Annotated in this window: 50 protein-coding genes (1 of these 50 cut by a window edge); 32 read left to right on the top strand and 18 right to left on the bottom strand. The window is 71.1% G+C overall.

Features of this window, described 5'->3' with window-relative positions; genetic code table 11:
• Positions 1-6,945, top strand: partial view of a YDG domain-containing protein gene (locus AC1Q7O_RS14630; protein WP_492657831.1) — the 3' portion only. The gene continues 5,388 nt to the left of window position 1, outside the view; the window shows 6,945 of its 12,333 coding nt (coding positions 5,389-12,333); the start codon falls outside the window, past its left edge; its stop codon occupies positions 6,943-6,945.
• A gap of 63 nt (positions 6,946-7,008) precedes the next feature.
• Here the strand turns inward: AC1Q7O_RS14630 and AC1Q7O_RS14625 are convergent, their stop codons facing one another.
• A complete protein-coding gene (locus AC1Q7O_RS14625; RefSeq protein WP_492657830.1) occupies positions 7,009-7,476 on the bottom strand; it encodes a Rossmann-fold NAD(P)-binding domain-containing protein in 468 nt (155 codons plus the stop codon).
• A 175-nt stretch (positions 7,477-7,651) separates the two neighbouring features.
• Between AC1Q7O_RS14625 and AC1Q7O_RS14620 the strand changes: the two genes are divergently transcribed.
• Positions 7,652-8,410: a Crp/Fnr family transcriptional regulator gene (locus AC1Q7O_RS14620; RefSeq protein WP_492657829.1), complete on the top strand. Its 759-nt coding sequence runs from the start codon at positions 7,652-7,654 to the stop codon at positions 8,408-8,410.
• Positions 8,411-8,541: 131 nt separating this feature from the next.
• On the opposite strand, the gene AC1Q7O_RS14615 is transcribed toward AC1Q7O_RS14620, so the two are convergent.
• Complete coding sequence (locus AC1Q7O_RS14615; protein ID WP_492657828.1) at positions 8,542-10,488, bottom strand: PAS domain S-box protein; 1,947 nt, start codon at positions 10,486-10,488, stop codon at positions 8,542-8,544.
• Between the two features lie 2 nt (positions 10,489-10,490).
• On the bottom strand, positions 10,491-11,222 hold the full coding sequence (locus AC1Q7O_RS14610; RefSeq protein WP_492657827.1) for a winged helix-turn-helix domain-containing protein: 732 nt from the start codon (positions 11,220-11,222) through the stop codon (positions 10,491-10,493).
• Positions 11,223-11,383: 161 nt separating this feature from the next.
• Here AC1Q7O_RS14610 and AC1Q7O_RS14605 point away from each other — a divergent pair, with 161 nt between their 5' ends.
• The 4 genes from AC1Q7O_RS14605 (at position 11,384) to AC1Q7O_RS14590 (ending at position 17,036) form a co-directional block, all read left to right on the top strand.
• Positions 11,384-14,662 carry an EAL domain-containing protein gene (locus tag AC1Q7O_RS14605; RefSeq protein WP_492657826.1) on the top strand — a complete coding sequence of 1,093 codons (3,279 nt, stop codon included), beginning with the start codon at positions 11,384-11,386 and terminating at the stop codon, positions 14,660-14,662.
• 76 nt (positions 14,663-14,738) lie between these two features.
• On the top strand, positions 14,739-15,506 hold the full coding sequence (locus tag AC1Q7O_RS14600; protein ID WP_492657825.1) for a class I SAM-dependent methyltransferase: 768 nt from the start codon (positions 14,739-14,741) through the stop codon (positions 15,504-15,506).
• Between the two features lie 52 nt (positions 15,507-15,558).
• A complete protein-coding gene (locus AC1Q7O_RS14595) occupies positions 15,559-16,356 on the top strand; it encodes a DUF2520 domain-containing protein (RefSeq protein ID WP_492657824.1) in 798 nt (265 codons plus the stop codon).
• Positions 16,357-16,481: 125 nt separating this feature from the next.
• A complete protein-coding gene (locus AC1Q7O_RS14590; protein ID WP_492657823.1) occupies positions 16,482-17,036 on the top strand; it encodes a protein phosphatase CheZ in 555 nt (184 codons plus the stop codon).
• 52 nt (positions 17,037-17,088) lie between these two features.
• On the opposite strand, the gene AC1Q7O_RS14585 is transcribed toward AC1Q7O_RS14590, so the two are convergent.
• Complete coding sequence (locus AC1Q7O_RS14585) at positions 17,089-17,907, bottom strand: M90 family metallopeptidase (protein WP_492657822.1); 819 nt, start codon at positions 17,905-17,907, stop codon at positions 17,089-17,091.
• A 79-nt stretch (positions 17,908-17,986) separates the two neighbouring features.
• On the opposite strand from AC1Q7O_RS14585, the gene AC1Q7O_RS14580 reads away from it, so the two are divergent.
• Positions 17,987-19,159 carry a YbfB/YjiJ family MFS transporter gene (locus AC1Q7O_RS14580; protein WP_492657821.1) on the top strand — a complete coding sequence of 391 codons (1,173 nt, stop codon included), beginning with the start codon at positions 17,987-17,989 and terminating at the stop codon, positions 19,157-19,159.
• Here the strand turns inward: AC1Q7O_RS14580 and AC1Q7O_RS14575 are convergent, their stop codons facing one another.
• Together AC1Q7O_RS14575 and AC1Q7O_RS14570 are read right to left on the bottom strand one after the other, a co-directional pair.
• On the bottom strand, positions 19,160-19,399 hold the full coding sequence (locus tag AC1Q7O_RS14575; RefSeq protein WP_492657820.1) for a hypothetical protein: 240 nt from the start codon (positions 19,397-19,399) through the stop codon (positions 19,160-19,162).
• Between the two features lie 46 nt (positions 19,400-19,445).
• On the bottom strand, positions 19,446-19,697 hold the full coding sequence (locus AC1Q7O_RS14570) for a hypothetical protein (RefSeq protein WP_492657819.1): 252 nt from the start codon (positions 19,695-19,697) through the stop codon (positions 19,446-19,448).
• 136 nt (positions 19,698-19,833) lie between these two features.
• Here AC1Q7O_RS14570 and AC1Q7O_RS14565 point away from each other — a divergent pair, with 136 nt between their 5' ends.
• Both AC1Q7O_RS14565 and AC1Q7O_RS14560 read left to right on the top strand, forming a co-directional pair.
• Positions 19,834-19,992 carry a hypothetical protein gene (locus tag AC1Q7O_RS14565; RefSeq protein WP_492657818.1) on the top strand — a complete coding sequence of 53 codons (159 nt, stop codon included), beginning with the start codon at positions 19,834-19,836 and terminating at the stop codon, positions 19,990-19,992.
• A 60-nt stretch (positions 19,993-20,052) separates the two neighbouring features.
• Positions 20,053-20,604 (top strand): DUF4334 domain-containing protein, encoded by a 552-nt coding sequence (locus AC1Q7O_RS14560; RefSeq protein ID WP_492657817.1) that lies wholly within the window; start codon positions 20,053-20,055, stop codon positions 20,602-20,604.
• On the opposite strand, the gene AC1Q7O_RS14555 is transcribed toward AC1Q7O_RS14560, so the two are convergent.
• Both AC1Q7O_RS14555 and ylqF read right to left on the bottom strand, forming a co-directional pair.
• A complete protein-coding gene (locus tag AC1Q7O_RS14555; protein ID WP_492657816.1) occupies positions 20,556-21,947 on the bottom strand; it encodes a wax ester/triacylglycerol synthase domain-containing protein in 1,392 nt (463 codons plus the stop codon). The two genes, AC1Q7O_RS14560 and AC1Q7O_RS14555, sit on opposite strands and share 49 nt — an antisense overlap.
• Positions 21,948-21,990: 43 nt before the next feature.
• The gene (ylqF, locus tag AC1Q7O_RS14550) at positions 21,991-22,944 is read right to left on the bottom strand and encodes a ribosome biogenesis GTPase YlqF (RefSeq protein WP_492657815.1); all 954 of its coding nucleotides are present in this window, start codon (positions 22,942-22,944) and stop codon (positions 21,991-21,993) included.
• A 99-nt stretch (positions 22,945-23,043) separates the two neighbouring features.
• Here ylqF and AC1Q7O_RS14545 point away from each other — a divergent pair, with 99 nt between their 5' ends.
• Complete coding sequence (locus AC1Q7O_RS14545; protein ID WP_492657814.1) at positions 23,044-23,439, top strand: cold-shock protein; 396 nt, start codon at positions 23,044-23,046, stop codon at positions 23,437-23,439.
• Between the two features lie 20 nt (positions 23,440-23,459).
• Here AC1Q7O_RS14545 and AC1Q7O_RS14540 read toward each other — a convergent pair whose 3' ends face one another.
• From AC1Q7O_RS14540 to AC1Q7O_RS14525, 4 genes are all read right to left on the bottom strand, one after another.
• A complete protein-coding gene (locus AC1Q7O_RS14540; RefSeq protein WP_492657813.1) occupies positions 23,460-23,780 on the bottom strand; it encodes an energy transducer TonB in 321 nt (106 codons plus the stop codon).
• 29 nt (positions 23,781-23,809) lie between these two features.
• Positions 23,810-25,357: a methyl-accepting chemotaxis protein gene (locus AC1Q7O_RS14535; protein ID WP_492657812.1), complete on the bottom strand. Its 1,548-nt coding sequence runs from the start codon at positions 25,355-25,357 to the stop codon at positions 23,810-23,812.
• A gap of 207 nt (positions 25,358-25,564) precedes the next feature.
• Entirely contained in the window at positions 25,565-26,836 is a 1,272-nt protein-coding gene (locus AC1Q7O_RS14530; protein WP_492657811.1) for a c-type cytochrome, read from the bottom strand.
• Positions 26,833-27,519, bottom strand: a complete 687-nt coding sequence (locus AC1Q7O_RS14525; RefSeq protein ID WP_492657810.1) for a c-type cytochrome — start codon at positions 27,517-27,519, stop codon at positions 26,833-26,835. Before AC1Q7O_RS14525 ends, AC1Q7O_RS14530 begins: the two co-directional genes overlap by 4 nt.
• Positions 27,520-27,623: 104 nt before the next feature.
• Here AC1Q7O_RS14525 and galB point away from each other — a divergent pair, with 104 nt between their 5' ends.
• Positions 27,624-30,188, top strand: coding sequence for a beta-galactosidase GalB (gene galB / locus AC1Q7O_RS14520; RefSeq protein WP_492657809.1), 2,565 nt, complete (start codon positions 27,624-27,626; stop codon positions 30,186-30,188).
• Between the two features lie 6 nt (positions 30,189-30,194).
• Here the strand turns inward: galB and AC1Q7O_RS14515 are convergent, their stop codons facing one another.
• Entirely contained in the window at positions 30,195-30,869 is a 675-nt protein-coding gene (locus AC1Q7O_RS14515; protein WP_492657808.1) for a YggS family pyridoxal phosphate-dependent enzyme, read from the bottom strand.
• 27 nt (positions 30,870-30,896) lie between these two features.
• Between AC1Q7O_RS14515 and AC1Q7O_RS14510 the strand changes: the two genes are divergently transcribed.
• The 3 genes from AC1Q7O_RS14510 (at position 30,897) to AC1Q7O_RS14500 (ending at position 34,126) form a co-directional block, all read left to right on the top strand.
• On the top strand, positions 30,897-31,940 hold the full coding sequence (locus AC1Q7O_RS14510) for a type IV pilus twitching motility protein PilT (protein WP_492657807.1): 1,044 nt from the start codon (positions 30,897-30,899) through the stop codon (positions 31,938-31,940).
• 156 nt (positions 31,941-32,096) lie between these two features.
• Complete coding sequence (locus AC1Q7O_RS14505) at positions 32,097-33,233, top strand: PilT/PilU family type 4a pilus ATPase (RefSeq protein WP_492657806.1); 1,137 nt, start codon at positions 32,097-32,099, stop codon at positions 33,231-33,233.
• A gap of 2 nt (positions 33,234-33,235) precedes the next feature.
• Positions 33,236-34,126, top strand: a complete 891-nt coding sequence (locus tag AC1Q7O_RS14500) for an NAD(P)-dependent oxidoreductase (protein ID WP_492657805.1) — start codon at positions 33,236-33,238, stop codon at positions 34,124-34,126.
• 133 nt (positions 34,127-34,259) lie between these two features.
• On the opposite strand, the gene AC1Q7O_RS14495 is transcribed toward AC1Q7O_RS14500, so the two are convergent.
• The 3 genes from AC1Q7O_RS14495 to AC1Q7O_RS14485 form a co-directional block, all read right to left on the bottom strand.
• Positions 34,260-34,871, bottom strand: a complete 612-nt coding sequence (locus tag AC1Q7O_RS14495) for a BON domain-containing protein (protein WP_492657804.1) — start codon at positions 34,869-34,871, stop codon at positions 34,260-34,262.
• A 19-nt stretch (positions 34,872-34,890) separates the two neighbouring features.
• A complete protein-coding gene (locus AC1Q7O_RS14490; RefSeq protein WP_492657803.1) occupies positions 34,891-35,469 on the bottom strand; it encodes an SIS domain-containing protein in 579 nt (192 codons plus the stop codon).
• 252 nt (positions 35,470-35,721) lie between these two features.
• Complete coding sequence (locus AC1Q7O_RS14485; RefSeq protein WP_492657802.1) at positions 35,722-36,114, bottom strand: YraN family protein; 393 nt, start codon at positions 36,112-36,114, stop codon at positions 35,722-35,724.
• Here AC1Q7O_RS14485 and rsmI point away from each other — a divergent pair.
• Entirely contained in the window at positions 36,107-37,027 is a 921-nt protein-coding gene (gene rsmI / locus AC1Q7O_RS14480; protein WP_492657801.1) for a 16S rRNA (cytidine(1402)-2'-O)-methyltransferase, read from the top strand. The two genes, AC1Q7O_RS14485 and rsmI, sit on opposite strands and share 8 nt — an antisense overlap.
• A gap of 23 nt (positions 37,028-37,050) precedes the next feature.
• On the opposite strand, the gene AC1Q7O_RS14475 is transcribed toward rsmI, so the two are convergent.
• Positions 37,051-37,383, bottom strand: coding sequence for a hypothetical protein (locus tag AC1Q7O_RS14475; protein WP_492657800.1), 333 nt, complete (start codon positions 37,381-37,383; stop codon positions 37,051-37,053).
• 135 nt (positions 37,384-37,518) lie between these two features.
• Between AC1Q7O_RS14475 and tldD the strand changes: the two genes are divergently transcribed.
• The 7 genes from tldD (at position 37,519) to AC1Q7O_RS14440 (ending at position 45,374) form a co-directional block, all read left to right on the top strand.
• Positions 37,519-38,982 (top strand): metalloprotease TldD, encoded by a 1,464-nt coding sequence (gene tldD / locus AC1Q7O_RS14470; RefSeq protein WP_492657799.1) that lies wholly within the window; start codon positions 37,519-37,521, stop codon positions 38,980-38,982.
• 212 nt (positions 38,983-39,194) lie between these two features.
• A complete protein-coding gene (locus AC1Q7O_RS14465) occupies positions 39,195-40,136 on the top strand; it encodes an esterase/lipase family protein (RefSeq protein ID WP_492657798.1) in 942 nt (313 codons plus the stop codon).
• Positions 40,137-40,252: 116 nt separating this feature from the next.
• Positions 40,253-40,993, top strand: coding sequence for a lipase chaperone (locus AC1Q7O_RS14460; protein WP_492662715.1), 741 nt, complete (start codon positions 40,253-40,255; stop codon positions 40,991-40,993).
• A gap of 213 nt (positions 40,994-41,206) precedes the next feature.
• Positions 41,207-42,331 carry a 3-deoxy-7-phosphoheptulonate synthase gene (locus AC1Q7O_RS14455; RefSeq protein WP_492657796.1) on the top strand — a complete coding sequence of 375 codons (1,125 nt, stop codon included), beginning with the start codon at positions 41,207-41,209 and terminating at the stop codon, positions 42,329-42,331.
• A 13-nt stretch (positions 42,332-42,344) separates the two neighbouring features.
• Positions 42,345-42,656, top strand: a complete 312-nt coding sequence (locus tag AC1Q7O_RS14450; protein ID WP_492657795.1) for a hypothetical protein — start codon at positions 42,345-42,347, stop codon at positions 42,654-42,656.
• Positions 42,657-42,721: 65 nt separating this feature from the next.
• A complete protein-coding gene (gene htpG / locus AC1Q7O_RS14445) occupies positions 42,722-44,602 on the top strand; it encodes a molecular chaperone HtpG (RefSeq protein WP_492657794.1) in 1,881 nt (626 codons plus the stop codon).
• 214 nt (positions 44,603-44,816) lie between these two features.
• Positions 44,817-45,374, top strand: a complete 558-nt coding sequence (locus AC1Q7O_RS14440; protein ID WP_492657793.1) for a GNAT family N-acetyltransferase — start codon at positions 44,817-44,819, stop codon at positions 45,372-45,374.
• Here the strand turns inward: AC1Q7O_RS14440 and AC1Q7O_RS14435 are convergent, their stop codons facing one another.
• Entirely contained in the window at positions 45,375-46,079 is a 705-nt protein-coding gene (locus AC1Q7O_RS14435; protein ID WP_492657792.1) for a Crp/Fnr family transcriptional regulator, read from the bottom strand.
• Positions 46,080-46,198: 119 nt separating this feature from the next.
• On the opposite strand from AC1Q7O_RS14435, the gene AC1Q7O_RS14430 reads away from it, so the two are divergent.
• From AC1Q7O_RS14430 to AC1Q7O_RS14385, 10 genes are all read left to right on the top strand, one after another.
• Positions 46,199-48,136 carry an AMP-dependent synthetase/ligase gene (locus tag AC1Q7O_RS14430; RefSeq protein ID WP_492657791.1) on the top strand — a complete coding sequence of 646 codons (1,938 nt, stop codon included), beginning with the start codon at positions 46,199-46,201 and terminating at the stop codon, positions 48,134-48,136.
• Entirely contained in the window at positions 48,133-48,957 is an 825-nt protein-coding gene (locus AC1Q7O_RS14425; RefSeq protein ID WP_492657790.1) for an ABC transporter ATP-binding protein, read from the top strand. Before AC1Q7O_RS14430 ends, AC1Q7O_RS14425 begins: the two co-directional genes overlap by 4 nt.
• Positions 48,957-49,886, top strand: a complete 930-nt coding sequence (locus AC1Q7O_RS14420; protein ID WP_492657789.1) for a branched-chain amino acid ABC transporter permease — start codon at positions 48,957-48,959, stop codon at positions 49,884-49,886. Before AC1Q7O_RS14425 ends, AC1Q7O_RS14420 begins: the two co-directional genes overlap by 1 nt.
• On the top strand, positions 49,873-50,145 hold the full coding sequence (locus AC1Q7O_RS14415) for a hypothetical protein (protein ID WP_492658105.1): 273 nt from the start codon (positions 49,873-49,875) through the stop codon (positions 50,143-50,145). Before AC1Q7O_RS14420 ends, AC1Q7O_RS14415 begins: the two co-directional genes overlap by 14 nt.
• A gap of 3 nt (positions 50,146-50,148) precedes the next feature.
• Positions 50,149-51,213: a branched-chain amino acid ABC transporter permease gene (locus tag AC1Q7O_RS14410; RefSeq protein ID WP_492657788.1), complete on the top strand. Its 1,065-nt coding sequence runs from the start codon at positions 50,149-50,151 to the stop codon at positions 51,211-51,213.
• Positions 51,214-51,250: 37 nt separating this feature from the next.
• On the top strand, positions 51,251-52,567 hold the full coding sequence (locus AC1Q7O_RS14405) for an ABC transporter substrate-binding protein (RefSeq protein WP_492657787.1): 1,317 nt from the start codon (positions 51,251-51,253) through the stop codon (positions 52,565-52,567).
• A gap of 156 nt (positions 52,568-52,723) precedes the next feature.
• Entirely contained in the window at positions 52,724-53,530 is an 807-nt protein-coding gene (locus AC1Q7O_RS14400) for an ABC transporter ATP-binding protein (protein WP_492657786.1), read from the top strand.
• Positions 53,527-53,826, top strand: coding sequence for a hypothetical protein (locus tag AC1Q7O_RS14395; protein WP_492657785.1), 300 nt, complete (start codon positions 53,527-53,529; stop codon positions 53,824-53,826). The genes AC1Q7O_RS14400 and AC1Q7O_RS14395 overlap by 4 nt, the downstream gene beginning before the upstream one ends.
• Positions 53,823-55,058, top strand: a complete 1,236-nt coding sequence (locus tag AC1Q7O_RS14390; protein WP_492657784.1) for a phenylacetate--CoA ligase family protein — start codon at positions 53,823-53,825, stop codon at positions 55,056-55,058. Before AC1Q7O_RS14395 ends, AC1Q7O_RS14390 begins: the two co-directional genes overlap by 4 nt.
• A 15-nt stretch (positions 55,059-55,073) precedes the next feature.
• On the top strand, positions 55,074-56,051 hold the full coding sequence (locus AC1Q7O_RS14385; protein ID WP_492657783.1) for a tripartite tricarboxylate transporter substrate-binding protein: 978 nt from the start codon (positions 55,074-55,076) through the stop codon (positions 56,049-56,051).
• Positions 56,052-56,326: the final 275 nt, after the last annotated feature.

Below are 56,326 nucleotides of genomic sequence, written 5' to 3'. Positions count from 1 at the left end.
TCGACCACCGGCGACCACCTCGGCATGACGACCTCGCTGTACGACGGCTACCTCGGCGCCAGCTCGGTGATCAGCGGCGTCGTGGCGGTCACGGCCAACGGCCAGACGAACTACGTCGTGCGCGCCAGCCAATGGACCAACACCGCCGACCGCAGCGGCGGCGGTGCCGGCGCCGGGGCCATCACCTGGGTCAACGGCACGACGGGCCGGGCCTACGGCGAGTCCGCCGCCGGCGCCACCGTCAGCGCCAGCAACAGCCTCGTGGGCAACGCCGCGGGCGACGGCGTCGGCGCCCACTTCGTGACGCTGGCCCGCAACGGCCTCGCCACCGGCGACCTGCTGTTCCTCAGCGCGGCCGACTACTGCGGCATCGATGGCTACGGCGCCGTCACGCTGCTGTCGGGCGCCCAGGGCGCGGCCGGCCAGGTCGGGTGGCGCAACAGCCTCCTGGGCCTGGCGCAGAGCAGCCTGGGCCAGAACACCTCCACGGTGGGCACCGGCACGCTGACGAGCGACATCCAGGTCGCCATGCTGCCCACCGCCGTCACCGGCGCCGAGCGCGTGGCGTACCGGCCGCTGATCTGGGCGGCGCCCAACACCACATCCGGCAACAACAGCAGCCAGCTGTACGCCGCCACGCTGGTGGACGAGAGCGCCTCCGGCGGCAGCATCGTCACGCCCGTCCACAACGCCGGTGGCGCCAACTGGAACGGCAACCGCTTCGTGCCGGATGGCAGCGGCTACACGGCCAGTGGCGGCAGCACGTCCAGCGGGTTGCTGGGCTTCTCGGCCAACCCGTCGACGGACATCGTCATCACGCCGTCCGCCATCACCGGCATGCTCAACGCCGGCACCAGCGTCACGCTGCAGGCCAACAACGACATCCGCGTCGCCCGCGCCATCACCAGCTCGGCCAGCGGCGCCGGCGGCAGCCTCACGCTGGAGGCCGGCCGCAGCGTCTACATCGACGCCAACATCACCACCGACAACGGCAACTTGAGCCTCATCGCCAACCAGGGCGCAGCCCAGGGCGTGGTGGACGCGAACTGCAGCAGCTGCGTGTCCGAGATCGTCCAGCGCGCCGGCACCACGCTGGATGCCGGCACCGGCCAGGTCGCCATCACGCTGAAGAAGTCCACCGACAAGACCAGCAACGCCGCCGGCGACATCGTGCTGGCCGACCTGCGCGGCGCCGGCATCACCGTGGCCAACGCCGGCCTCAACGCGAGCAGCCAGGGCCGCGGCGTGCGCTTCCAGAGCGGTGCCGTCATCGGCGGCAGCGGCACGAATTCGCTGGTCTTCCAGGTCGGCGGCTACACGGCCCAGGGCGGCGGCCTGCTGCTGGCAAACGACACCCAGCTCGTCGGCGCCAACGGCGGCACGCTGCAGGTGGCCGCAGCCGACCCGACGCTGACCGCCGCGCTCGGCGCCACCAACAACGGCTTCGGAATCCTCGCCAGCGAGATCGGCGCCGTCATCCAGCAGTCCACCGGTTTCACCGACCTGAAGTTCGGCCGCACCGACCAAAGTGGTGCCACCAGCATCAGCACGCTGAACTTCACGCAGGCCAGCATGAAGCGCGGCGCCGCCACGCTGGATGCCGACGTCGGCCTGCTGGGCGGCGCGGGTGGCGTGACGGTGGGCGGCACGATCTCCTCCGGCGAGGCCACCGGCCGGCGCCTGGCCGTGCAGTCCAACGGCGGCACGCTGGCGCTGGGCAACAACACGCTCACGGCCAGCACCGGCGTGCTGGAGCTGGGCACGGGCACGTCGGGCACCATCACGCAGGGCGTCTCTGGCACCGTCAGCGCCAGCCAGCTCATCCTGAGCGGCACGGGCACGGCCACATTGACCGGCAGCGGCAACGCCGTCGGCACCGTCGCCGGCCAGCTGGGCTCCGGCACGCTGAAGAACGCGGCCAGCACCCTCACCGTGGGCAGCGTGGACGGCGTCGACGGCCTGGCCTTCACCAGCGGCGGCACGCTGCAGGCCGCGGGCGCCAGCAGCGATGTGGTGCTCGACAAGACGCTCAGCACCGGCTCGGGCGACCTCGTCGTGGCCGCCGGGCGCAACTTCGTCAACAACCTCGCCACCGACACCGGGCTGAGCGTGGGCTCGGGCCGCTACCTGGTCTATTCCAGCAGCCCCACCGGCACGACGGAGGGCATGAGCAGCTACAGCAAGCACTACAACCAGACCTACACGTCCGGCGCGACGCCGGGTTACGCCGGCAGCGGCAGCTGGTTCCTCTACACCACGGCGCCGACGCTGACCGTGTCGGTCGGCGCCGGCTCGTCCATCACCTACGGCGACTCCGGCGCCGCGCCCGGCGTCAGCATCGTCGGCTTCATCGACGGCGACACCCAGGGCTCGGCCACCACCGGCTCGCTCAACTTCACCAGCAGCGGCTACGTGCCGTCCAGCGCGGGCTACCAGCCGGCCGGCACCTACACGGTCAACCTGACGGGCCAGGGCACGTTCGCGTCGTCGCTGGGCTACCAGATCACCGTCAACACCGGCAGCAGCAACTTCACCATCAATCCCAAGGCCATCAACGTGGCCGGCCTGACGGCTGCCAACAAGGTCTATGACGGCACCACCACCGCCCAGGTCAGCGGCGTGGCGTCCATCAGCGGCGGCGGCGCCGCCAGCAACGACGGCAAGGCGCTGAACGGTGACGACGTGTACGTCATCGGCTCGGCCTCCGGCGCGTTTGCCGACCGCCATGCCGGCACGGGCAAGTCCGTCACGCTGGGCGGCCTGACGTTCGGCGGTGGGGACGCCGCCAACTACACCATCAGCACCGGCTCCGTGCAGGCCGACATCACGCCCAAGGCGCTGACCACCAGCGGCCTGAGCGTCGCGGCCAGCCGCGCCTACAACGGCGGCGTCGCGGCCACACCCATCGGCACGGCAGCGCTGCTGGCGGCTGAGACGGCCGGCAGCGGCAGCACGGCCGACGGCAAGCCCTATTCGCTGGACACCGTGTCGATCAGCGGCACCGCCACCGCCACTTACGACAGCAGCCAGGTGGCGCTGGCCTCGCAGGTGCAGTTCGGCGGCCTCACGCTCAGCGGCGCCAACGCCGGCAACTACACGCTGACGCTGGGCACGCAGGCCGCGACGATCACGCCCAAGGCGCTGACCGTCACGGGCACCGCGGTGGCCAACAAGGTCTACGACGGCCTGACCACCGCGTCGCTCAGCGGCGGCAGCCTGGTGGGCGTCGTCGGTGGTGACACCGTCACGCTGACGCAGCTGGGCAGCTTCGCCGACAAGAGCGCGGGCACGGTCAAGGCCGTCACGGCCGCCGACACGCTGGGCGGCACGGACGCCGGCAACTATTCGCTGACGCAGCCCACCGGCCTCACCGCGGACATCACACCCAAGGCGCTGACCGTCACCGGCACCACCGTCGCCAACAAGGTCTACGACGGCTTGACCAGCGCGTCGCTCAGCGGCGGCAGCCTGGTGGGCGTCGTCGGTGGCGACACCGTCACGCTGACGCAGCTGGGCAGCTTCGCCGACAAGGACGTCGGCACGGCCAAGGCCGTCACGGCGGCCGACACGCTCGGCGGCAACGACGCCGGCAACTACTCGCTGACGCAGCCCACGGGCCTCGCCGCCGACATCACGCCCAAGGCGCTGACCGTCGCCGGCACCACCGTCGCCAACAAGGTTTACGACGGCCTGGCCGTCGCGTCGCTCAGCGGCGGCAGCCTGGTGGGCGTCGTCGGCGGCGACACCGTCACGCTGGCGCAGCTGGGCAGCTTTGCGGACCGCAACGCCGGCACGGCCAAGGCCGTCACGGCGGCCGACACGCTGGGCGGCAGCGGCGCCGGCAACTACACGCTGACCCAGCCCACCGGCCTCGCGGCCGACATCACGCCCAAGGCGCTGACCGTCACAGGCACCGCGGTGGCCAACAAGGTCTACGACGGCCTGCAGCTGGCCTCGCTGAGTGGCGGCAGCCTCGTCGGCCTCGTGGGCGGCGACACCGTCACGCTGGCCCAGGCCGGCAGCTTCGTCGACAAGAACGTGGGGACTGCCAAGGCCGTCACCGCCGCCGACACGCTGGGCGGTAGCGATGCCGGCAACTACTCGCTGACGCAGCCCACCGGCCTCACGGCCGACATCACGGCCAAGGCACTGACCGTCACCGGCACCACCGTCGCCAACAAGGTCTACGACGGCCTGGCCGCCGCGTCGCTCAGCGGCGGCAGCCTGGTGGGCGTCGTCGGCGGCGACACCGTCACGCTGACGCAGCTGGGCAGCTTCGCCGACAAGAACGTCGGCACGGCCAAGGTCGTCACGGCGGCCGACACGCTGGGCGGCGCGGATGCCGGCAACTACGCGCTGACCCAGCCCATCGGCATCACCGCCGACATCACGCCCAAGGCGCTGAGCGTCACCGGCACCGCGGTGGCCAACAAGGTCTACGACGGCCTCACCGCGGTCTCGCTCAGCGGTGGCAGCCTGGTGGGCGTCGTCGGTGGCGACACCGTCACGCTGACGCAGCTGGGCAGCTTTGCCGACAAGCGCGCGGGCACGGCCAAGGCCGTCACGGCCGCCGACACGCTGGGCGGTATCGACGCCGGCAACTACTCGTTGACGCAGCCGACCGGGCTGACGGCCGACATCACGCCCAAGGCGCTGAGCGTCACCGGGACCACGGTGGCCAGCAAGGTCTACGACGGCCTGACCGCCGCCGCGCTCAGTGGCGGCAGCCTGGTGGGCGTTGTCGGCGGCGACACCGTCACGCTGACGCAGCTGGGCAGCTTCGCCGACAAGAGCGTCGGCGCGGCCAAGGCCGTCACGGCGGTCGACACGCTGGGCGGCACGGATGCCGGTAACTACAGCCTCGTGCAGCCCACGGGCCTGAGCACCGACATCACGCCCAAGGCGCTGACCGTCACCGGCACGACGGTGGCCGACAAGGTCTACGACGGCACGCTGGCCGCTCCGCTGGTGGGTGGCAGCCTGGTCGGCCTGGTCATGGGCGATACCGTGACGCTGACCGAGCTGGGCAGCTTTGCCAGCAAGAACGTCGGCAGCGCCAAGGCCGTCACGGCCGCCAGCACGCTGGGCGGCATGGACGCCGGCAACTACGCGCTGGTGCAGCCCGGCGGGCTGAGCGGCAACGTGACGCCCAAGTCGGTCACGGTGACGGGCACGCGCGTGGCCGACAAGACCTACGACGGCAGCGCCGCCGCCACACTGCTGGGCGGCAGCCTGGTGGGCCTGGTCGGTGGCGACGCGGTCACGCTGGTCGAGGCCGGCCAGTTCAGCGACCGCAACGCCGGCACGGCCAAGGCCGTCACCGCCACCAACTCGCTGAGCGGCAACGACGCGGGCAACTACGCCATCGTGCAGCCCACGGGCCTGTTTGCCAGCGTCGGTTCGCGCACCGTCACCGTTGCCGGCACCGTGGTGGGCGACAAGGTCTACGACGGCACGACGACGGCCCAGCTCAGCGGCGGCAGCCTGGTGGGCATCGTCGGCGACGACGACGTGGCGCTGGCCCAGACCGGCCAGTTCGTCGACAAGAACGTCGGCACCGGCAAGGTCGTCACCGCCAGCGGCACGCTGACCGGGGCGGCCGCCGGCAACTACGCCGTCAGCCAGCCCACCGACCTGCGCGCGTCCATCACACCGCGCCCGCTGACCGTCATCGCCGACGACCAGCGCAAGACCTACGGCGACGCCGAGCCCGCGCTGACCTACCGGCTCGGCGGCCAGGGCCTGGCCACCGGCGACACCACCGCCGGCAGCCTGGCCGGGCAGCTCGCCACGGCCAGCGGCGCCGAGGCGAGCGCCGGCAGCCACGCGATCACGCTGGGCACGCTGAGCGTGGACGCCAACTACCGCATCACCAGCTTCGTGCCCGCCACGCTGACCGTGGACAAGGCGCCGCTGACGCTGACGCTCGGCTCGCCCACCAAGGTCTACGGCGCCGCCGACCCCACGCCCGGCTGGAGCGTCGACACCACGCAGCTGCGCTACGGCGACACCGCCGCCGCCGTCGTGCAGCTGGGCAGCGCCTCCCTGCCCACCGGCGCCCAGGCAACGGCCGGCACCCACGCCGTCACCGGCCAGGCCAGTGCGGCCAACTACGAGGTCAGCGTGCGCAACGGCGTGCTGACCGTGACGCCGGCGCCGCTGACCGTGCGCGCCGACGACCAGGCCAAGACCGCTGGCGAGCAGGACCCGGTGCTGACCTGGTCGCTGGACACCACCCAGCTGCGCTACCAGGACAGCGCCGACGTGGTGCAGAACGTGACGCTGACCGCGCCCACCGGCGCCGGCACGCCGCCCGGCAGCTACGCCATCCAGGTGACGGGCGCGACGGCGCAGAACTACACGCTGACGCTGGTGGACGGGGTGCTGACCGTGAAGCCATCGCCCGCGGTCAAGTCCGAGAACCTGCAGGCCCAGGTCACCGAGCCGCCGCGCACGACGCTGGTCTACACCTCGGTCACGCAGCCCATCGCCACGGCGCCGCTGCCGCCGGCCGGCAGCAGCGGCATGGGACCGGCCGGCTCGGTGACGGTGCTGGGCGGTGGCGTCGCCGGCGATGCGCTGGCCCCGGCCCTGGCCCCGGCCTTGGCGCCCGTACCCGTGCAGTCGCCGGATGGCGTGACCACGGCCCCGCGCCTGACCGTGGTGCTGCCGCTCCTGCAGGTGCAGGGCAGCGAGATGAGGCAGGGGCTCGTGACGTCCCGCCTGTTCAGCCTGCCTGCCGGCGCCCAGGTCACCTACACGGCGCGGCTCGCCAACGGCAGCCCGCTGCCGGGCTGGCTGCGTTTCGACAACCAGACCGGCCGGCTGGAGGGCACGGCGCCGGCGGGCGTCGGCGACGTGGAGGTGCAGATCACCGTGCGGACGTCCGACGGCCAGAGTGCCACGGCCAGGCTGCGCGTCAACAACCCGCGCGCACGCCCCTGACGGCGGCCCGGCCTGGCGGCTTCAGCGGTCGGCCGGGCCGTCGTGCGGCGTCCGGCGTGGGGGTCAGCCCAGCGCCGCGGCCAGCAGCGCCTGCAGCAGGTGGCGGTGGTTGCAGGCAGTCTCGCCGTCCATCGTGTCGGCCAGCTGGCGCAGCGGGTGCGCGGCGTCGGCAATGCCGTCGAAAACCGGCACGCCGGCGTGCCGGCCCAACTCGCCCAGTTCGGCCTGCGGCAGGCCCTGGCACTCGATGGCGTCATAGAGCTGGCCCAGCAGCGAGGCCAGGTTGCGCGCGTGCCGGTCGCCCAGGCCGCTGGCGCGCACGCGGGCCACCTGGCCGCCCAGCTCCGTCGCCGCACGCACGAAGGCGGTCGCTGAGGGGCCGTCGAGGTCGTCGCTGAGCAATGCCAGCCGCTTGCCGCGCAGCAGTTGGGGCAGGCCGGCGTCGCTGGCGGCGGCGCGCTTGAGGCGCTCGGCGTCGGCGATCAGCGCAAGGCCGTTGTCGGCAGACCAGGGTGAGGCGTGGGGCAGCATGGCGGCCGCAGGCTAAGGCGTCGCCGCCGCGGCGGGTCTGACGAAGATCAAGCCGGGCGCTGCGTTTACACGCCGTTTACCGAGTGTTGCCGAGCGGTGCTGATCGTTGTCGGGCGGTTGTCGGCCGCTTTTTAAGCTCCTGTCCATCGAATCTGCTTCCCCAGGAGCCCCCGCCATGATGACCGCCACCTCCACCGCCAGCACCCGCGCCCCGTCTGCCGCCCAGGCTGCGGGCCGGCACGACGTGGCCGAGCGCATCGCCGGCACGCTGCAGCTGCTGCAGGACCATGTCGCCATCACGCGCCGCGTCGTGCGGGCCGGCGACAGCGTCTACGAGGCCGGCGAGCGCTTCGGCATGCTGCACGTCATCAATTCGGGCTTCTTCAAGACCATCAACCTCGCCGCCGACGGCCGCGAGCAGGTCGTGGGCTTGCACTTCAAGGGCGACTGGCTGGGCTTCGACGGCATCGCCGCCGGCCAGCATGGCTGCGACGCGGTGGCGCTGGACACGGGCGAGGTCTGGAGCATCCGCTACGACGCTCTGCTGGCCGCCTGCGCCAGCCACCCGCAACTGCTGGGCATGCTGCACCAGGCGATGAGCCGCGAGATCACGCGTGACCGCGACTCGCTGCTGAGCCTGTGCACGCTGTCCGCCGACGCCCGCGTGGCCGAGTTCCTGCGCTACTGGGCCGACGCGATGGCCCAGCGCGGGCTGCGCTGCGACCAGATCACGCTGCGCATGACGCGCGCCGAGATCGGCAACTACCTGGGCATGACGCTGGAGACCGTCAGCCGCGCGATGTCGCGCCTGTCGCGCGAGCAGCTGATCGCCTTCCCCGAGCGCGGCCGCCGCGACGTGCAGATCCCCGACGTGCAGGCGCTGGGCGCCTACGTGCAGCGCAGCCTGGCGCCGGCCAGCACGACGCTGCAGTAAGCCGCGCAGCACCTTGGCCCTTCGGGCCGAGCGCCGGGCCGCCCCAAGCCGGCCCGTTCAGGCGACGTGCTGGCGGCTCGATGCCGCGAGCGTCGCCGTCCCCTCGGGGGACCGACTGGGCTGGCCCGCGTTCAGCGCGGCAAGCCCGGGCGAGGGGCTTTCAACACCCTCGCGATCGCCCGTGCCAGGTCCTCGCGGCTGAAGGGCTTGCGCAGCAGCTCGTGGGCGGCGGCCTCGTCGGCGTCCAGCAGCTCCGATGAGTAGCCCGACATCAGCAGCACCGCCAGCCCGGGGTGCTGCTGCTGCTGCTGCGCGCGCTGCGCCAGCTGCGTGCCACGCAGGCCGGCGCCGAGCGCGATGTCCGACAGCAGCAGGCTGCAGCCCGCGTCGGCCGCCAGTTCGGCCAGCGCCAGCTCGGCGGTCGCCACGGCGCGCACCTCGCAGCCCAGCGTGCGCAGGAAGGTGGTCACGACGGTGCGCACCTCCGGCTCGTCCTCCACCAGCAGCACGCGCAGCCCCGCCGGCACGGCGTCGCCGTCCGCGGCGGTGGCCGCGGCGTCGTCGGCCGCATCGGCATGAACGGGCAGCAGCAGCGACACCGTCGTGCCCTGGCCCGGCGTGCTGTCCAGCAGCGCCGCGCCGCGCGACTGCTTCGCGAAGCCGTACACCGTGCTCAGCCCCAGGCCGGTGCCGCGGCCGGCCTCCTTGGTCGTGAAGAACGGCTCGAAGGCGCGCTCCCGCACCGCCTCGGGCATGCCGGCGCCGGTGTCGGTGATGGCGATCAGCAGGTAGTCGCGCGGCCGGCCGCCGGCCAGTTCGGCGGGCAGCGTGTCGCAGCGGTGCGCCGAGAAGGCCAGCTCGCCGCCGTCGGGCATGGCGTCACGGGCGTTGATGGCGATGTTCAGCAGCGCCGACTCCAGCTGCCCCGGGTCCGCCAGGCAGGGCGGGCAGCCGTGCTCCACGTCGACGCGGATGCGGATGCGCTGGTCCAGCGTGCGGCGCAGCATGTCGGCCAGCGACTCCAGCAGCGCGGCCAGGTCCACGTGCGTGGGCTGCAGCACCTGGCGGCGCGAGAAGGCCAGCAGCTTGGCGGTCAGCTCGGCGCCGCGCTTGGAGGCGCGGGTCGCCGCGCCCACCAGCTGCGGCGCGATGGCGTCGCCGGCCACGGCGGGCAGGTCTTCCAGCACCTGCAGATTGCCCTGGATGATGGTCAGCAGGTTGTTGAAGTCGTGCGCGATGCCGCCGGTCAGCTGGCCCACGCTCTCCAGCCGCTGCGCGTGGTTCAGCGCCTCCTCGGTCTGCGTGCGCTGCAGGCTGGTGGCCAGCAGGTGGGCCAGCGACTGCAGGAAGCGCTCCTCGTCGTCGCCGAAGCGCTCGCCCGCGCGCGGGCGCACCGTCAGCGTGCCGACGCTCTGGCCGCGGTCGGTCAGCGGCACGGCCAGCGTGCCGTCCGGGCTGGGGCGCGCATCGCCGGCCGGCATGCGGCTGCCGAGGTGGCCGGCGGGCAGGTTGCCGGCGCAGCCGGCCACGCGCAGGCTCTGGCGGTCGGGCTCCAGCAGCAGCACGGCGGAAGCATCCGCCTGCAGCGCCTGCACGGCCACCTGCGGCACGCGCTGCAGCAGCTGCTGCGGGTCGCGCGTGTCCACCGCCATGCCGCCCACCTGCGCCAGGTGCTCGGCGTAGTGGGCGCGCTTGAGCGCCTGCTTCACGCGCGGATAGGCGCCGATGTCGCGGATGGCCGCCACCACGTAGGGCAGGCCCTGCGCGTGCAGCGGGCTCAGCGCGATCTCGACCATGACCTCCGAGCCGTCCTTGCGCCGCGCCACCAGCTCCATCTGCGTGCCCATTGGCCGCGGCCGGGGATGGTAGGCGTAGCCCTCGCGGTAGGCGGCGTGGCGGGGGCGGATGGCGTCGGGCACCAGCGCGTCCACCGGCAGGCCGGCCAGCTCCTCGGGCGCATAGCCCAGCAGCGTCGTCGCGGCCGGGTTGGCCAGCACGATGCTGCCGCGCGCATCCACCAGCAGCAGCGCATCCGCCGACGCGGCGAACAGGGCCTGGTGCAGGGCGGTGGCGTCCATGGCTAGTGCTGGCTGACGGCGGGCACGAACAGGTAGCCGGCGCCGCGCACCGACTTGATGAGCTGGGGCTCGTCGGCGTTGTCGCCCAGCTTGCGGCGCAGCCGGCCGATGAGCACGTCGATGGTGCGGTCGAACGGCGCCGCCTCGCGGCCGCGCGTCTGCTCCAGCAGGAAGTCGCGCGACAGCACGCGGCCGCCGTGGCGGGCCAGCACCTGCAGCAGCTCGAACTCGCCGGTGGTCAGCACCACCTCCGCGCCGCCGGCGTCGACGAGGCGGCGCGCCGCGGTGTCCAGCGTCCAGCCGGCGAACTGCAGCTGCGGGCGCTGCACCGGCGCGGGTGCGGCCGCGGGCGGCGCCGGCTCGGCCGGCACGAGGCGGCGCAGCACGGCCTTCACGCGGGCCAGCAGCTCGCGCAGGTCGAAGGGCTTGGTCACGTAGTCGTCGGCGCCGATCTCCAGGCCCACCACCTTGTCGATGGCGTCGCCGCGGCCGGTCACGATGACCAGGCCGCAGCGCCAGTGCTCGCGCAGCTGGCGAGCGATGACGAAGCCGTCCTCGCCGGGCAGGCCCAGGTCCAGCAGCACCAGCGCGGCGGGGTCGCGCGCCATCAGCGCCAGCAGGTCGCGGCCGCTGTGCACCTGGCTGACGCGAAAACCCTGTGCCTGCAGATAGGTGGCCAGCAACTGGGTGATGTCGACTTCGTCGTCGAGGACGGCAACGTGGGGCAGGGTCATGGGTTCGGGCGTGCGCTGCTGGCGCAACGATGGCGGCGACTTTAACGCCCGCCGCTGCCGTGAAATCGAACCGCGATCCGCGCGCCTGACGCGAGAAACGAGCGGCGCGACTTGATGCAGGTCAGATCCCTGCCGGATGGCGGTGCCCAGAATTCGCGCCCATGACGAAGAGGACGGCCCAGGTGCGAGACCCGGCGAGCAAGACGTTCTGGCAGCCGCCGGTGATCGGCGGCGAGCGGCCGGGCGCGGCGCGGCGCTGGCTGCGCGGCGCAGACCGCAGCGCGCTGACGGCGGCGCTGCTGTACGCGGTGTTCGGCGTGACGTGGGTGCTGTGGTCCGACCGGCTGCTGTTCGACCTGTCCTCCGAGCTGGCCGTGCTGCGCCCGCTGGGGCAGTGGAAGGGGCTGGTGTTCGTGGCGCTGTCGGCGCTGTGGGTGGGCGTGGCCGGGTGGCGGCACCGCAGCCTGCCCGCCACGGTGCAGATGCCCGGCGGGCGGCGGCTGATGGCCGTGCTGAGCCTGGCGGCGGTGGCCATCGTCAGCGTCGGCGTGGCCGGCGCCATCCATGCGTCGCGTGGCGAGCGCCGCGAGGTGTCGCAGACGCTGGCCGCCGTCGTGCAGGCGCGCGGCCTGCTGTGGTCCGCCTGGCTGCAGGAACGGCAGCGCGACGTGGCGGGCTGGCACGCCGACGCCGAGCCGCTGCCGGCGCCCGGCCGGCCCGGCGAGGCCCTGCCGCCCGTGCTGGCCGGCCAGCTGCGCGAGCTGTGCCTGCAGCTGCGCTGCGTGGACGCCCGCGTCGCGGCGCCGGGGCCGGACGTCGCCATCGTCGCCACGGGCAACGAGGGCGCCTATGCCGCACCGCAGCGCGTGCTGGTGGAGGTGGGCGTGCCGGCGGTGCCTGCGGCCGGCGGCGGCGCGGACCGGCTGGTGCTGCGCTTCGACGCGACGCCGACGCTGGCGGCGCTGCTGGGCCCTGGCGAGGGCGATCCGACCGGCCTGCGGCTGCTGCTGTCGCGGCGCCATGGCGATGGCTGGCACTGGCTGGAGGCGACGCCGGACGCCGGGCTGGCGGGCCGCGTCGTCGCGCCGGCGGGCGCCGCGGGCTGGCCGGACCGTGGGGCGCACGCCCGCCCGGCGCCGCTGGCCTTCGACGCGACGCTGGACGCCGGGCGTTCGTTCGTCGGCGCCGCGGTGCCGGCCGGCGGCGGCTGGACGCTGCTGGCCATCACCGACGCCGGCAGCCTGTACCAGCGTGCCTGGGGCGACCTGCTGTGGATCGTCGCCGCGGACCTCGCCGCGCTGCTGCTGCTGGCCTTCGCCGTCTACGGCCTGCAGCAGCACCGCGAGCTGCTGGCCACCCGGCGCGAACGCGCCGAGCAGGAGGAGAAGCTGCGCGCGCTGAACCTGCTGGAGGCCGTCACCAACAGCACGCCGGCGCTGGTCTTCACCAAGGATCTGCAGGGCCGCTTCACCTTCGTGAACCAGGCCACCTGCCGCGCGCTCGGCCAGCCGGCCGAGGCCGTGCTGGGGGCGCGGGCCGATGCCTTCCTGGCGCCCGAGGACTGCGAGCGCATCGCGGCGTTGAACGCCGAGGTCGCCGAGTCCGGCCGCACCCTCGCCAGCGAGGGGCCGCTGACGACGGCGCTGGGGCGGCGCTGGTACCTGCGCACGCTGGGCCCGCTGCGCGACGCGGACGGCAGCGTCAGCGGCATCTTCGGCGTCGTGCACGACATCACCGAGCGCCGCCAGCAGGAGGAGCGCCAGCGCCAGTGGGCCAAGGCCTTCGAGAGCACGCGCGACGGCGTCATCATCTGCGACGCGGCCGGCCGCATCGAGAGCGTCAACCCGGCGTTCACCGAGATCACCGGCTACGCGCCGGCAGATGCCATCGGCCGCACGCCGGCGCTGCTGCACTCGGGCCGGCATGACGCCGAGTTCTACCGCCAGCTCTGGCGCGGCATCACCGAGCAGGGCCACTGGCGCGGCGAGATCTGGAACCGGCGCAAGGACGGCGAGATCTACCCCGAGTGGCTGACGATCAGCGCCGTGCGCGACGACGCCGGCGCCATCACCAACTACGTCGGCGTGTTCACCGACATCACCCGCGTCAAGCGCGACGAGGCCGAGCTGCAGCGCCTGGCCAACTACGACCCGCTGACCGAGCTGCCCAACCGCCGCCTGCTGATCGCGCGGCTGGAGCAGGCGCTGGCACGCACGCAGCGCCACGGCGGGCGCACGGCGCTGCTCTACATCGACCTGGACGGCTTCAAGACCGTCAACGACAGCCTGGGCCATCCGGCCGGCGACGAGCTGCTGGTGGAGATGGCGCGCCGGCTGGGCGGGCGCATCCGCCGCGGCGACACACTGGGCCGGCTGGGCGGCGACGAGTTCCTCGTCATCGCCGAGTCGCTGAACGACCCGCAGGAGGCCGCCGTGCTCGCGCAGGACCTCATCGACGCCGTCGCGCGGGTGGTCACGCTGGCCGGCGGGCACGAGGTCTACGTGACCGCCAGCATCGGCATCAGCCTGTTCCCCGACGACGGCTGCAGCGATGCGACGGCGATGATGCGCGACGCCGATGCGGCGCTGTACCGCGCCAAGGAGCAGGGCCGCAACCGGCTGTGCTTCTTCACGCACGACCTCAACCGCCAGGCGGTGGCCCGGCTGGACATCGAGGTGGCGCTCAGCCACGCGCTGGACCGCGGCGAGCTGCGGCTGCACTATCAGCCCAAGGTGGGCGCCGCCAGCGGCCGCGTCATGGGCGCCGAGGCGCTGCTGCGCTGGCAGCGCGGCGCCGACCTCGTGCCGCCGGGCCTGTTCGTGCCGATTGCCGAGCAGAGCAGCCTGATCCTCGAGATCGGCGCCTGGGTCATCGACCAGGCCTGTGCTCAGCTCGCACGCTGGCGGGCCGACGGGCTGGCCATGCCGCGCATCGCCGTCAACGTGGCCGCCCGCCAGTTCAACGCCGGCGACCTGGACCGCGTGGTGGGCCAGGCCCTGCGCCGCCACGGCGTGCCGGCGGCCTGCCTGGAGCTGGAGGTCACCGAGAGCATGCTGATCGACCGGCCCGGCGAGGGCATCGAGATGCTGCGCCGGCTCAAGGACCTCGGCGTCAAGCTGTCGCTGGACGACTTCGGCACCGGCTACTCCAGCCTCGCCTATCTGCGCCAGTTCCCCATCGACGCGCTGAAGATCGACAAGTCCTTCGTCGACCACATCGGCATCGGCCCGGACGGCAGCGCCATCGTCGACGCGGTGATCTCGCTGGCCCACCGGCTGGGGCTGGCGGTGGTGGCCGAGGGCGTGGAGACGCCGGCCCAGCAGGCCCACCTGCGCGAGCAGGGCTGTGACGAGCTGCAGGGCTACGGCCTGGCCCGGCCCATGCCCGCCGACGCCTTCGAGGCCTGGTGCGCCGGCCGCGAGGTGGCCGCGGCGGCGTGACGGGCCCGGTGGGCTGACCTTTGTCACGGGTATTCGCGGGCCTGGATACTGGCCGCCCCAACAGGAGACACCGCTCATGAAGACCTGGCTCACCGCCGTCACCCTCACGCTCGCCGCCGTCGGCGCCCAGGCCCAGGCGGCCGATCCGCTGAAGGCCGCCGTCGCGGCCGACAACCGCCTCGTCGGCAACGTGGCCCGCGACGCCTGGCGCCACCCCTACGAGACGCTGAGCTTCTTCGGCATCAAGCCTACCGACACCGTCGTCGAGCTGGCGCCGGGCGGCGGCTGGTACACCGAGATCCTTGCGCCCTACCTGCGCGACGCCGGCCAGCTCTACGCGGCCGACGGCGGCAGCGCCCGCTTCAAGGCCAAGATGGAATCCATGGGCGTCTACGCCAAGGTCAAGATCACGGCGTTCGATGCCAACAAGGGCCTGCTGGACATCGCGCCCGCCGGTACCGCCGACGCCGTGCTGACCTTCCGCAACGTGCACAACTGGATGGGCTCCGGCAAGGCGCAGGACGTCTTCAACGCCGCCTTCAAGGCGCTCAAGCCGGGCGGCGTGCTGGGCGTGGAGGAGCACCGCCTGCCGGCCTCGCGTGCTCAGGACGCCAAGGCGCCCAACGGCTATGTGCACGAGGCCACCGTCATCAAGTTTGCCGAGGCCGCCGGCTTCAAGCTGGCCGGCCGCAGCGAGGTCAACGCCAACCCCAAGGACACGGCCGACCACCCCGAAGGCGTCTGGACGCTGCCGCCCACCTACGCGCTGAAGGACAAGGACCGCGCCAAGTACCAGGCCATCGGCGAGAGCGACCGCATGACGCTCAAGTTCGTCAAGCCTTGATGGCTGCGAGGGCCGAGCGCTGGGCCGCTACCGAGCCGGCCCAGGGGCAGACATGAAGCACGCCGTCGTCGGGTTCGGCCGGCTGGCGCGGGCGCTGGTGCCGGCGCTGCAGGCGGCGGGCGAAGACGTCGTCGTCGCGCGCCGCAGCGATGGCGACGCCGCTGTGGCGGCCGCGGTGCGCGCGGCAGACTGGGTCTGGCTGACCGTGCCCGACGACCACATCGCCGCGACCGCTGCCGCGCTGCCCTGGCGCGACGGCCAGCTGGCGCTGCACTGCAGCGGCGCCACGCCGCTGGCAGCGCTGGCGCCCGCGCCGGCCGCCGCCGGCTTCCACCCGCTGAAGCTGCTGGCCGGTGATGCCGGCCTGGCCGGCGCGCACGTGGGCATCGAGGCCGACGACACCCACCGCCCCGCGCTGCTGGCGCTGGCACGGCGGCTGGGCCTGGTGCCGCTGGCGCTGCCGTCGCCGATGTCGGCACCGGCCCGCGCGGCCTATCACGCGGCGGCCAACCTGGCGGCCAGTGGCCTGCTGGCCGTGCTGGCCGAGGCCGGCGCGCTGTGGAAGGCCGCCGGGCTGGCGCCGGATGACACGCTGGCCGCGTTGCTGCCGCTGTCCCGCGGCGCGCTGGACACCGCCCAGGCGCGCGGCCTGGCCGGTGCCATCTCCGGGCCGGTGGCGCGCGGCGACGCCGGCGTGCTGGCCCGCCACCTCGACGCGCTGGCCGGCGCCGGCCTGGCGGACGACCTGCTGCGCGCCGTGGCGCTTCGCCAGCTGGCACTGGCGCAGGCCGCCGGGCGGCTGGATGTGGCGCAGGTCACGGTGTTGCGGGCGCTGCTCTCGCCGAGCTGAATACGTTTGCAGCCGCCGTGACAAAGGCCGCGTTCGGCCGCCACCGGGGGCTGTGCGCGGCGGGGCAGGCCTCCTAAACTGCCCCGATCCGGTCGCTGTTGCCCGGTTCGACCAGGGAGTTCCGCATGTCCGACGCATCCATCCAGACCCTGATCCGCGCCGATGCGGCCCAGATCCTGCACACCGTGGTGGACGAGCTGCCCGACGCGCGCGAGCGCCTGCAGTACGTGCGCAGCATGACCGAGCAGGCAGCCACCAAGGTGCTCAACCTCGTGGAAGCCGCGCAGGAAGACGCCGAGGCCGTGCGCAAGAAGGGCCGCGAGCTGTCCGACGCGCTGAACCGCCTGGCGCTGTCCACCAACATCAGCCAGGACCGCGCCCGCGCGCTGATGAAGCTGTGCGCCGCCTACGCGGCCGACGCCGCCAGCTTTGCGGCGCGCGAGAAGTCGCTGCACACCGAGATCATGATGTCGCAGGACTTCCAGGATCTCTCCGGCCAGGTCATCAACAAGGTCAGCAAGATGCTGGAGCGCGCCGAGCCGCCGCTCAAGGACCTGATCTCGTCGCTGCCCGCGCCCACTGCGGCGGCCGAGCCCGAGGAACTGGGCGGCGTGCAGACGCCCGACAAGGCGCTCAAGCAGGACGACGTGGACGACCTGCTGGCCAGCCTCGGGTTCTGACCGTCATCCGCTCCGCACAACCCCGCCTTCGGCGGGGTTTGCTTTTTTGGGGTCAGGTCCAGTTCGCCGGATCGAGTCGGTAGTAGCCGCAGAGCTCCGCATACAGCGCCGGGTGCATCGCGGCCAGCTCGACGGGCCGCTCGAAGAACAGCTCGCTGATGACGGCGAAGAACTCCGCCGGGTCGGTGGCCGCGTAGGCATCGATGAGCCCCGGCTCACCGTTCGCCAAGCGCCAGCGCAGCGCATCGAACTCGTTCTGCATCACCGTCGACCAGCGCCGGTAGGCGTCGGCCGTCGGCAGCGCCGGCGCGCCGTTGGCGCGACCGCCCGCCTGGTCCAGCTGGTGCGCGAACTCGTGGATGACGACGTTGTGGCCGTCGCCCGGCGTGGCCGCGCCGCGCTTGACCTCGTCCCATGCCAGCAGCACCTGGCCCTGGCTCCAGCTTTCGCCGGCCAGCACACGGCGCTGGTCGGACTGCACGCCCCCCTCCGTCACCGGCCGGTCCACGACGAAGGCGCCGGGGTAGACCAGCACCTGGCGCAGCTCCGGGTAGACGCCGCGCGCCGCGCCCAGCAGCGGCAGGCAGGCCAGCGCGGCGATGGTGACGCGCACCTCATCCGTCACGCGCAGGCCGCGGCAGCCCAGGATGGGCTTCTCGGCCAGGAACACCTGCATCAGCCCCTTGAGCTTGAGCTGTTGCCGCGCCGGCAGCCGCGCCACCAGCGGCACATGGCGGCGCAGCAGCCGCCGCCATGCGGCCGGGAAGGGGCGGGCGGCCAGCCGCTCGCGCCGGCGCCGCACCCACAGCGGCCACAGCGCGATGCCCGTGGCGGCAAGCAGGACGACGACGAAGCAGATCAGCAGCGGCATCGCTGGCAACTGGGCCCGCCGGCGCCGTTTGCAAGCCCCCGCGGGCGCGGGCCGTGCCGTCGTCGCTTACGCTGGGGGCATGCCCGACGCCGCCCCGCCCTCCCGCCTGCAGGCCTGGCAGGTGCTGCTGGGCGGCGTCTGCGCTCTGGTGCTGACCATCGGCCTGGCGCGCTTCGCGTTCACGCCGCTGCTGCCGCAGATGCACGCCCAGGCCGGGCTGGGCGTGGCCGACGGCGGGCTGCTGGCGGCCATCAACTACGCCGGCTATATGAGCGGCGCGCTGCTGGCAGCGTGGATCGAGGACCCGGTCTGGCGCCGGCGCCTGTACACCTGGGCGCTGCCGCTGGCCCTCGTCATCACGGCGCTGATGGGCTGGAGCACGCAGTTCGCGGCCTGGGCCGTGTCGCGCTACGTGGGCGGGCTGTGCGGCGCGGCCGGCATGCTGCTGGGCTCGGGCCTGGTGCAGGGCTGGTTGATCCGCGCCGGGCGCCGGCCCGAGCTGGGCCTGTACTTCATCGGCTTGGGGCTGGGCATCGTCGTGTCGGCCGTCGGCGCCATGGGCATGAGCGGCCTGGGTTGGGGCTGGGCCGCGCAGTGGCAGGGCTTCGCGCTGCTGGGGCTGGCCTTCCTGGTGCCGGCGTGGTGGTGGCGCCCGCCCGTGCCGCCGCCGGCGCTCAAGTCGCAGGCCGGCGTGGCGCCGTCGCGGCGCTGGATGGCGCTGATGGTGGCGGCCTATTTCTGTGCCGGCTGGGGCTTCGTCATCAACGCGACCTTCACGGTGGCCATCGTCGAGAAGCAGCCGCTGCTGGCCGGCCAGGGGCCGTGGGCCTGGCTGCTGGTGGGGCTGGCGGCCACGCCGGCGGTGTTCGTGTGGGACCGCATCGCGCGGCGCACCGGCGACGTCGGCGCGCTGCTGATTGCGTTCGGCGTGCAGATCGCCGGCGTGCTGCTGCCGGCGCTGTCGCACAGCCTGGCCGCGGCGCTGCTGGGCGCGCTGCTGTACGGCGCCACCTTCATCGGCATCGTCAGCCTGACGCTGGCGCTGGTGGGGCGGCGCTCGCCTGCCAACCCGGGCAAGGCGATGGCGCGGCTGACGCTGAGCTACGGCGTGGCGCAGGTCAGCGCACCGGCGCTGACCGGCCGCATGGTGGAGGCCAGCGGCAGCTTCGACGCCGCCCTGTGGCTGACCGCCGCGGTGCTGGCGCTCGGCATGCTGGCGCTGGCCGGCGTGCGGCGCGAAGACCGCCGCTGATCAGGAGCCGCGGCCGGGCGCCACGGCGGAGCCCGGGCGGATGTTCTCGCCGATGGACTCGGCCTGGCGCCGGTCGGCCTCGCGCTGCGCGGCGGTGCGGCAGCGGCTGGTCGGCAGGTTGCTGCCGACGCGCGTCTCGCGCTCGCAGGACACCTGGTCTGCCGCGACGGTGTCGTTGGTTTGCGGGGCGGCGGCGCAGCCGGCCAATCCGATCACGAGCAGGGGCAGCAGCAGTTTCATGATGACGGGGCGTAGGTCCGTGGTGGCGCGCAGCATAACGCGGCGGTCAGGTGCTGCCGGGCTTGGTGACGGCCTGGCCGCGGCGAGCCAGGTCCTCGAGGTCTTCCGCGCTGCGCTTGTCGCGCTCGCGCTGCGCGGCCGAGCGGCAGCGCATGGCGGTGAAGCGCGTGCCGGTGATCTCGTCGCGTTCGCAGACGGTGCCCTCGGCCGTGGCCGCAGGGGGCTCTTCCTTGGGCGCCGGGCCGGCGCAGCCCAGCAGCGCGGCCGGCAGCAGGAGCAGCAGCAGTGGTTGTTTCATGACATTCCCTGAAAAACGGAAAGTGCAGCATATCGGGCCTGCATGGCGCGCGTAACCGTGTGTGACGCCCGTCATCCGGCCGCGGCCGGCGGCGGTTAGCAGCTGACGGCCGCGCGTTGCGGCCCGGAGCTGACCCATGAAACGACTGGCCCTGGCCCTTGCCCTGATCTCGTCCGCCGTGCTGCTGTCCGGCTGCATCATCGTGCCGCACCGCCACGGCGGATACCACCATCACTACGACGACCGCGACTATGGCCGCGGCCCGGTCTACGTGGTGCCTGGCCCGCGGCGCTGACCGGCCCGGCCGCGGCGCGTCCGTCGCGGGGCGCCGGTTTGGCGGGATGATGGCGCCCTGATGAGCGCCTCTGACACCGCCTCGGCCCTCCGGCTGTTCGACTCGCTGCCACCGGTGTCGACGGACTTCATGCTCGGCACCTGGCGCGGCGAGGGCTTTCCGACCGGCCATGCGCTGGACGGCGCGCTGGAAGCCTACGGCTGGTGGGGCAAGCGCTTCGACAGCGCGGAGCATGTGCATCCGCTGCTGTTCGCGCGGCGTGGTGGCGGCACGCTGGCGCTGAACCCGCTGTGGATGGCGCCGTCGCTGCGGTGGCTGGACCGCTGGCCGCTGCCCAAGTCCCCCGCCATCGGGCGGGCCCTGCAATGGCTGCTGCCGCTGTTGTCGACCCGGCGCTCAGGCGCACGGCTGCGGCAGCTGGCGCACCGCGGCCAGGTCAGCGCGGCGATGGTCTATGACCGCCTGCCTATCCACGACGTGTTCCGCCGCCTCGACGACGACACGGTGCTGGGGCTGATGGACCAGAAGGGCTCGGCCGCCACGTTCTTCTTCGTGCTGAGGCGTCAGAGCCCGACGGCCACTTCCAGCGCGGCGATCTCCTCGTCGATGTAAGCCGCCAGCCGGCCCAGGTTGGGCAGCGCGTCGGTCGCGATCAGGCCGAAGTACAGCGTGCCGGCATAGCTGAACAGCGTGATGTTCAGCAGGTGGGTGGCCGGCAGCGTGGACACGGGGTGCATCTCGGTCAGTTCGGCGCCCCTCAGGTAGAGCGTCTCCGCCGGGCCGGGCACGTTGGACACCAGCGTGTTGCCCAGCGGCGTGACGACGTCGGCGAGCTTGAGCATGCCGGCGATCTGGCCCAGCAGGCCGGTGAGGATGGTGTACGTCTCCACCGCCTCGGGCGCGACCGAGTCGATCATGGACCGCACGTTGCGCAGCGAGTAGCCGACGTTGCGCAGCCGCACGTAGGCATCGTCGGTGGGCGGGGACAGGTCGACGAGGATGATGCCGATCTTGTTGCCGCCGCTCTTCTCGCCTTCGCGCCTCAGGTTCACCGGCATCTGGATGGTGATGGGCCGGTCCAGCGTGATGCCCTCGTCGGCCAGGTAGCGGTGCATGGCGCCGTCCAGGCAGGTCAGCGCGACGTGGTTCAGCGTGGCGCGCGCGACCTGGCGGATGGCGTCGATGCGGGCCATGGGCACGGCGGCGGTGGCGAACTGGCGGCCCGGCGTCGCGTTGCCGGTGAACGGCGTGTTGCCGCTGGCCATGAAGGGCAGCGAGATGGCGTTCTTGGTCAGCTTCACCGCCTCCAGCGCCAGCATGGCGGTCAGCCGCCCGACGCCGACGGCGCGCTTGCTGTTGGCGGTGAGCTGCTTCCACACGGTGCCGGCGACGGCCTGGTCCAGCCGCTTCTTGCCCTTGAGGCCGCCGCCGCGGCGCGACTGGTCCAGCGTCCAGACGGGTGTGAGGCTGAGGTCGTCGGGCGTCGTGCGCAGCGACTGCACGCCCCAGCGCGTCATCGTGATGCCGTCGGCCACCGCGTGGTGCATCTTGTAATAGACGGCGAACTGGCGGTCCCACAGCCCGGAGATGACGTGCACCTCCCACAGCGGCCGGCTGCGGTCCAGCACCGGCTCGTGCAGGCGGGACGCCAGCGCGTACAGCGCCTCGCGGTCGTTGGCGCCGCGCTTGAGCTGGTGGAAGAACACGTGCTGCGTCAGGTCCACCGACTCGGCTGTGGCCCAACTGGGCATCAACCCGGCGGACAGGAAGTGGATGACCTGGTTGAACGGTGGCTGGACGTCGGTGTGTTCGAGGAAGGCCTCGTACAGCTGCTTCGCGAAGCGCGCCGAGCCCCCCTTGGGGATGCGGTGCAGGTGCAGCCCGGCCACGTGCTTGGGGCTGGCCTCGCTCTCGGCGATGAAGAAGGCGAGGTCGAGCAGGGAGAGGCGTGTCATGGCCCCAGCATAGGCAGCGGGGCCCGGCCTCACACCCGGGGAATCACGCGTCTCCGCTGGCTGCCTGGCGCCGGCCGCTGCGCTTGACCTTCTCCGCGGCCTTCTCGGCCTCGCGCTCGGCGGCCTTGCGTTCCTCGGCCTCGGCGGCCGCGCGGCGCCAGGCGGCCATCTCGTCGGGCGTCTCCAGCGTGATGCGGCCCAGCTGCCCGCCGCGGAAGTCCATCAGCAGCGCCTCGGCGGCCTTGTGCAGCTGCACCGCGCCGCCGCGGATCTTGGCGCCGCGCTTCACGCCGATGGCCTCCAGCACCGCGTCGTCCTCGCCCAGCTCCGCCAGGCCGAAGCGCTGCTGCAGCCGGTCGGCGTAGCGGCGCTTGAGCGTGGCGATGAGCTCCAGCGCCACCTCGGCCTCGTCGAACGCGTTGCGGCCGATGGCGCCGCTGGCGGCCAGGTGGTAGCCGCTTTGCTCGATGGAGATCCTGGGCCACAGCATGCCGGGCGTGTCGAACAGATAGAAGCCGTTCTCCAGCACGATCTTCTGCTCGATCTTGGTGATGCCGGGCTCGTCGCCCGTCTTGGCGGCCTTCTTGCCCACCAGCGTGTTGATCAGCGTGCTCTTGCCGACGTTGGGGATGCCGCAGATCAGCACGCGCAGCGGCTTGTGCATGTCGCCGCGCCCGGGCGCCAGCTCGCGGCAGGCCTTGACGAGGGCGCGCGCCGGCGCCTTCTCCCCCGCATCCAGTGGGATTGCGCGGGTGTGGGGTTGTGCGTTGTAGTACGCCAGCCAGGCTTCGGTCTGTGCCGGGTCGGCCAGGTCCTGCTTGTTCAGCACCTTCAGCGACGGCCGGCCGGTCGTCAGCGAGGCGAGCAGCGGGTTGCTGCTGGAGCCCGGCAGGCGTGCGTCCAGCAGCTCGATGACCACGTCCAGCCCCGCCTTCACGCGATCCTTGATCGCCTGACGGGTGGAGTTCATGTGGCCGGGGAACCAGTGGATGGGCATGCGGGGTCGGAAGGGTCGGGGAGGCGGGATTGTCGGGGTTTACATCCGGTTGCGGCGCCTGGCGCCGGCCGCCCCAACATTCAGGCTTGAGAGGGCAGTATGAGATTCGATGGTGTGCTGAGCGCCTGGAACCACGCGGCGGGCTACGGCAGCATCCGCCCGGTGGGCGGCGGAGAAGAGTTGTTCGTGGCGCTGGGGGCTTTCCCTACCGACGGCCTGGGGCCGCAGATGGATGAGCCGCTGAGCTTCGAAATTGTGACCGGCCGTGACGGCCGCAAGCAGGCGGTGAACCTCAAGCGCCTGCCATCGGGCCAGCGCGGCGCGGCGCTGCGCGAGGCCACCGGCGTGGGCCATGCGCGCGTGCAGCGCGCCCAAAGAAAACGGCGCCTGGGCCTGGCGGCCGGCGCCGTTGTCACGGTGATGCTGGTCATGGGCGGCGTGCACTGGTGGCCGCACGGCTCGCCGGTGGACGTACCGCCGGCGATGCGCCGCTGAGCGGGGCCAGCAGCCCCGCCTCAGTCCTCGTTTTTGAAGACGAGCTTCACTTCGTGGGTGGTCTTCTCGCCCGGCTCGAACTTCCACTCCATCAGCGCGGCCTTCACGGCGCGGTCGAACACGCGCTTGGGTTCGGCTTCGACGATTTCCACGTCGCTGACCTTGCCGTCGGCTTCGATGATGAGCTTGGCCTTGACCGAGCCGGCGGAGATGCCCTTCTTGGCCGCCTCGGACGGGAACTCCGGCGGCACCTTCTTGATGACCTTGGGCGCGGCATGAGCCCCCGCCACGGCGAACATCAGGCTGGCGGCCAATACGGTGACGGAACGCAGGAATGACATGGCGGACCTCGATGAGTGATTGACGGGGCTCAGGCGGCGCGGAAGAAGCCCACCGCCTCGATGAGGCGGGTGGAGCTGTCGCGCAGCGCGTCGGCCGAGCGGCTGAGTTCGCCGACCAGGCTGGTGTTCTGCTGCGTGGCCTTGTCCAGCTCGTTCATCGCGCCGTTGACGACGCCGACGCCGGTGGCCTGCTCCTGGGCCGAGTGCGAGATTTCCTCGATCAGCTGGCCCATGTTGTTGACCTCGTCGACGACGCTGCGGATGGTGACGCCGGCGTTGTTGACCAGCGTCGTGCCGTTCTCGACCTTGACGGTCGACTCCTGGATCAGCACCTTGATTTCCTTGGCGGCACCGGCCGAGCGCTGTGCCAGCGCGCGCACTTCGGCAGCGACGACCGCGAAGCCGCGGCCGTGTTCGCCGGCACGGGCCGCTTCCACGGCGGCGTTCAGCGCCAGGATGTTGGTCTGGAAGGCGATGCCGTCGATGACGCCGATGATGTCGCCGATCTTCTTGGAGCTGGCGCTGATCTCTTCCATGGTCTCGACGACCTTGGAGACGACCGAGCCGCCGTTGCTGGCCGCCTGGCGGGCCGTCACGGCGATGCCGGCGGCGCGGCGGGTCAGGTCGCTGGCGCCCTTGAGCGTGGAGGCGATCTCTTCCACCGACGCGGCGGTGTTCTGCAGGCTGGCGGCGGAGCGCGTGGTGCGCTCGGCCAGGTTGGAGTTGCTGTCGGCGATGGAGCCGGAGTTGGACGCCACCTCGCTGGCCGCGGCCGACACGTCGCGCACGACGCCGGACAGCGCCTGCTGCATGTTCTGCATGGCCTGCAGCATCTGGCTCAGTTCATCGCGGCCTTCGACCTGGATGTTCTGCGTCAGGTCGCCGGCGGCGATGGCTTCGGCGGCCAGCTGGGCCTTGCGGGCCGGGCCGACGATGGAGCGGGCGATGACGATGGCGCCACCGATGCCGACGACGACAGCGAACACCACCAGGCCGATGGTCAGCATGACCGACCAGCCGGCCAGTTGCACGCCGTTGGTGGCCAGCAGCTTGCCGTTCTCGAACTGCATGTCCACCAGCTTCTTGATGCCGTCCTGCAGCGCGGCCTGGGCGGGGCGCAGGTCGGTGATCAGGCTTTCACGGGCCTCGTCGGGGCTGCCGTCGGCCTGGATCTTCTGGAACTTCTCCAGCGCGGCCAGGAACTTGACCTTCTGCGCGCGCACGTCCGACACGACGGCCTTCTCGGCGTCGTCGGAGACGCTGTCTTCCAGGCTCTTGAGCTGCTTCTCGGACTCGTCCACCGCACCGGCGATGGCTGCCTTCTGCTTCTTGATGGCACCGGCGGTGTCCAGCAGCAGCAGGTCGCGCACGGCGCGGGCAATGATGTTGACCTGGCTCTCCAGGCCGTTGGCCGAGCCGATCTTCACGAGGCTGGAGTTCGCCGTGCGGTCCAGGTCATTGGCCAGGCGCTTCGCATTGGATGCGCCATAGGTGCCGATGCCCACCAGCAGCAGGATCAGCAGACCAAAGCTCACGAAGAGGCGCTGGTCGATGCGCAGTTGCGTCAGAAAGTTCATTCGTTCCGTTCCTTCGAGATCTTCGGTATGGCGGCATCCGCCGCGCATGGGTGCCGCTGCGGACTGTAGGCCCGCACGTCCGTTTTGGACGGTCCCAACGACGGGCCGGCGCGCAGTGTGTCGCGACCTGTGACGATTTGCTTCAAGGCTGCCGAGTGCGGCCGTGAAGTCGTTCACGACGGCTCCCCCGCCCGGGGGCCTGCCGGCTCAGCGCGCGGCGGCGGCGGCCTTCAAACGGAGCACTTCGACGGCATCGACCTCGCCCGCGCGGTGGCCGAACGACTGCCGCAGATGGCTGGCCAGTGCGGCCAGTTCCTCGGCGCTCAGCTGGCCCGCGAACGGCGGCATGCCGTAGGGGCGGGGGTGGCCGGGCGTGGCCGGCGCGAAGCCGCCGCGCTCGATGAGCCGCACCAGGTTGGCCGCGCTGGCCTGCGTGACCAGCCGGCTGCCGGCCAGCGCCGGGTAGGCCAGGCGGCCGGCGTCGTCGCGCCCACCCTCGCCGCGCTCGCCGTGGCAGCTGGCGCAGTGGTCGGCGTACAGGCGGGCGCCCAGCTTTCCGCGGCGCGCGTCCGGCTCCGGCGGTTCGGGCCGGGGCACCGGCTGCTCGGGCAGCGAGCGCAGGTAGGCGGTCATGGCGGCCAGGTCGGCGTCGTCCAGCGCGGCGGTGCTGCCCAGCACCACCTCGGCCATCGGGCCCTGGGCCGTGTGGCCGTCGGCATGGCCGTCGCGCAGCAGGCGCTGCACGGTCTCGGGCGTCCAGCGCTGCACGCCGGCCTCGGCCGGGTCCAGCAGCGACGGCGCCTGCCAGCCCAGCCCGGGCAGCAGGCCGCCGCGGAAGTCGGCGGCGCCCTGGTCGCCGCCCAGCGCGTTGCGGCCGGCGTGGCAGGCGCTGCAGTGGGCCAGGCCCTGGCTCAGGTAGGCGCCACGGTTCCAGGCGGCGTCGCGCGCGGGGTCGGGCTGGTAGGTGCCGGGCCGGAAGTACAGCGCCCGCCAGGCGGCGATGGCCAGCTGGCTGCCGTACAGGCCGCGCAGCTCGTGCGCGCGGCGGGGGGCGTCCACCGGGGGCTGGGCCTGCAGCCAGGCATGCAGCGCGTCGGCGTCGTCGCGGGTGACGAGGGTGGTGTTGGTGACGGGGTGGGCCGGCACCAGCAGCCGGCCGTCGCGGCCCTGGCCCAGGTGCAGCGTGCGCCAGAAGTCGTCGGCGCTCCAGCCGGCCAGGCCGGTGGCGTGCGGCGTGAGGTTGGGCGAGAAGACGGTGCCGAACGGCGTCGGGATGGCGCGGCCGCCGGCCAGCCGCTCGCCGCCGCGGGCCGTGTGGCAGCCGGCGCAGTTGCCGACGGCGGCGAGGTAGGCGCCGCGCTTCAGGTCCACCGGCGCGGTGGCGCGGGGCGTGTCGTCGGGCAGGTGGCGTTGCCAGGCCAGCAGCGCGAAGGGCGCGGCCACGGCCAGCAGCACGGCGGCGAGCAGGGCGCGCTTCATGGCAGGCCTCCACAGCGCAGCGGGGCGGGGGCCGGCAGCGCGGCGGCCGGGTGCGGGTCGGCGGGCAGCGGGCGGCCGGCCAGCCACTGCGTGATGGCGTTGATCTCGGCGTCGGTCAGCGTCTTGGCGACGTGGGCCATGCAGTCCGGCGCCTGCGCGCGCCGCTGGCCGCTGCGCCAGGCGCCCAGCTGGCCGTTCAGGTAGTCGCGCGACAGGCCCAGCAGCCCCGGCACGGCCGGCTGCGCACCGGTCAGCCGCTCGCCGTGGCAGGCGATGCAGGCGGGCAGCTTGCGGGCGGCGTCGCCGTGGCGGACCAGCTGCTCGGCGCGGGCCAGCTCGGGCGCTGCCAGCGTGGGCGGCTGCGGCGGCGGGTAGGGCAGGTCCAGCGCCGCGAAGTGGCCGGCCAGCTCCTGCAGGTAGGCGTCGGACAGCGGCGCGATGAGCTCGCTCATCAGCCCGTAGTCACGCCGGCCGTCGCGGAAGTTGAGCAACTGGTTGTAGAGATAACCGGCCGGCTTGCCCGCCAGCCGCGGGTAGTAGCCGTCGGGCGCGGCGCGGCCCTCCTTGCCGTGGCAGCCGGTGCAGGCCAGCGCGCGCTGGGCGAGTGTGTCGGGCACGGGGCCGGCGCGGCTGCACAGCGGCAGCAGGCAGACGGCCAGCGCAAGGAGGAGGCGAAGAGACATGAGCCCGGAGTGTGCCCCGACGGCCATTCGCTCACCGGCTTGAGCGCTTGCCGGCCCCCGGTGGCGCCTAGCATGCGCCGCGCTCCCTCTCCAGAAGGCCCTCCATGTCCGCCGCCGCTCCGCTGATCCTGCTTGCCCTGGCCTTGTCCCTGCCCGCACAGGCGCGGGAGCGGCTGGACTGGTCGCCTGGCTGGCGTTTCACGCAGGGCGACCCGGTCGGGGCCGTGGCGCCGCGCGTGGCCGACTTCAAACCCTGGCTACTGCCCGGTGCCACGCGGCCCGCAGGCACGGCGCCCGGCGAGGCGCTGGCCTACGCGCAGCCCGGCTTCGATGATGCCGGCTGGCGGCTGCTGGACCTGCCGCACGACTGGGGCGTGGAGCACGGCTTCCAGCAGGCGCTGCCCGGCGAGACCGGCAAGCTGCCCTGGCATGGCGTGGGCTGGTATCGCAAGACGGTGCCGGCCGGCGCGGCGGGCCAGCGCACGGTGCTGGAGATCGACGGCGCGCTGGCCAACTCCGCCGTCTACTGCAACGGCCGGCTGGTGGGCGGCTGGCCCTACGGCTACACGTCCTACCAGGTGGACCTGACCGGCTGCCTGACGCCGGGCGCCGACAGCCAGCTGGCGATCCGCCTCGACAACCCGCCCGATTCATCGCGCTGGTACCCGGGCGGCGGCCTGTACCGCCACGTCTGGCTGACGCGCACCGACGCCGTGCACGTGCCGGCGGGCGAGGTGTTCGTGCGCACGCCGCAGGTGACGGCCGAGCGGGCGACAGTGGCCACGCGCGTGACCGTCGCCAACGACGGCGCGGTGCCGGTCAGGGTGGCCGTGACGGTGGACATCTACCGGGCCGATGCCGATGGCCGCCCGGTCGGCGCGCCGCTGGTGCCGTCGCGCGAGCAGCCGCGCACGCTGCAACGCGGGGAGCGCACGGCGCTTGACTTCGACCTGCGGCTCACCCGGCCCGCGCTGTGGGACGTGGCCTCGCCGCAGCGCCATGTCGCCGTCACCGTCGTGAAGCAGGGCGGCCGCGTGCGGGACCGCGTGGAGACGCCGTTCGGCATCCGGCAGATCGCGTTCACGGCCGACGACGGCTTCCACCTCAACGGCCGCCGCGTGCAGCTGCAGGGCGTCTGCATGCACCACGACCTGGGCGCGCTCGGCGCCGCCTTCAACGTGCGCGCCGCCGAGCGGCAGCTGGAGCTGCTGCGCGAGATGGGCGTCAACGCCATCCGCACCAGCCACAACCCGCCCGCGCCCGAGCTGCTGGCGCTGACCGACCGGCTGGGCTTTCTCGTCATCGACGAGCTGTTCGACACCTGGACCCAGGCCAAGAAGCGCAACGACTATCACCAGCACTTCGCGGATTGGTCCGAGGCCGACCTGCGCGCCTGGGTGCGGCGCGACCGCAACCACCCGTCCGTCATCCTGTGGAGCACCGGCAACGAGATCCACGAGCTGGGCCGCCCGGACGGCCCCGCCGTGTCCGCCCGGCTGGCCGAGCTGGTGCGGCAGGAAGACCCGACCCGCCTCGTGTCGGCGGCGGCGCACGTCGTGCAGGCGGGCCACAACGGCTTCCAGAAGACGGTGGATGTGTTTGGCTACAACTACAAGCCGCACGAGTACGCCCGCTTCCACGCCGCCAACCCGGGCCAGCCGCTGTACGGCAGCGAGACCTCGTCCACCGTCAGCTCGCGCGGCGAGTATGTCTTCCCGGTGGACGACAACCCGGCGCTGGGCCGCGCCAATTTCCAGGTCAGCAGCTACGACCTCGTGGCGCCGCCGTGGGCGACGACGGCCGACGCCGAGTTCAAGGCGCAGGACCAGCAGCGCTTTGTGGCCGGCGAGTTCGTCTGGACCGGCTTCGACTACCTGGGCGAACCCACGCCGTTCAACGACGACGCCACCAACCTGCTGAACTTCCCTGCCGGCGAGGAGCGCGAGCGCGCGCGGGAGGACCTGGCCCGGCTGGGCCGGCTGACGCTGCCGTCGCGCAGCTCGTACTTCGGCATCCTGGACCTGGCAGGCTTCAAGAAGGACCGCTTCTGGCTCTACCAGTCGCACTGGCGGCCCGACCTGCCCATGGCCCACATCCTGCCGCACTGGAACTGGCCGGAGCGCGTGGGCCAGGTCACGCCGGTGCATGTCTACACGTCGGGCGACGAGGCCGAACTGTTCCTCAACGGCCGCTCGCTGGGCCGCAAGGCCAAGGCGGCGGGCGAGTACCGGCTGCGCTGGAACGACGTGGTCTACGAGCCGGGCGAACTGCGCGTCGTGGCCTACAAGGCCGGCAAGCCGTGGGCGAGCGAGCGCGTCGCGACGACCGGCGCAGCCGAGGCGCTGCGGCTGTCGGCCGACCGCCCGGCCATTGCCGCCGACGGCCGCGACCTGGCGTTCGTGACCGCCACCGTTGCCGACGCCGCCGGTCAGGCCGTGCCGCGCAGCAAGCCGCTGCTGACGTTCACGCTGGACGGCCCGGGCGAGATCGTCGCCACCGACAACGGCGATGCGACCGACCACACCGGCTTCAAGTCCACCGAACGCCGGGCGTTCAACGCGCTGGCGCTGGCCATCGTCAGGCTCAAGCCGGGGGCGGCCGGGCCGGTGACGCTGCGCGTGCGTTCAGAAGGCCTGGCGCCGGCCGAGGTGGTGATCCGCCCGCGCTGACCGGGATCAGCGCGCGCCGAAGATCGCCGAGCCGACGCGCACCATCGTCGAGCCGGCGGTGATGGCGTCCTCAAGATCGGCGCTCATGCCCAGCGACAGCGTGTCCAGCGCCAGGCCGTCGGCCTGCAACGCCGCGAACAGCGCCGCCATCGCCTGGTGCTGGGCCAGCGCGCCCGTGCCGGGCTCGGGCACGGCCATCAGGCCGCGCAGCGCCAGCCGCGGCAGCGCGGCGACCCGGTGGGCCAGCGCGGCGACGTCGCCGGGCAGCAGGCCGCTCTTGCTGGCCTCGCCGCTGATGTTGACTTGCAAGCAGATGTTCAACGGCGGCAGGCCCGCCGGGCGCTGTTCGGACAGCCGCTCGGCGATCTTGAGCCGGTCCACCGAATGCACCCAGTCGAAGGTCTCGGCCACCGGCCGCGTCTTGTTGGACTGCAGCGGGCCGATCAGGTGCCACTCGATCCGATCGCGCAGATCGGCCAGCTCGTCGGCCTTGGCCAGGCCTTCCTGCACATAGTTCTCGCCGAACGCGCGGGCGCCGGCGTCGAAGGCCTCGCGCACGGCCGCGGCCGGGAAGGTCTTGCTGACGACGAGCAGCCGCACCGCGTCGGGTGGCCTGCCAGCTGCGACACATGCCGCAGTGATCCGTGTTTTGGTGACTTGGAGGGAATCTGAGATCGCCATAATCAGCCGAGAACTTTTAGAAGCATCATGGACATCACTCAGCTGCTGGCATTTTCGGTCAAGAACAAGGCGTCCGACCTGCACCTCTCGGCCGGCCTGCCGCCCATGATCCGTGTGCATGGCGACGTGCGCCGCATCAATGTCGAGGCCCTGGACCACCGCGCGGTCCACGACATGGTGTACGACATCATGAACGACTCGCAGCGCAAGGTGTACGAGGAGACGCTGGAGGTCGACTTCTCGTTCGAGATCCAGGGCCTGGCGCGCTTCCGCGTCAACGCCTTCAACCAGAACCGCGGCGCCGGCGCCGTGTTCCGGACGATTCCGAGCAAGATCCTGTCGCTGGAGCAGCTGGCCGCGCCCAAGGTGTTTGCCGACCTGGCGCTCAAGCCCCGTGGCCTGGTGCTCGTGACCGGCCCGACCGGCTCGGGCAAGAGCACGACGCTGGCCGGCATGGTCAACCACCTCAACGAGAACGAGTACGGCCACATCCTGACCATCGAGGACCCGATCGAGTTCGTGCACGAGAGCAAGAAGAGCCTCGTCAACCAGCGCGAGGTCGGCCCGCACACGCACTCGTTCGCCAACGCGCTGCGCTCTGCGCTGCGGGAGGACCCGGACTGCGTGCTCGTCGGCGAAATGCGCGACCTGGAAACCATCCGCCTGGCACTTACCGCGGCGGAGACGGGTCACCTGGTGTTCGGCACGCTGCACACCTCGTCGGCCGCCAAGACGGTGGACCGCATCGTCGACGTGTTCCCGGCGGCCGAGAAGGAAATGGTGCGGGCGATGGTGTCGGAGTCGCTCGTCGCCGTCATCTCGCAGAGCCTGTGCAAGCTGAAGGACGGCACCGGCCGCGTCGCGGCGCACGAGATCATGCTGGGCACCTCGGCCATCCGCAACCTGATCCGCGAGAACAAGGTGGCGCAGATGTACTCGGCCATCCAGACCGGCAACTCGCAAGGCATGCAGACGCTGGACCAGAACCTCACCGACCTCGTGCGGCGCAACATCATCTCGCCCGCCGAGGCCCGTTCGAAGGCCAAGTTCCCTGAGAACTTCCCTGGCTAGAACTGTTCACCCCCGGTTCGGCGGAGACGCCGAACCACCCCCCGAGGGGGTGCAATCCAATGCGCGCCAGGCGCCCATCGGATTGCATCGCGGGCCGGCTTGGGAGCGGCCCGGCGCTCGGCCCGAACACGGGTACTACTTCGTATCGGATAGATCATGGAACGCGATCAGGCCTCGAAATTCATCAACGACCTGCTGCGGCTGATGCTGTCGCGCAAGGGCTCCGACCTGTTCCTGACGGCGGAGTTCCCGCCCGCCATCAAGGTGGACGGCAAGATGACCAAGGTCTCGCCGCAGCCGCTGACCGGCCAGCACACGCTGCAGCTGGCGCGGGCCATCATGAACGACAAGCAGGCCGCCGAGTTCGAGCGCTCCAAGGAGTGCAACTTCGCGATCTCGCCGCACGGCATCGGGCGCTTCCGCGTCAACGCCTTCATCCAGCAGGGCCAGGTGGGCCTGGTGCTGCGGACCATCCCGTCCACGCTGCCCACCATCGAGTCGCTGGACCTGCCCGTGGTGCTGCGCGAGGTGGTGCAGCAGAAGCGCGGTCTGGTGATCGTCGTGGGCGCCACGGGCTCGGGCAAGAGCACGTCGCTGGCCGCGATGATCGACGAGCGCAACGAGACGACCTACGGCCACATCGTGACCATCGAGGACCCGATCGAGTTCGTGCACCCGCACAAGAACTGCATCGTCACGCAGCGCGAGCTGGGCATCGACACCGACAGCTGGGAAGCCGCGCTGAAGAACTCGCTGCGCCAGGCGCCCGACGTCATCCTGATGGGCGAGCTGCGTGACCGCGAGACCATGGACCACGCCATCGCCTTCGCCGAGACCGGCCACCTGTGCATGGCCACGCTGCACGCCAACAGTGCCAACCAGGCGCTGGACCGCATCATCAACTTCTTCCCCGAAGACCGCCGCCAGCAGCTGCTGATGGACATCTCGCTGAACCTGCGCGCGCTCATCAGCCAGCGGCTGCTGCCGCGCCGCGAGGGCAAGGGCCGCGTCGCGGCCGTCGAGATCCTGCTGAACACGCCGCTGATCTCCGACCTCATCTTCAAGGGCGAGATCAGCGAGATCAAGGAACTGATGAAGCGCTCGCGCGAGCAAGGCATGCAGACCTTCGACCAGGCGCTGTTCGACCTCTACGAGGCCGGCAAGGTCACCTACGAAGACGCGCTGCGCAACGCCGACTCCGTGAACGACCTGCGGCTGCAGATCAAGCTCAACAGCGAGCGCGCCCGCAGCGGCGACCTGTCGACCGGCACCGAACACTTGACCATCCTCTGAGCATGACCACTCGCGCCTACGACCCCGTTCCCTCCCGCCGCGTCGCCTTCCTGGGCCTGGGCGTCATGGGCCATCCCATGGCCGGCCATCTGGCGCGCGCCGGCCACCAGGTCACCGTCTACAACCGCACGACGGCCAAGGCCGAGGCCTGGGCCGCGGAGTACGGCGGCGCCTTCGCGGCCACGCCGGCGGCGGCCGTCAAGGGCGCGGAGTTCGTGTTCTGCTGCGTCGGCAACGACGACGACCTGCGCTCGGTGGTGCTGGGCGAGCAGGGCGCCTTCGCCGGCATGGCGGCCGGCGCGGTGTTCATCGACCACACGACGGCCTCGGCCGCGGTGGCCCGCGAGCTGCATGCCGAGGGCGCGAAGCGCGGCCTCCCGTTCGTTGACGCGCCGGTGTCTGGTGGCCAGGCCGGTGCCGTCAACGGCGCGCTGACCGTGATGTGTGGCGGCGAGGCGGCGCCGTTCGACGCGATGAAGCCGCTGGCGCTGGCCTTCGCCAAGGCCGTCACGCTGCTGGGCGGCCCGGGCTCGGGCCAACTCGCCAAGATGGTCAACCAGATCTGCATCGCCGGCGTCGTGCAGGGCCTGTCCGAGGCGGTGCGCTTCGGCCAGAACGCGGGCCTGGACATGCATCAGGTGCTGGACGTCATCGGCAAGGGTGCCGCCCAGAGCTGGCAGATGGACAACCGCGGCAAGACCATGGTCGACGACAAGTTCGACTTCGGTTTCGCGGTCGACTGGATGCGCAAGGACCTTGGCCTGGTGCTCGACGAGGCGCGCCGCAACGGCTCGCGCCTGCCGCTGACGGCGCTGGTGGACCAGTTCTACGCCGACGTTCAGGCGCTGGGCGGGAACCGCTGGGACACGTCGTCGCTGATCAAGCGTCTTTGACCTCAACTCAAACCGGGCGCCGGGCCGCCCCAAGCCGGGTTTGAGCCGATGTGCTCGTGGGCCACGGCCCACGAGCATCGGCGTCCCCTCGGGGGACCGGTCAGCGCTTCAGCGCTGGACGAGGGGCGAATGTTTACTGCTTTTTGGGCAGCGTGCGGGCGAGTTCTTCCTCGCTGATGATCTCGAACGCCCGCACGACCTTCTTCACGCCACTGACCTGGCGCGCGATCTCGGTGGCGCGGTTGGCTTCGCGCTCGGTCACGCGGCCCATCAGGAACACCTCGCCGCGCTCTGTGACGACGTAGAACGCGTTGCTCTGCAGGTCGCGCGCGTCGATGAGCTGGGCCTTGACCTTGCCCTTGAGCACGACGTCCGCGGAGCGCGTGCTCAGCGAGCTGTGCATCGTGACGGCCACTTCGTTGAGCACCTTGCTGACGTTCTCGACGCCGGCCACGAGGCGTTCCACCTCGGCCTGGTCGGCCTCGTTGCGGGCCTCGCCGGTGATCAGCGCGACGCGGTTGTAGCTGTTGACGTTGATGTGGACCTTGTCGCCCAGCTGCTCGCGGATGCGCGCACCGGCCTTGACCTCGATGGTCTCGTCCTCCAGCTGCGTGCCGGACGTGCGGCGGTCGGTGGCGACCGTGACGCCGCCCATCATGGCGCCGCCGATCAGCAGCGGCGCGCAGCCGGTGGCGAGCGTGCTGGCGAGCACGGCGGCGGTCAGGGTCAGGGTGAACTTCTTCATCGTCGGAATTCCAATCAGGTTATTCATCACTGCCGAGCAGCTGCAGGTCGACGGCGTCGGCCAGCGCATGCAGCAGCACGCGCTGGGCTTCCACAACGCGCGGCTCGCGCCCGTGGCTGACGCGGATCTGGATGTCGGTGTCCTGCAGCACGCCGCGCCACTCGTCGGCGGCGCCCTGCGGCTGGGCTGTCAACGCGATGATGCTCATCTCCTGCGAGTGGGCCACGGCCAGCGCGGGCTGCCAGGCGTCGCGCTGCTCGCGCAGCGGCTCGATCATGATCAGCACGTCGCCCGGGTGGCCGTGGGCCTGCAGCAGCCGGGCCAGGTCCAGCCCGGCGGCCTCGCGGGCCTGGGCGGCCAGGCTCCAGGCGGCCAGGCCCGGGCGCTCCTGCTCGAAGCGGCCCGCCAGGCGAGCGGCCAGGTAGTCGGCGTCCATGCTGGCCAGGCCCTGCGCCGCGCACAGGATGCGGTTGCCGCCGGTGATGGCGTCCACCACCATCTGCGCCGCCATCGCGAGGGGCCGGGCCAGTTGCTCGGCGGCCTGGTAGAGCAGGTCGGCGCTTTCGAAGAACTGTTGCTGGATTCGTTGTTCGATCATTGGGCGTGATCATAGAAGCCCCTCGTCCGGCCTTGCCCGCGCTGAACGCGCGCAAGTCCAGCCTGGGACCGCGCTGCGGCATGAGCCGCGGCGCTTCGCCAGGCACAGCGCGCCCACTGGGTGCACTGTGTCCGGGCTCAGCCCCGAGGGGACGGCGATGCCTTTGGCATTGAGCCAAAGGCACATCGCCTGCGGGCCGGCTTGGGGCGGCCCGGCGCCGGTCCGCGTTGAATGCGCCCGCGCCGGGCTGGGTCAGGCCGCGTCGAAGGCGCCTTGCAGCCAGGTCAGCGTTTCGCCGTCGATGGCCACGACGTCGAAGCGGCACGGCGGCGGGCTGGCGTGGCGCAGCAGGTAGTGCTGGGCGGCGTAGATCAAGCGTTGCTGCTTGCGCGCGGTGACGCTGGCGGCCGCGCCGCCGTGGGAGGTGTCGGCGCGGGCGCGCACCTCCACGAAGACCAGCGTGCCGTCGCGGTCCTGCATGATGAGGTCCACCTCGCCGGCGTGGCGGCTGGGGCCGGCGGCGACTCGATAATTGCGCTCCAGCAGGCGCAGGCCGGCGCGCTCCAGGTGCGCCAGCGCGGCGTCTTCCGCCGCGTCGCCGCGCGTCTTCGTCGCCGGTTTTGATCGAGAGCCCCAGTTGAACATTGACGCCTCCCTGCTTCGCCAGGCCGCCCAGGCCGCGGCCGGCGGCCAGCAGTATCCGGCCGCGACGCTCTATCTCGTCGCCACGCCCATCGGCAATCTGGCGGACCTGAGCCTGCGCGCCATCCACCTGCTGGGACTGGCCGACGCGCTGGCCTGCGAGGACACGCGCCAGGGTGGCGGCCTGCTGCGTCACCTGGGCCTGCACAAGCCGCTGATCGCGCTGCACCAGCACAACGAGCGCGAGGGCAGCGCGGCTGTCATCGCACGGCTGGCGGCGGGCGAGCGCGTGGCGTATGCGTCCGACGCGGGCACGCCGGCGATTTCCGACCCGGGCGCCGTGCTGGTGCAGCAGGTGGTGGCGGCCGGCTACCGCGTGCTGCCGCTGCCGGGCCCCAGCAGCACGGTGACGGCGCTGTCCGTCGCGGGCGATACGGCGGCCACCAGCTTTGCCTTCGCCGGCTTCCTGCCCACCAAGGCCGGCGAGCGCCGCACGGCGCTGCAGGCGGTGCTGGCGGTGGAGGGCCAGAGCCAGGTCGTCTTCGAGGCGCCGCATCGCATCGTCGACGTCATTGCGCTGCTGGCCGAACTGGCGCCGGCGCGCCGCGTGACGGTGTGCCGCGAGCTGACCAAGCAGTTCGAGAGCATCCACACGGCCGAGGCGGCGACGCTGCCGGCGTGGCTGGCGGCCGATGCGCAGCGCCAGCGCGGCGAGTTCGTGCTGGTGTTGCACGCGCTCGCCGCCCAGGCGTCGGCCGATGACGAACTGCCGGCCGAGGCGCAGCGCACGCTGGCGCTGCTGGCGGCCGAACTGCCGCTGAAACAGGCCGTGGCGCTGGCTGCGCAGATCAGCGGCGCGCCGCGCAACCGGCTCTACGACGCCGGGCTGAAGCTCAAGCGCACCAGCGACGAATAGCTAGCCACGCGTGGCGGCTGGCCTCACTGGCCGGGCGTGCGCTCGTTGTGCTTCTTGCGGCGGATGTCGCGGCTGGCGCCGTCCTGCATGGCGTGCAGGCGGCGGCGCTCCTTGGCGGTCACGGTGCCGTCGGACTTGGCCTTGGTTTCGGCGTTGTCGATGCGGGCCTGCTCCTTTTCCAGGCGCTGCGTCTCGTGCGCCGTCAGGCTGCCGTTGGCGGCGCCCTGGGCGATGCGGGCCTGCTGGTTGGCTTCGCGCTGGTCCACGCGCGGCGTGTTGGTGCCCGGCGTCTGGGCGAAGGCGCTAGCGCCGGCCAGGGCCAGCAGGGCGATCAGGGTCTTGTGCGAGGTCTTCATGGCGTGCTCCTTGGGAGGGTTGGGTGGCGAGGCCCCTCCACAACGACCACTGTGCACGCCGGGCCGACGCGGCGCGCGTAACAAGACATATCCATGTCTTCCAAGGTCTGACCGCCGGCTTCCTAGAATCAGCCCATGATCGCCGTCGAACCCACCCTGGCCCGCCTGGCCACCGCCCGCTCGCAACTGCTGGAGCCTTTCGGTCTGACCGAAGCGTCTCTGAGCCAGGCGCTGCGCCTCATCACCGAGCACCGGGTCGACGATGCCGACCTGTACTTCCAGACCACGCGCGCCGAGGGCTGGAGCCTGGAGGAGGGCATCGTCAAGAGCGGCTCCTTCAGCATCGACCAGGGCGTGGGCGTGCGCGCCGTGGCCGGCGAGAAGACGGCGTTCGCCTACTCTGACGACATTTCGCTCGATTCGCTGCTGGACGCCGCACGCACCGTGCGCACCATCGCCGCCGCGGGCCAGAGCAAAAAGGTCAAGGTGCCGGCGCAGGGCCGCGTGGCCGGCAGCCGCGAGCTGTACGGCGTGGCCGACCCCATCGCCAGCCTCGACAGCGCCGCCAAGGTGGCGCTGCTGGAGCGCGCCGAGAAGATGGCCAGCGCCAAGGACCCGCGCATCGTGCAGGTCATGGCCGGCCTCGCGGCCGAGCACGAGGTGGTGCTGATCGCCCGCGCCGACGGCACGCTGGCCGCCGACGTGCGCCCGCTGGTGCGCCTGTCCATCACCGTCATCGCCGAGAGCAACGGCCGCCGCGAGGTGGGCTCGGGCGGCGGCGGCGGCCGCTTCGGGCTGGCCTATTTCACCGACGAGATGATCGCCACCTACGTCGAGCAGGCCGTGCACGCGGCGCTGACCAACTTGGAAAGCCGCCCCGCGCCGGCCGGCGAGATGACCGTCGTCGTCGGCCCGGGCTGGCCCGGCGTGCTGCTGCACGAGGCCGTGGGCCACGGGCTGGAAGGCGACTTCAACCGCAAGGGGTCGAGTGCCTTCTCCGGCCGCATCGGCCAGCGCGTGGCCGCCAAGGGCGTGACCGTGCTGGACGACGGCACGCTGCCCGACCGCCGCGGCTCGCTGAACGTCGACGACGAAGGCTGCGCGAGCCAGCGCAACGTGCTGATCGAGGACGGCATCCTGAAGGGCTACATCCAGGACGCGATGAACGCGCGCCTGATGAAGACCGCCCCCACCGGCAACGGCCGACGCGAGAGCTACGCCCACGTGCCCATGCCGCGCATGACCAACACCTACATGCTGGGCGGCAAGGACGACCCGCAGGAGATCGTCGCCTCCATCAAGAAGGGCCTGTACGCCACCAACTTCGGCGGCGGCCAGGTCGACATCACCAGCGGCAAGTTCGTGTTCAGCGCCAGCGAGGCCTACTGGGTGGAGAACGGCAAGATCCAGTACCCGGTCAAGGGCGCCACCATCATCGGCAACGGCCCCGACGCACTGACCCGCGTCAGCATGATCGGCAACGACATGGCGCTGGACACCGGCGTCGGCGTCTGCGGCAAGGAAGGCCAGAGCGTGCCGGTGGGCGTGGGCCAGCCGACGCTGCGCATCGACGGGCTGACGGTGGGCGGCACGGCCTGAGCATGCACCGCCCCTCGCGCACAAGCGGGGCGGCTGTCTGTCCTCCGAACCGGGTTCGGAGCAACGCCGAGGCGCGCTGCCGCCCGGCTCTGCACACTCGCGGTCGCTGATCCAGTCAGTCGGCTGGACCAGGGGACGTGAACCCCGGTCTTGCAGTTCCCCCCGCGGTGCGCGTCCTGTTTCCCCCAAAGAACATCCACCGGAGACAGGCAATGAATTGGCAATCGAACTGGCGCGCGCTGATGCGCCGCTGCATGGTCGTCGTGGTCGCGGGCTGCGCCAGCATCGCGGCCTCGGCCGACACCTACACCCAGACCCGACACCCCATCGTGCTCGTGCACGGCCTGCTGGGCTTCGACGCGCTGGGGCCGGTGCAGTACTTCTACGGCGTGCCCGCCGAGCTGCGCTCGGGCGGCGCGGTGGTCTACACGGCCAGCGTGTCGCAGAGCAACAGCACCGAGGTGCGGGGCGAGCAGCTGCTCAAGGAGCTGCAGACCCTCCAGGCCCGCTACGGCCACACCAGGTTCAACCTGATCGGCCACAGCCACGGCGGCAACACCGTCCGCTACGTGGCGGCCGTCGCGCCCGGCCTGGTGGCCAGCGTGACAACGATGGGCACGCCCCACCAGGGCAGCAAGGTGGCGGACGCGGTGGCGGCCATCACCGGCAGCACGGGCACGACTGGCGCCGTGGCGGCCGTGGTGAACGGCCTGTCCAGCGTCATCGCGACGCTGTCCGGCAGCGCCGGCAACCCGCAGAACGCGCTGGCGTCGCTGAAGTCGCTGTCCACCGCCGGCGCGGCCGACTTCAACCGCCGCTTCCCGCAGGGCGCGCCCACCAGCAGCTGCGGCAGCGGCCCGGCGGTGGTGAACGGCATCCGCTATTACTCGATGGGCGGCACGTCGGTGGGCACCAACCTGCTGGACGTCAGCGACGGCTTCCTCGTCGCCAGCAGCGTGTTCTTCGGCTTCGAGCCCAACGACGGCCTGGTGTCGCGCTGCTCCAACCACTGGGGCCAGGTGCTGCGCGACGACTACGCGTGGAACCACATCGACGAGATCAACCATGTGTTCGGCCTGCGCGGGCTGTTCTCGTCCGACCCGGTGTCGGTCTACCGCGCCCACGCGAACCGGCTGAAGGGCGCCGGGCTGTGAGGCGGGCGGCCGCGCTGGCCCTGGCCGTGGCGACTGCGGCAGGGTGTGTCGCCTGGTCGCCGCGCGAGCAGCCGCCGGCGGTCGTGCCGGCGGTCGCCCCGGTGCCGGCGCCAGCCGTGGCTGGAACCGCACTGGCACCGCCCGGCCCGGCGTCAGCCGCCGTCGTGCAGGCGGCGCCTGCGGCGGACGCGGCCTTGCCGCCGTCGCTGCAAGGCACCGAGGCCGACGGCGGCTGGCGCGCCGATGCGCAGGGGCGGCTGGTCGTCGACCGGGCGCTGCGCCGGCGCCTGGACTACTGGCTCAGCACGGTGGGGGAGTGGCCGCCGGAGGTGATCGGCGCGCGCCTGCTCGCGGCCGCCGCGCGCGACCTGCCGCCGCCTGCGCTGCAGGAGTTGCAGGCGCTGTGGGGCCGGTACGTGGCGCTGCAGCGCCACCCGTGGCAGCGCGTCGTGCTGCCGGCCGACCCGTCGAGCTGGCGCCCGGCGCTGGAGGAGCGGCAGTCAGTGCGGCGGATGCAGCTCGGCCGGGCGACGGCCGATGCCTTCTACGGCGACGAGGAGCAGCGGCTGTGGCGAGACATCCTGGCGCGGGAGGCAGGGCAGTGGCGGCCCGACGACGCCGTGGCGCCGGTTGCCGAGCATCCGCAGTCGGCGCAGCGCGTGGCGGCGGTGCAGGCCGAATGGGCGCGCTGGGACGCCCGGGTGGCCGAGGCACGCGCCGAATGGGGGCGTCTCCAGACGGCGGTGGCGTTGTCCGCCTCGCAGCGGGAGGCCGCCTGGGCCGGCTGGCTGGCCGCGCGCTTCGACGCCACGGAGCAGTTGCGGGTGCGCGGGCTGGTGGAAGGCGGCGGGGGCTGATGTGGCCGTCAAGCCGCGCTTGCCCGCTGCCGAAAGCTCCGCCGCGCCGCCGTGCTAGATTCCACTCCCATGTCCCGCGCCGCTTACTTTCGCTTTTGGTTTTTTCCCCGCCCCGGCGGTGGAGAGTCCTGAGCGCGCGCGCTGAACAGAGAACTCCCCAAAAACCGCCGAGGCCGCCCAGCCCGGCGGTTTTTTCATTTCAGAGGTGCCCCGATGAACGCCAAAGTCTCTTCCGTCCAGCCCGAAGCCCAGCGCTGGTACTCCCAGGACGACAAGACCAGCGCCACCGACGACGAGCGCATCGTCGACGTGACGCCGCTGCCGCCGCCGGAGCACCTGATCCGCTTCTTCCCCATCAGCGGCACGCCGGTCGAGGCGCTGATCGGCCAGACCCGCCAGCGCATCCGCAACATCATGGCGGCCAAGGACGACCGGCTGCTGGTCATCATCGGCCCCTGCTCCATCCACGACCCCCAGGCCGCCATCGAGTACGCCCGCCGCCTGAAGGTCGAGCGCGAGAAGTACGCCGACACGCTGGAGATCGTCATGCGCGTCTACTTCGAGAAGCCGCGCACGACGGTGGGCTGGAAGGGCCTCATCAACGACCCCTACCTCGACGAGAGCTACCGCATCGACGAAGGCCTGCGAATCGCGCGCCAGCTGCTGCTGGAGATCAACCGCCTGGGCATGCCGGCGGGCTCCGAGTTCCTGGACGTGATCTCGCCGCAGTACATCGGTGACCTGATCTCCTGGGGCGCCATCGGCGCGCGCACGACTGAAAGCCAGGTGCACCGCGAGCTGGCCTCGGGCCTCTCAGCCCCCATCGGCTTCAAGAACGGCACCGACGGCAATATCAAGATCGCGACCGACGCCATCCAGGCCGCGGCGCGCGGCCACCATTTCCTGTCCGTCCACAAGAACGGCCAGGTCGCCATCGTCGAGACGCGCGGCAACGCCGACTGCCACGTCATCCTGCGCGGCGGCAAGGCGCCCAACTACGACGCGCAGAGCGTGGCCGAGGCCTGCGCCGACCTGGAAAAGTCCAAGCTGCCGCAGCGCCTGATGGTGGACTGCTCGCATGCCAACTCCAGCAAGCAGCACCAGCGCCAGCTGGACGTGGCGCGCGACATCGCCGGCCAGATGCGCGAAGGCAGCAACAGCATCTTCGGCGTCATGGTGGAAAGCCACCTGAACGACGGCGCCCAGAAGTTCACGCCGGGCAAGGACGATCCGGCCAAGCTGGCTTACGGCCAGAGCATCACCGACGCCTGCCTGGGCTGGGATGACTCGCTGGCCGTGCTGGACGTGCTGAGCGAGGCGGTCAAGGCGCGCCGCTGACACAATGCGGGCCATGCAGTCCCGCATCACCGTCCTTTTCGACACCGGCGCGCCGGTCGAGCTGCGGCTCGACGGCGCCGAGGTGCTCTGCTTCGAGGCCGCCCGCCGCTGGCTGGACGACCAGTTCGTCGCGCTGGGCTGCGAGCCGCTGCGCAGCTCCGGCAAGGTGCTGCTGGCCGACAAGCTCATCCAGGTCGCCGCCGCGGCGGGCCCGGCCGGCTTTGCGGATGCGGCCTGGGCGCTGGACTATGCCCGCGCGGCCACCGGCGCCTTGTCCAAGGCCCTCGTCAAGATCGATGTGCCGCGCCAGGCGGTGTCGTACTGACCCCTCTTGAACCCCATGCACGCGGCCCCATCTGGGCCGCGTTTTCGTTCACGGACTTCTCCACCATGACCAAGCAAACCCACGCCTTCCAGGCCGAAGTCAAGCAGATCCTGCATCTCGTCACCCACAGCCTGTACTCCAACAAGGAGATCTTCCTGCGCGAGCTGGTGTCCAACGCCAGCGACGCCTGCGACAAGCTGCGCTTCGAGGCGCTGGACAACGCGGCGCTGTTCGAGGACCAGCCCAACCTGGAAGTGCGCATCAGCTTTGACGAGGAAGCCAAGACGCTGACCATCAGCGACAACGGCATCGGCATGAGCGCCGACGAGGCCGCGTCGCACCTGGGCACCATCGCCAAGAGCGGCACGAAGGAGTTCATGGCCAAGCTGGAAGGCGACCAGAAGAAGGACGCCCAGCTGATCGGCCAGTTCGGCGTCGGCTTCTACTCGGGCTTCATCGTGGCCGACCGCATCACCGTCGAGACCCGCCGCGCCGGCTTGGGCCAAGACCAGGGCGTGCGCTGGAGCAGCGAAGGCACCGGCGAGTACGAGCTGGAGACCATCACCAAGGCCGGCCGTGGCACCGACGTCATCCTGCACCTGCGCGACGGCGAGGAAGAGTTCCTGAAGACCTGGCGCGTGAAGTCCACGGTGGCCAAGTACAGCGACCACATCTCGCTCCCCATCCTGATGAAGAAGGAAGAGTGGGACGCGGACAACGCCAAGCAGGTCATCACCGACGAGTGGGAGCCGGTCAACAAGGCCTCGGCGCTGTGGAGCCGCTCCAAGAGCGAGGTCACGGCTGAGCAGTACGAAGAGTTCTACAAGCAGATCAGCCACGACAGCGAGGCGCCGCTGGCCTACACGCACAACCGCGTGGAAGGCCGCAGCGAGTACACGCAGCTGCTCTACATCCCGGCCAAGGCGCCGTTCGACCTGTGGAACCGCGACAAGCGCGGCGGCGTGAAGCTGTACGTGAAGCGCGTCTTCATCATGGACGACGCCGAGGCGCTGATGCCGGTGTACCTGCGCTTCGTCAAGGGCGTCATCGACTCGGCCGACCTGCCGCTGAACGTCAGCCGCGAGCTGCTGCAGGAAAGCCGCGACGTGAAGGCCATCCGAGAGGGCTCGACCAAGCGCGTGCTGGGCATGCTGGAGTCGCTGGCCAACAGCGAAGACCAGGCCGAGAAGGACAAGTACGCCGCGTTCTGGACCGACTTTGGCCAGGTGCTGAAGGAAGGCATCGGCGAAGACCACGCCAACCAGGAGCGCCTGGCCAAGCTGTTCCGCTTCGCCTCCACGCACGCCGATGCCAACGTCAGCCTGGCCGACTACGTGTCGCGCGCCAAGGAAGGCCAGGAGGCCATCTACTACATCACCGCCGACAGCCTGGCCGCGGCCAAGCACAGCCCGCAGCTGGAGATCTTCCGCAAGAAGGGCATCGAGGTGCTGCTGCTGGTGGACCGCGTCGACGAGTGGATGCTGAGCCACCTGTACGAGTTCGAGGGCAAGCCGCTGCAGTCCGTCGCCAAGGGCGCCGTGGACCTGGGCAAGCTGCAGGACGAAGAAGAGAAGAAGAAGGCCGAGGAAACCGCGGAGAGCCTCAAGCCGCTGCTGGACAAGCTGAAGGACGCGCTGAAGGACCGTGCCAAGGACGTGCGCGTGACGACCCGCCTGGTCGACTCGCCCGCCTGCATCGTCGTGGAAGAGGGCGATGTGTCCGGCCACCTGGCGCGCCTGCTGAAGCAGGCCGGCCAGCAGGCGCCGGTGTCGCTGCCGACGCTGGAGATCAACGCCGAGCACGCGCTGGTCAAGCAGCTGGAGGGCAACGCGCGCTTCGACGACCTGGCCCAGGTGCTGTTCGACCAGGCCGTGCTGGCCGAGGGCGGCCACCTGGAAGATCCGGCCGCCTACGTGCGGCGCGTCAACGCGCTGCTGATCGGCTGACGCCCCGGGCAGCCGCCCCGGGGCCGATGGCGTCGGGGCGGCGCGGCTTCGCCTTTCTTTACCGTGCATTTGTGACGGGAATGCGACGACACCCGGCCTGCGGGCTTCCCGCGGCGGCGTGTCGTCGTTAACCTAGGGTTTTTACCGAGTCCCAAGCAGTTTCATGGTCTTGAGTGAGCCCCGCGAACCCCTTGCCGCCGTCCCGGCCGCCTTGGTGACCCGTCGTCTGGTGCTGCGCCCGCCGCGGGACAGTGATCTCGATACCCTGGTGGCGCTGTACGCCGACCCCGCGGTGACGCGCTTCTGCGCCGCGGCCACGCCCCACGGCCGCGATGCGACGCAGGTGCAGTTGCAGGCCTGGATGGCGCACTGGCAGCAGCGCGGCTTCGGCCACTGGGCCATCGCCGAGCGCGACCAGCCCGACACGCTGATCGGCTTCGGCGGCCTGATGCATCGCAGTGTTGCCGGCCACGCCGGGCTCTACCTCTACTACCGCATCACCCCGCAGGCCTGGGGCCGCGGGCTGGCGTCGGAAATGTCGCAGTACGCGTTCGCGCAGGCCTTCGAGCAGCGCCAGGAACCGTCCGTCGTCGCTGCCGTGCTGCCCAACAACGCGCCCACGCGCAAGACGCTGGAAGGCCTGGGCCTGCGCCCCAAGGGCACGCTGGCCGACGGCCCCGGCAGCGCCGCGGCACTGCTGTACGAACTGACCACCGACCGCTGGGCCACGCTGCCGCGCGGCGAGCCCGAGGCCATCGCCTTCGCGGCCTGATCAGTCCGGAAAGCGCCGCAGGCCGGCGAGGTCCAGCACCCGCAGGCCGCCGTATTCGATGCGGATCAGGCGCGCGTCGCCCAGCCGGTGCAGCGCCTGGTTCACGCGCTGGCGCGACAGGCCCACCAGATAGCCCAGCTCCTGCTGCGTGATGCGCAGCCAGTTGCCCACGCCTGGGTACAGCGTCGGGTGGAAGAGCGCGCCGAGGTTGCGCGCGACGCGCACGTCGGGGTCGTGAATGCGGTCGGTCTCGCGTGCCGCAATGAACTGGCCCAACCGTTCATTCAGCTGGTGCAGCACGAAGCGGTTGAACGCGATGCTGCCGTCCAGCAGCGCGTGGAAGCTGTCGATGGGCAGGCCGGCCACGACGCTGGGCCGCAGCGCCTGGATGTTGTAGCGGTAGACCTCGCGCTTGAGCAGCGTGCCCTCGCCGAACCAGCCGCCCGGCGGGATGCCGGTGAACGTGACGGCCTGGCCGGTCGAGTCGTCGTTGTTCATCTTCAGCAGGCCGTCGATGACGCCGAACCAGAACGTCGCCGGCCGGCCGATGCGGCACAGCCGCTCGCCGGGCTCGGCGTCGCCCACCTCCAGCGTGACGATGGCGCGCGAGCGCTGCGCGCCGTCCAGCAGCTTCAGCCACGGGATGGCGTTCAGCTCGGCCGCCGTGGGCTTGCGGGCGCGTTGGCGCAGGGGGATGTCCGCCATGCGGGAAAGTCTGGGCCGTGAAGACCCGTAGATTGTCGTCGTACCGACAGATGGGCGTCAAAGTACTGACCAGAATGGGCCAACAGACGGGGGCCTGAGCCCTCGCGTTGGAGACAGGCTTGACGACCTTTCCTCGGCTCTTGCTCGACCACGCGGCCCGCCGGCCCGACGCGCCGGCGTTGCGCGAAAAGGCCTTTGGCGTCTGGCAGACGCTGACCTGGGCACAGCTCGCCGCGCTGGTGAAGCAGCTGGCGCAGGGCCTGGCCGTGGCGGGGCTGAAGCGCGGCCAGCACCTGGTCGTCGTCGGCGAGAACCGCCCGCGGCTGTACGCCAGCATGCTGGCCGCGCAGTCGCTGGGCGCCGTGCCGGTGCCGCTGTACCAGGACGCCGTCGCGGCGGAGTTCGTCTTCCCGATCAACAACGCCGAGATCGCGTTCGCTGTGGTCGAGGACCAGGAGCAGGTCGACAAGATGCTGGAGCTGCGCGAGCGGTGCCCGCAGCTGGCGCACATCTGGTTCGACGACCCGCGTGGCCTGCGCCACTACGACGAGCCGGGCCTGGCGTCGCTGGACGCGCTGATCGAGCAGGGCCGCGCGGCGCCGGCCGACGTCTTCGCGCGCGAGGTGACGGCCGGCCAGCCCGGCGACGTGGCGGCGCTGTTCTTCACGTCCGGCACGACGGGCAACCCCAAGGGCGTCATCCACACGCATGCGACGCTGATCGACCGCGCCCAGGCCGGCCAGCGCTTCGACAGGCTGACCGCCGACGAGGAGGTGCTGGCCTACCTGCCACCGGCCTGGATAGGCCAGAACATCTTCAGCTTTGCGCAGTGGCTGGCCTGCGGCTACGTCGTCAACTGCCCGGAGTCGGCGAGCACCGTCAGCATCGACCTGAAGGAAGTCGGCCCGACCTACTACTTCGCGCCGCCGCGCGTGTTCGAGGGGCTGCTGACGACAGTGATGATCCGCATGGAGGATGCATCGGCACCCAAGCGCTGGCTGTTCGACCGCTGCATGACGCTGGCCCGCCGCGTCGGCCCGCGCCGCATGGACAGGCAGCCCATAGCCCTGCTGGACCGGCTGGCCTATGCGCTGGGCGACGTGCTCATCTACGGCCCGCTGCGCAACACGCTGGGCTTCTCGCGCGTGCGGGTGGCCTACACGGCGGGCGAGGCCATCGGGCCCGACCTGTTCAGCTTCTACCGCGCCATCGGCATCAACCTCAAGCAGCTCTACGGCTCCACCGAGACGGCCGTGTTCGTCTGCCTGCAGCCCGACCACGAGGCTCGCGCCGACACGGTGGGCGTGCCCATCGAGGGCGTGGAGATCAGGCTCACGGACGGCGGCGAACTGCTGGTGCGCTCGCCGGGCCTGCTGAAGGGCTATTACAAGAACGACGCCGCGACGGCCGAGGCGCTGACGGCGGATGGCTGGTTCCACACCGGCGACGCCGGCTTCCTGACGCCGGGCGGCCACGTGAAGATCATCGACCGCGCCAAGGATGTCGGCCGGCTGCAGGGCGGCGCCTTCGACGGCGCGATGTTTGCGCCCAAGTACGTGGAGAACAAGCTGAAGTTCTTCCCGCACATCAAGGAGGCGGTGTGCTTCGGCGACCGCCGCGAGAAGGTCTGCGCCTTCATCAACATCGACTTCGAGGCCGTTGGCAACTGGGCCGAGCGCCGCAACCTGCCTTACGCCGGCTACACCGACCTGGCGCAGCGCGCCGAGGTCTACCAGCTGATGCTGGAGTGCGTGGAGAAGGTCAACGCCGACCTCGCGCAGGACGAGCTGCTGGCCGGCAGCCAGATCAGTCGCTTCCTCGTGCTGCACAAGGAGCTGGATGCCGACGACGGCGAGCTGACGCGCACGCGCAAGGTCAGGCGCGGAGCCATCGCCGACAAGTACGGTGTGCTCATCGACGCGCTGTACGACGGCAAGGCGTCGCAGTACATCGAGACGCAGGTGAAGTTCGAGGACGGCCGCACGGCCATGGTGGCGGCGGACCTGCGCATCGTCGAGGCGCGCACGTTCCCGGCGGTCAAGGGAGTCGCCGCATGAAGAAGATCGGCGACGTCATCCTCGACGTGAAGAACATCTCGCTGGCCTTCGGCGGTGTGAAGGCGCTGACGGACATCAGCTTCGACGTCCGCGAGCACGAGATCCGCGCCATCATCGGCCCCAACGGCGCGGGCAAGAGCTCGATGCTGAACTGCATCAACGGCGTCTACCAGCCGCAGCAGGGGGCGGTCACGCTGCGCGGCAAGACCTACCGCGGCATGAGCCCGCGCCAGGTGGCCGAGATGGGCGTGGCCCGCACCTTCCAGAACCTTGCGCTGTTCAAGGGCATGAGCGTGCTGGACAACATCATGACCGGCCGCAACCTGCGCATGAAGCGCGGCCTGTTCTGGCAGGCGCTGCACCTCGGCCCCGCGCGTCGGGAAGAGACCGAGCAGCGCGCGGCGGTGGAGCGCATCATCGACTTCCTCGAAATCCAGGCCTACCGCAAGACGCCCGTCGGCCGCCTGCCTTACGGCCTGCAAAAGCGCGTGGACCTGGGCCGCGCGCTGGCCATGGAGCCCAGCCTGCTGCTGCTGGACGAACCCATGGCCGGCATGAACGTGGAGGAGAAGCAGGACATGTGCCGCTTCATCCTCGACGTCAACGACGAGTTCGGCACCACCATCGTGCTGATCGAGCACGACATGGGCGTCGTCATGGACATCTCGGATCGCGTGGTGGTGCTGGACTACGGCAAGAAGATCGGCGACGGCACGCCGGACGAGGTGCGCGGCAACGCCGACGTGATCCGCGCCTACCTCGGTGGCGAGGCGCCCGGGCCGGCCGTGGCCGCGGCAGCGATGCAAGCGGAGGTGGCGTGATGGGACCGTTCCTCGAAACGCTGATCGGCGGCCTGATGGCCGGCATGCTGTATTCGCTGATCGCGCTGGGCTTCGTGCTCATCTTCAAGGCCAGCGGCGTCTTCAACTTCGCGCAAGGCGCGATGGTGCTGTTCGCCGCGCTGGCGATGGCGCGCTTCGCCGAGTGGCTGCCCCGGTTCACCGGCATGGACAGCAAGGTGCTCGTCAACGTGCTGGCCTTCGTCGGCGCGCTGGCGGTCATGGTGGTCGTGGCCTGGCTGGTGGAGCGGCTGGCGCTGTCGCGGCTCGTCAACCAGGAGGGCGTCACGCTGCTGATGGCCACGCTGGGCATTGCCTACCTGCTGGAAGGCGCCGGCCAGATGATCTTCGGCAACGACATCTACAAGATCGACATCGGCCTGCCCAAGGACCCGATGTTCCTGTTCGAGCAGACCTTCGAGGGCGGCATCCTCGTCAGCAAGGAAGACCTGTACGCGGCGCTCATCGCGGCGGCGCTGGTGGCGGGCCTTAGCCTGTTCTTCCAGAAGACCGCCACGGGCCGTGCGCTGCGCGCGGTGGCCGACGACCACCAGGCCGCGCAGAGCATCGGCATCCCGCTGTCGCGCATCTGGGTCATCGTCTGGAGCGTGGCCGGCTTCGTCGCGCTGGTGGCCGGGATGATCTGGGGCAGCAAGCTGGGCGTGCAGTTCTCGCTGTCGCTGGTGGCGCTGAAGGCGCTGCCGGTCGTCATCCTCGGCGGGCTGACCAGCGTGCCGGGCGCCATTGTCGGCGGGCTGCTGATCGGCGTGGGCGAGAAGTTGTCGGAGGCCTACCTCGGGCCGGCACTCGGTGGCGGGATCGAGTACTGGTTCGGCTACGTGCTGGTGCTGGGCGTGCTGTTGGTGCGGCCGCAGGGGCTGTTCGGCGAAAAGATCATTGATCGGGTTTGACGTGAATAGCCCTCACCCCCTCAAACGCATCACGATCTATGTGGATCACGTGGATACGGCGGCCGATTTCGAGGCCGTGACAGCCTGGCTGAACAAGTGGGAAGGTCAGGCGCGAGTGCACGACTACAGCACCGGCGGTTGGGAGCACACCTGGGATATCGAGGCGCCAGCGGCCGCCGTCGCGGAGTTGCCTGACGAATGGCTCTGTGCAAGCAACTGGGCGCCCCCCGAACTCTTCGTCATCCCACCGAAAGCCTAGGCGATGCTCTACCGCGAAAACGGCCAGTTCAAGACGACCTACCCGGCGGACAGCCAGATCCTGCCCATCCGGCAGGATCGCATCGGCATGGCGCTGCTGCTGGCCGTGGCGGTCATCGTCATCCCGATGGTGTCCAGCGAGTACCTGCTGCGCGCCATCTTCATCCCCTTCCTCATCCTGAGCCTGGCGGCGCTGGGGCTCAACGTGCTGGTGGGCTACTGCGGCCAGATCTCGCTGGGCTCGGGCGCCTTCATGGCCGTTGGCGCCTACGTGGCCTACAACTGCCAGGCGCGTTTTGACGGCATGCCGCTCATCGTGTCGCTGCTGGCTGGCGGGCTGGGCGCCACGGTGCTGGGCGTGGCGTTCGGCATCCCGTCGTTGCGCATCAAGGGCCTGTACCTCGCGGTGGCCACGCTGGCCGCGCAGTTCTTCGTCGACTGGGCCTGCCTGCGGCTGAAGTGGGTCACCAACGACTCGACGTCAGGCTCGGTGAGCGTCGCCAACCTGAACCTGTTCGGCGTGCCGGTCGAGTCGCCGCAGTCGCGCTACCTGCTGTGCCTGGCGGTGGTGGTGCTGTTCGCGCTCGTCACCAAGAACCTCGTGCGCGGCCACATCGGCCGCTCGTGGATGGCCATGCGCGACATGGACGTCGCCGCCGCCGTCATCGGCATCCGGCCCATGCACGCCAAGCTCAGCGCGTTCGCCGTCAGCAGCTTCATCATCGGCGTGGCCGGGGCGCTGTGGGGCTTCGTGCACCTGGGCTCGTGGGAGCCGGCGGCGTTCGGCATCAACCGCTCGTTCGACCTGCTGTTCATGGTCATCATCGGCGGGCTGGGCTCTATCTCGGGCGCCTTCTTCGGCGCGGCCTTCATCGTCGTGCTGCCGCTGCTGCTGGACAAGCTGCCCTACTGGACCGGCCTGCCGATGGACACGGCCACGGCATCGCACCTGGCGCTGATGATCTTCGGCGCCCTCATCGTGTTCTTCCTCATCAAGGAACCGCACGGCCTCGCGCGACTCTGGGCCACGGCCAAGGAGAAGCTGCGCCTCTGGCCCTTCCCGCATTGATCCGCACTGACCACAACGACGACAGGAGACAACGCTCATGAAGACCCTCATCACGTGCGCGGCACTGGCCGCTTTGCAGTTGCTCGCGGCGCCCGCCGCGATGGCCCAGGCCAAGGAGCAGTTCTTCCCGTTGCTGGTCTACCGCACCGGCCCGTACTCGCCCAACGGCACGCCGTGGGCCAACGGCAAGCAGGACTACATCAAGCTCATCAACGCGCGTGATGGCGGCGTCAACGGCGTCAAGCTCACGTTCGAGGAATGCGAGACCGGCTACGCCACCGACAAGGGCGTGGAGTGCTACGAGCGCCTGAAAGGCAAGGGCGCCACGCTGTTCGACCCGCAGGCCACCGGCATCACGTTTGCGCTGACCGACAAGGTCCCCAACGACAAGATCCCGCTCATCACGCTGGGCTACGGGCTGTCGGCATCGGCCGACGGCGGCGTGTTCGCGTGGAACTTCCCGCTGATGGGCAGCTACTGGACGGCGGCCGACGCGCTGATCCAGCACCTGGGCAAGAAGGAAGGCGGGCTGGACAAGCTCAAGGGCAAGAAGATCGCGCTGGTCTATCACGACAGCCCCTTCGGCAAGGAGCCCATCCCGCTGCTGGACGAGCGCCAGAAGATGCACGGCTTCGACCTCATCAAGATCCCGGTCACCGCGCCGGGCGTGGAGCAGAAGAGCGCCTGGCTGCAGGTGCGCCAGGCCCGGCCCGACTACGTGCTGCTGTGGGGCTGGGGTGTCATGAACTCCACCGCGCTGAAAGAGGCCCAGGCCACCGGCTACCCGCGCGAGAAGATGTACGGCGTCTGGTGGTCGGGCGCTGAACCCGACGTGAAGGACGTGGGCGAAGGCGCCAAGGGCTACAACGCGCTGAACCTCAACACCTCGGGCCAGAGCCCGAAGGTCATCCAGGACATCCTGAAGCTGGTGCACGACAAGGGCCAGGGCACGGGCCCGAAGGACGAGGTCGGCTCGGTGCTCTACACGCGCGGCCTTGTCATCCAGGCGCTGGGCGTGGAGGCCGTGCGGCGTGCGCAGGAGCGCTTCGGCAAAGGCAAGGTCATGACCGGCGAGCAGGTGCGCTGGGGCCTGGAGAACCTGGCGCTGGACGACAAGAAGCTGGCCGCGCTGGGCCTGACCGGCGTCATCCGCCCCATCAGCACCAGTTGCACCGACCACCAGGGCTCCACCTCCGTGCGCGTGCACACCTGGGACGGCAAGCAGTGGAACTTCAGCTCCGACTGGTACCAGGCGGACGAGGCCATCCTCAAGCCCATGGTGAAGGCCGCGGCGGACAAGTACGCGAGCGAAAAGAAGATCACGCGCCGCACGCCGGCCGAATGCCAGAGCTGACCCGCTGCGCGGCTCAGCTCTTCGAGCTGGTACAGCCCCGCTCCCACCCCTTCCCCGCCCTCCAAGAGGGCGGGGTGCTGAAGCCCCACCCCTGGCCCCTCCCCCGCGGGGAGGGGCACTGACCGCGAGAACGTCCATGCTGATCCGAGAGTTGCCATGACTGCACCGCTCCTCAACGTCAACGGCATCGAGGTCATCTACAACCACGTGATCCTCGTACTCAAGGGCGTGAGCCTGCAGGTGGCCGAGGGCCAGGTGGTGGCCTTGCTGGGTGGCAACGGCGCCGGCAAGACCACCACGCTGCGCGCCGTTTCCAACCTGCTGGAAGGCGAGCGCGGCGAGGTCACCAAGGGCAGCATCGAGCTGCGCGGCGAGCGCATCGAGAAGCTGTCGACGGCCGGCATGGTGGACCGCGGCGTCGTGCAGGTCATGGAGGGGCGCCACTGCTTTGCGCACCTGACCATCGAAGAGAACCTGATGACCGGCGCCTACACGCGCAAGGACGGCCGCGCCGCCGTGGCGGCCACGCTGGAGAAGGTCTACGCCTACTTCCCGCGGCTCAAGACGCGCCGCACCAGCCAGGCCGCCTACACGTCGGGTGGCGAGCAGCAGATGTGTGCCATCGGCCGCGCGCTGATGGCCAACCCGAAGATGGTGCTGCTGGACGAGCCGTCGATGGGCCTGGCGCCGCAGATCGTCGAGGAGGTGTTCGAGATCGTGCGCGACCTCAACGCCAAGGAACGCACCACCTTCCTGCTCGCCGAGCAGAACACCAGCATGGCGCTGCGCTACGCCGACTACGGCTACATCCTGGAGAACGGCCGCGTCGTCATGGACGGCGCCGCCGCCGCGCTGCGCGAGAACGAGGATGTCAAGGAGTTCTACCTCGGGGTCGGCGGGGAAGGGCGGCGCAGCTTCAAGGACGTCAAGAGCTACAAGCGAAGGAAAAGGTGGCTGGCATGAGCGACGACTCGTGGGACATTGCGCCCCCGCCGTTCAATGCGGATGCGGCGCTGCAGACGATGAAGCGCTTCGTGCGTGACCAGCGCGTGCTGGCCGAACGCGGCGACGCGTGGATGCTGGGCGCCGATGCGGTGTTGAAGCTGGCCGTCGACGGCACGGCGGTCAAGGTGCAACTCGCCAGGCGCCCGGCGCGCACGCCCGAGTGGGACACCTTCACGCTGACATCGCCCATCGACACGCGCAAGCTGCAGGACGAGATCAAGCGGCGCCTGACGCGCTGGAAGGACGACGAGTGACGGCGGCGTTCTACGACGCGCTGGAGGCGCGCGATCCGGTCGATCGGGAGGCCGCGCTGATGGCTGCGCTGCCGCTCCAGGTGGCCCACGCGCAGGCCAGCAGCCCGGCGTACATGGAGCTGCTGACGGGCATCGATGCCGCCGCCATCACGTCGCGCGCCGCGCTGGCCGCGCTGCCGCTGACGCGCAAGAGCAGCCTGGCGGCCGCCCAGGCGGCGCGTCGCGCGTTGCGGCTGGGCGGGTTTGCGGCCGGCGTGACGCGCCGCATCTTCCAGTCGCCGGGGCCGCTGTACGAGCCCGAACCCGACGCCGATGGCGCCGACCCCTGGCGTGTCGCCCGGGCGCTGCATGCGGCCGGCATCCGTGCGGGCCAGTTGGCGCACGTGAGCTTCAGCTATCACCTGACGCCGGCCGGCGCCATGATGGAAGCCGGCCTGCGCGCGCTGGGTGCGGCCAGCTTCCCCGGCGGCGTCGGCAACACGGAGCTGCAGCTGCAGGCCGTGCTGGACCTGCAACCCGAGGCCTACGCCGGCACACCCAGCTTCCTGCGCATCCTGCTGGAGAAGGCGGCCGAGGCCGGCCAGGCGCTACCCTGGCTGCAGCGTGCGCTCGTCAGCGGCGAGGCCTGCCCGCCGCCGCTCGTCGCGTGGTTCGCCGAGCGCGGCGTGGACGCCTACCAGTGCTACGCCACGGCCGACCTGGGCCTCATCGCCTACCAGACCGCGGCGCGCGACGGGCTGGTCGTCGAGGAAGGCGTCATCGTCGAGATCGTGCGGCCGGGCTCGGGCGAGCCGCTGCCCGATGGCGAGGTGGGCGAGGTGGTCGTGACGACGCTGTCGCCCGGCTACCCGCTGATCCGCTTCGCCACCGGTGACCTGTCCGCCGTGATGCCCGGTGCCAGTCCTTGCGGGCGCACCAACCAGCGGCTGCTCGGCTGGCTGGGGCGGGCCGACCAGTCGGCCAAGGTGCGCGGCATGTTCGTGCATGCGGGCCAGGTGGCCGACCTCGTCAAGCGCCACCCGGAGGTGCGGCGCGCACGCCTTGTCGTCAGCGGCGAGCTGGCGCAGGATCAGGTCGTGCTGCAGGTGGAAATGTGGAAACCCACAACCCCGGCGCCCGTGGAAAGCCTGATGCTGACCGCTCGCGACCTGACCAAACTGCGGGTTGAGATAGAACTGCTGCCGGAGGGCAGCCTGCCCAACGACGGCAAACTCATCGAAGACCGTCGCTAACCGCTGGAGACATCGATGCGCACTTCATTCAAGCTGGCCGCCAGCCTGCTCGCCACCCTGGCCGCCTTGCCTGCCCTGGCCGAGTACCCGGACAAGCCCATCACGCTGGTCGTGCCGTTCACCGCCGGCGGCCCCACCGACAAGGTCGGCCGCGACCTGGCCGAGGCGCTGCGCAAGCCGCTGGGCGCCACCATCATCATCGAGAACGTCGGCGGCGTCGGTGGCACGCTGGGCGCCAACAAGGTGGCCAAGGCCTCGCCCGACGGCTACACGCTGCTGCTGCACCACATCGGCATCGCCAGCGCCACGGCGCTGTACCGCACGCTGCCGTACAAGACGCTGGAGGACTTCGAGTACCTCGGCATGGTCAACGAAGTGCCGATGACGCTGATCGGCCGCCCCGACCTGCCGGCCAACAGCTACGCCGACCTCGCCAAGTGGATGGCCGCCAACAAGGGCAAGATCAACCTCGCCAACGCCGGCGTGGGCTCGGCCTCGCACCTGTGCGGGCTGCTGTTCCAGCAGGCCGTGCAGACCGACATGACCACCGTGCCCTACAAGGGCACCGCGCCGGCCATGAACGACCTGCTGGGCAGTCAGGTCGACATCATGTGCGACCAGACCACCAACACCACCGGGCAGATCGAGTCCGGCAAGGTCAAGGCCTTCGCCGTCATGTCGTCCAAGCGGCTCACCAGCGGCGCTCTGGCCAAGCTGCCGACGGCCGACGAGTCCGGCCTGAAGGGCTTCAACCTGACGATCTGGCACGGCCTGTACGCGCCCAAGGGCACGCCCAAGGCGGTGCTGGACAAGGTCAACACGGCGCTGCGTGCGGCGCTGAAGGATGCCGACTTCCAGAAGCGCCAGGCGGCGCTGGGCGCGGTCATCGTGGCCGACGGCCGCGTTGCCCCGGCAGAGCACAAGAAGTTCGTCGAGGCCGAGATCAACAAGCTGGGCCCCGTCATCAAGGCGGCCGGCATCTACGCCGACTGAGCCTTTGACCCCTCGCCCACGCGCACGCCGCTGAACGCGGGTGTGCTTGGTCGCTCCCCCGAGGGGACGGCGATGCTTGCGGCGTCGAGCCGCAAGCACATCGCCAGACGGGCCGGCTTGGGGCGGCCCGGCGCTCGGCCCCTCAGGCGTTGATCTTGTCGACCACCAGCCGGTGCTCGCCGTCCAGCACCCACACATTGGCTCTGTCAGAGCAAGTCGGAAAGTTGGCAGCGAAGTCGGAAACTGCTGTCAACGAGAGTCGGAAACTAGGCTGC

This window comes from Roseateles sp. GW823-FHT07B05, assembly GCF_058794515.1.
The sequence above is the reverse complement of the archived record's forward strand: the minus strand, read 5'-3'. Positions and strand labels throughout refer to the sequence as shown.

Coding starts and splice junctions, on each gene's coding strand:
- AC1Q7O_RS14565 (WP_492657818.1), top strand. CDS start 19,834: ATGAAACGACTGGCCCTGGCCCTTGCCCTGATCTCGTCCGCCGTGCTG.
- AC1Q7O_RS14595 (WP_492657824.1), top strand. CDS start 15,559: ATGAAGCACGCCGTCGTCGGGTTCGGCCGGCTGGCGCGGGCGCTGGTG.
- AC1Q7O_RS14625 (WP_492657830.1), bottom strand. CDS start 7,476: ATGCTGCCCCACGCCTCACCCTGGTCTGCCGACAACGGCCTTGCGCTG.
- AC1Q7O_RS14475 (WP_492657800.1), bottom strand. CDS start 37,383: ATGAAGACCTCGCACAAGACCCTGATCGCCCTGCTGGCCCTGGCCGGC.
- ylqF (WP_492657815.1), bottom strand. CDS start 22,944: ATGCCCATCCACTGGTTCCCCGGCCACATGAACTCCACCCGTCAGGCG.
- AC1Q7O_RS14580 (WP_492657821.1), top strand. CDS start 17,987: ATGCCCGACGCCGCCCCGCCCTCCCGCCTGCAGGCCTGGCAGGTGCTG.
- AC1Q7O_RS14420 (WP_492657789.1), top strand. CDS start 48,957: ATGGGACCGTTCCTCGAAACGCTGATCGGCGGCCTGATGGCCGGCATG.
- AC1Q7O_RS14560 (WP_492657817.1), top strand. CDS start 20,053: ATGAGCGCCTCTGACACCGCCTCGGCCCTCCGGCTGTTCGACTCGCTG.
- AC1Q7O_RS14555 (WP_492657816.1), bottom strand. CDS start 21,947: ATGACACGCCTCTCCCTGCTCGACCTCGCCTTCTTCATCGCCGAGAGC.
- AC1Q7O_RS14395 (WP_492657785.1), top strand. CDS start 53,527: ATGAGCGACGACTCGTGGGACATTGCGCCCCCGCCGTTCAATGCGGAT.
- AC1Q7O_RS14525 (WP_492657810.1), bottom strand. CDS start 27,519: ATGTCTCTTCGCCTCCTCCTTGCGCTGGCCGTCTGCCTGCTGCCGCTG.
- AC1Q7O_RS14490 (WP_492657803.1), bottom strand. CDS start 35,469: ATGATCGAACAACGAATCCAGCAACAGTTCTTCGAAAGCGCCGACCTG.
- AC1Q7O_RS14425 (WP_492657790.1), top strand. CDS start 48,133: ATGAAGAAGATCGGCGACGTCATCCTCGACGTGAAGAACATCTCGCTG.
- AC1Q7O_RS14590 (WP_492657823.1), top strand. CDS start 16,482: ATGTCCGACGCATCCATCCAGACCCTGATCCGCGCCGATGCGGCCCAG.
- AC1Q7O_RS14465 (WP_492657798.1), top strand. CDS start 39,195: ATGAATTGGCAATCGAACTGGCGCGCGCTGATGCGCCGCTGCATGGTC.
- AC1Q7O_RS14450 (WP_492657795.1), top strand. CDS start 42,345: ATGCAGTCCCGCATCACCGTCCTTTTCGACACCGGCGCGCCGGTCGAG.
- AC1Q7O_RS14600 (WP_492657825.1), top strand. CDS start 14,739: ATGAAGACCTGGCTCACCGCCGTCACCCTCACGCTCGCCGCCGTCGGC.
- AC1Q7O_RS14540 (WP_492657813.1), bottom strand. CDS start 23,780: ATGTCATTCCTGCGTTCCGTCACCGTATTGGCCGCCAGCCTGATGTTC.
- AC1Q7O_RS14610 (WP_492657827.1), bottom strand. CDS start 11,222: ATGACCCTGCCCCACGTTGCCGTCCTCGACGACGAAGTCGACATCACC.
- AC1Q7O_RS14605 (WP_492657826.1), top strand. CDS start 11,384: ATGACGAAGAGGACGGCCCAGGTGCGAGACCCGGCGAGCAAGACGTTC.
- AC1Q7O_RS14385 (WP_492657783.1), top strand. CDS start 55,074: ATGCGCACTTCATTCAAGCTGGCCGCCAGCCTGCTCGCCACCCTGGCC.
- AC1Q7O_RS14545 (WP_492657814.1), top strand. CDS start 23,044: ATGAGATTCGATGGTGTGCTGAGCGCCTGGAACCACGCGGCGGGCTAC.
- tldD (WP_492657799.1), top strand. CDS start 37,519: ATGATCGCCGTCGAACCCACCCTGGCCCGCCTGGCCACCGCCCGCTCG.
- AC1Q7O_RS14400 (WP_492657786.1), top strand. CDS start 52,724: ATGACTGCACCGCTCCTCAACGTCAACGGCATCGAGGTCATCTACAAC.
- galB (WP_492657809.1), top strand. CDS start 27,624: ATGTCCGCCGCCGCTCCGCTGATCCTGCTTGCCCTGGCCTTGTCCCTG.
- AC1Q7O_RS14510 (WP_492657807.1), top strand. CDS start 30,897: ATGGACATCACTCAGCTGCTGGCATTTTCGGTCAAGAACAAGGCGTCC.
- AC1Q7O_RS14455 (WP_492657796.1), top strand. CDS start 41,207: ATGAACGCCAAAGTCTCTTCCGTCCAGCCCGAAGCCCAGCGCTGGTAC.
- AC1Q7O_RS14575 (WP_492657820.1), bottom strand. CDS start 19,399: ATGAAACTGCTGCTGCCCCTGCTCGTGATCGGATTGGCCGGCTGCGCC.
- AC1Q7O_RS14435 (WP_492657792.1), bottom strand. CDS start 46,079: ATGGCGGACATCCCCCTGCGCCAACGCGCCCGCAAGCCCACGGCGGCC.
- AC1Q7O_RS14495 (WP_492657804.1), bottom strand. CDS start 34,871: ATGAAGAAGTTCACCCTGACCCTGACCGCCGCCGTGCTCGCCAGCACG.
- AC1Q7O_RS14535 (WP_492657812.1), bottom strand. CDS start 25,357: ATGAACTTTCTGACGCAACTGCGCATCGACCAGCGCCTCTTCGTGAGC.
- AC1Q7O_RS14485 (WP_492657802.1), bottom strand. CDS start 36,114: ATGTTCAACTGGGGCTCTCGATCAAAACCGGCGACGAAGACGCGCGGC.
- htpG (WP_492657794.1), top strand. CDS start 42,722: ATGACCAAGCAAACCCACGCCTTCCAGGCCGAAGTCAAGCAGATCCTG.
- AC1Q7O_RS14585 (WP_492657822.1), bottom strand. CDS start 17,907: ATGCCGCTGCTGATCTGCTTCGTCGTCGTCCTGCTTGCCGCCACGGGC.
- AC1Q7O_RS14530 (WP_492657811.1), bottom strand. CDS start 26,836: ATGAAGCGCGCCCTGCTCGCCGCCGTGCTGCTGGCCGTGGCCGCGCCC.
- AC1Q7O_RS14505 (WP_492657806.1), top strand. CDS start 32,097: ATGGAACGCGATCAGGCCTCGAAATTCATCAACGACCTGCTGCGGCTG.
- AC1Q7O_RS14410 (WP_492657788.1), top strand. CDS start 50,149: ATGCTCTACCGCGAAAACGGCCAGTTCAAGACGACCTACCCGGCGGAC.
- AC1Q7O_RS14515 (WP_492657808.1), bottom strand. CDS start 30,869: ATGGCGATCTCAGATTCCCTCCAAGTCACCAAAACACGGATCACTGCG.
- AC1Q7O_RS14620 (WP_492657829.1), top strand. CDS start 7,652: ATGATGACCGCCACCTCCACCGCCAGCACCCGCGCCCCGTCTGCCGCC.
- AC1Q7O_RS14570 (WP_492657819.1), bottom strand. CDS start 19,697: ATGAAACAACCACTGCTGCTGCTCCTGCTGCCGGCCGCGCTGCTGGGC.
- AC1Q7O_RS14405 (WP_492657787.1), top strand. CDS start 51,251: ATGAAGACCCTCATCACGTGCGCGGCACTGGCCGCTTTGCAGTTGCTC.
- AC1Q7O_RS14615 (WP_492657828.1), bottom strand. CDS start 10,488: ATGGACGCCACCGCCCTGCACCAGGCCCTGTTCGCCGCGTCGGCGGAT.
- AC1Q7O_RS14500 (WP_492657805.1), top strand. CDS start 33,236: ATGACCACTCGCGCCTACGACCCCGTTCCCTCCCGCCGCGTCGCCTTC.